The sequence below is a fragment of the Micromonospora sp. NPDC005298 genome (assembly GCF_040607375.1).
Taxonomy (GTDB): Bacteria; Actinomycetota; Actinomycetes; order Mycobacteriales; family Micromonosporaceae; genus Micromonospora.
This window is the reverse complement of record NZ_JBEXGP010000034.1, coordinates 1-57,671: the sequence shown is the minus strand read 5'-3', so window position 1 is coordinate 57,671 and position 57,671 is coordinate 1. Positions and strand designations below refer to the sequence as shown.

Here is a 57,671-nt window from a genome sequence, read left to right as displayed (position 1 = left end):
CTCGTAGCCGAAGTGGTACGGCAGCCAGACCTGGTGGATGACCCGGCCGTCGACCCGCAGTGGGCTGACGCGGTCCGTCACCAGGACCCGCGCCTCGATGGCCGCCCGGGTGGTGATCAGGTGCGCCCAGCCGAGGTGGTCGAGCCCTCGTTCGGCGGCCAGCTCCGGTGACACCTCGACGAACATCTCCGGCTGCAACTCCGCCAGCGGCGACACCGTACGGCTCATCCCACCGGCCGTGTGATGCTCGGTGAGCCGGCTGACCGTGAACACGAGGGGGAAGACGTCACTGTGGTCCTCCGGCGGGCTCGGGTTCAGGGTGTTGATGGGGTGTGTGTAGACCTTGCGGGTCGGGTTGGCCTGCTGGCGGTACAGCGGGTTGCGCACCGGCGACTCGACCGGCTCGTAGTGCGTCGGCAGCGGCCCGTCCAGGACACCGCTCGGCGCGAACAACCAGCCCTTGCCGTCGCCCTGAAGGATGAACGGGTCGTCGCCCGCGATGCCCGCCACGCCACCCGTGTTCGGCGGCGGCCGGTACGACGGCGGTTTGGTCTTCTCGAAGTCCGGCACGTCGTAGCCGGTCCACTCGCCGTTGTCGGGGTCCCACCAGACGTACTTCTTGCGCTCGCTCCACGGGTTGCCGTCCGGGTCGGCGGACGCACGGTTGTACAGGATGCGGCGGTTCGACGGCCACGCCCAGCCCCACTCCAGCGCCACCAGGGACTGCTCGGCGCCGGGTTTGCGCCGGGCCGCCTGGTTGACGCCGTCGGCGAACACACCCGTGTAGATCCAGCAGCCGCCGGCCGTGGAGCCGTCGTCCTTCATCTCGGTGTAACTCGACAGCGGGCGGCCGCTGGCCACGTCGTACCCGTTGATCTCGTACAGCACCGACTCGGCGCTCGGCTCCGCGGTGGGACCGTGTGTCGGATAGTTCCAGTTCAGGTCGAGAAGCGCCCGGTCCCGGGGACGGGTCGACTGCGCCAGCCGTTCCCGGATGATGCGGCCGAGGTGGTAGAAGAACCACAGCTCGGAGCGGGCGTCGCCCGGCGGCTCGACGGCCTTCTCCCGCCACTGCAACAACCGCTGCGTCTGGGTGAAGCTGCCCTCCTTCTCCACGTGCGAGGCGGCGGGCAGGAAGAACACCTCCGTCCGGCACGCCTCGGGCACGATCTCGCCGGTTTCGATCTCCGGCGCGTTCTGCCAGAACGTCGCACTCTCGATCATGAACAGGTCGCGGACGACCAGCCAGTCCAGGTTCGCCATACCGAGCCGCTGTGCACGCCCGTGCGCGGAGCCGACCGCCGGGTTCTGCCCGAGCAGGAAGTAGCCCTTGATCTTCCCGTCGATCATGTTCAGCACCTGCTGGTAGGTACCGTGGTCGCCGGTCATCCGCGGCATGTAGCCGTAGCAGAAGTCGTTTTCGGCGGTTGCCGCGTCACCCCAGTACGCCTTGAGCAGGTTGACCCCGTAGGCGCGGGCGTTGCCCCAGAAGCCCTTCTGCCCCGGGTGCCGGATGCTGTCCACCCACTCGTCGAGGGTGGGGTGGTCGGCGTGGTGTGGCATCGGCAGGTAGCCGGGCAGCAGGTTGAACAGGGTGGGGACGTCGGTGGAGCCCTGGATGCTGGCGTGCCCGCGCAGCGCCATCACCCCGCCACCCGGACGACCCATGTTGCCCAGCAGCAGCTGGATGATCGCCCCGGTCCGGATGTACTGCACACCCACGCTGTGCTGCGTCCAGCCCACCGAGTAGACGAGCATGCTCGTCCGTTCCCGGCCCGAGTTCGCCGTCCAGGCCTGCGCCAGCTCGAGGAACTTCTCCTGAGGGATCCCGCAGACCCGCTCCACCATCTCCGGCGTGTAGCGGGCGTAGTGCCGCTTGAGGATCTGGTAGACGCAGCGCGGATCCTGCAACGTCTCGTCGCGCTGGGTCTGCCCGTTCACCGGCGCGCCGTGCGACTCGTGTTCCAACCCTGCTGCCGTTTCCCGCTGGGTCTCGGTGTCGCCGCTGGAGGGGTTCTCGTCGGTTCCCTCGTACTGCCAGCTGCTCTGGTCGTAGCTGGCGTTGTCCTCGTTGAAGCCGGAGAAGAGGCCGTGCAGATCCTCGGTGTCGCGGTACTCCCCGGTCACGATTGTCGCGGCGTTCGTGTACGCGACGACGTACTCCCGGAAGTCCAGCTCGTTGTCCAGGATGTAGCGGATCACGCCGCCGAGCAGGGCGATGTCGGTGCCCGCCCGGATCGGCAGGTACGCGTCAGCGACAGCGCTCGTCCGGGTGAACCGGGGGTCGATGTGGAAGACCTTCGCGCCGCGGCGCTTGGCCTCCATCACCCACTGGAAACCCACCGGGTGCGCCTCGGCCATGTTCGAACCCTGGATGACGATCATGTCGGAGTTCGACAGGTCCTGCTGGAACTGGGTGGCGCCGCCGCGCCCGAAGCTGGTCCCCAGACCGGGGACGGTGGCGGAGTGTCAAATACGGGCCTGGTTCTCGATCTGGAGAGCGCCCATCGCGGTGAACAACTTCTTGATGAGGTAGTTCTCTTCGTTGTCGAGCGTCGCCCCGCCCAGACTGGAGATGCCGAGCGTCCGGTTGAGCGGTCGGCCCTCGTCGTCGACGTCCTCCCAGGTCTCGTCCCGGGCCGCCAGCACCCGATCAGCGATCATGTTCATCGCCGTGTCGAGGTCGAGGTCCTCCCACTGGGTCGAGTACGGACGCCGGTAGCGGACGGTGGTCTGCCGCAACGGACTCGTCACCAGGCTCTTGCTCGCCGAACCCTTCGGACACAGCCGACCCCGCGAGATCGGGCTGTCCGGATCACCCTCGATCTGCGTGATCTGCCCGTCCTTGACGAACACCCGCTGCCCGCAACCCACAGCGCAGTACGGACACACCGAGCGGGCCACGGAGTCGGCGGTCTCGGTGCGGGCGGTCAGCGACAGGGAGACGGCGGACTTGGCGGCGGCGCCCCGGCCGAGCGGGTCGGTGCCGGTGAGCTGCCGGTAGAGGGGCCAGCTCTCGACCCAGCGACGCACCCCCATCGCAGCACCTTCCCGGCTAATCGCACCTAATGCGAACACTTCGACACTAGACGAGGTGCCGACCGGGTCGCAGCCGGATCACGAGAGGCGTGCCCCCGCGTCCATCGCCGAGCGGGCCACGGAAGGCGGGAGGACCCGCGTGCCATCGGTCGACCAGGTCCGCACGGCGTCCGGCCGTCCGTGACCGGAATGTCTGCCACCTTTCACATACGTGCGCGGTGTCACGGAATCGGGTTCACAGAACCCAGTACCTCGGCCCCGAATGTGAATTTGAATGACCCATCCACTCACTCGATCGGGTGACCACATATGAGGATTATGTCTGGACTGTATAGGTCTGAGATCGTCGATCCGGCCCGGCGCGAACAGCGCTGCTGCTGCCACCTGCACAACGGGGGAAATGAGAATGGTTCGCGGGGAACGCCGATGGTTCAGATCGGCGCTGGGGGCGGTTGGCGCATTGCTGACGTCGTCGACACTTGTCGTCGTCGTGTCGGGCCAGCCCGCGATGGCGACGGTTCCTGGTCTGCCCGGAGAACCGCAACCCGGCACACCCGTCTTCACCGAGGATTTCTCAAACGAGAGTGCGGAAGCCGCGCCGATCCGTATCGGCTCCTACACCGGTTCGCCAGGTTCGGTATACGTGCCGGGGCCGGGGGGCAGCGGCGCGGACAGCGAAACCTACACGGCCGACCCGGCGTGGAGCCCCGGCGCGGGCGCGTGCAACGGCTGGATCATGCGCTCGGACTCGCCCCTCCCGCCCAACGGTGGTAGCCCGCCGGTCACCAACAACGACCAGTGCGGCCGTTCATCCGCCTGGGCCCGGCTCCAGGAAATGGCGCGCGACGTGGGGCTGTTTCAGGGGCAGAGCGCCGCCGAAGCAGCCACCAACCAGATTCTCACCGAGTACACCAACAGCCTGACAGGCGCACAGGCCGCCGGATACCAACTGGAGACCGACAGCAACACCATTCCGGCGATCGGCGGACACTTCTATGCGGTCTCGGCGATCTTCGCCGAGAGGAACTGCACGGTTCCCGGCACGCAGCGGGCGCGCCTCCGGTTCGATCTCGTTCTCAACGAGGTGCCCACGGCGCTCGCCCAGAATCTGAACCCCTGCACCGATCCGGGCGCTGTGATCGTTAACAACACCTGGATAGCGAAGCTGCAGTCGTCGGCACTGCAATTGTCAGTGGTCGACACACCGACGCTCGGCCTACGCCTCTACAACGCGACAGCGACGGGCATCGGAAACGACGTCGCGTTCGACCTTCCGCAGATCGTCGACGTGACCCCGCAGCTCGACAAAACCTTCAGCCCGACCACGATCGGGCAGGGCCAGACCTCCACGCTCACCTTCACCGTCACCAACACCGACGACCTGCAAGCCAAGAACGGGATGAGTTTCACCGACAACCTTCCCGGCAACGTGACAGCCACCGGTGTCAACAGCACGACCTGCTCGGACGCCACAGTGACCGCGCCCGCCGGCGGCACGTCCGTCGAATTCGCCGGCGACATCGACGTCGGTGTGGCGTCCTGCACGATCTCGGTGCAGGTGACGAGCGGCGTGGTCGGCTCGTACACCGACACCGGTTGCATCGCACCGGACGGCTCCACGATTCCCGGTTGTGAGAGCAACTTCCCCACCATCATCGGGCTCAACCCGCCCGGCTCCACCACCCTCACCGTCATCCCCACTGTGGATCTGGCGGTGGTCAAGACCGGAACTCCGAATCCGTACGTACCTGGCACGCCCCTGACCTACACGGTGACGGTGACCAACAGTGGTCCGTCCGACGCCGTCGGGGCCACTGTGACAGATCCGCTGCCCGCACCGCTTGCCGGGTTCACCTGGACCTGCGCGGCGTCCGCCGGCAGCTCGTGCACAGCCTCGGGTACCGGAAGCATCGACGACACCGTCACAGTGTCGGCCGGAGGGACGCTCACCTACACGATCACCGGTACTGTGCCGTCCGGCGCCACAGGCGACCTGACCAATACCGCCACCCTCACCCCGCCAGCGGGCGTGTCCGACCCGAGCTGTACGCCGAACTGCCAGTCCACGGTCGTCACGCCCGCCGCGCTGACCGTGGACCTCGCCATCGTGAAGACCGCGACCCCGAGCCCGTACGTGCCGGGCGCGCCCTTCTCGTACACCGTGACGGTGACAAACGGCGGCCCGTCCGACGCCGTCGGCGCAACAGTGACCGACCCTCTGCCCGCACCCCTCGCGGGGTTCGCCTGGACGTGTGAGTCGTCCGCCGGTAGTTCCTGCACGGCGTCGGGTACCGGAGACATCACCGACACGGTCACGGTGCTGGCCGGCGGGACACTCACCTACACGGTCAGCGGGACCGTGCCCTCGGGCACCACGGGCGATCTTACGAACACGGCAACCCTCACCCCACCGGCCGATGTCACGGACCCGGACTGCACACCGAACTGCCAATCCACGGTCGTCGCTCCGGCTGGCCCGGTCGTGGACCTGGCAATCGTGAAGACTGCGGACCCGAACCCGTACGTGCCGGGCGCGCCCCTGACCTACACGGTGACTGTCACCAACGGCGGCCCCTCCGACGCGGTCGGGGCAACCGTGAACGATCCCCTGCCCGCGCCGCTGGCCGGGTTCACCTGGACCTGCGCGGCCTCCGCCGGTAGCACGTGCACGGCCTCGGGCACCGGGACCATCACCGACACCGTCACGGTCCTGGCCGGCGGAACACTCACCTACACGATCACCGGAACCGTGCCCTCGGGCACCACAGGCGACCTCACCAACACCGCCACCCTCACCCCACCGGCGGGCGTCACCGACCCCGACTGCACACCGAACTGCCAATCCACAGTCGTCACCCCGGCCGCGCTGACCGTGGACCTCGCGATCGCTAAGACCGCGAACCCGAACCCGTACGTGCCTGGCGCACCCCTGACCTACACGGTCACCGTCACCAACGGCGGTCCCTCCGACGCCGTCGGCGCGACGGTGACCGACCCACTGCCCGCACCCTTGGCCGGGTTCACCTGGACGTGTGAGGCATCAGCGGGAAGCACCTGCACCGCGAGCGGCACCGGCTCCATCACCGACACCGTCACGGTCCTCGCCGGCGGAACGGTCACCTACACGATCACCGGCACCGTGCCGTCAGGCGCCACAGGCGACCTCACCAACACCGCCACCCTCACCCCACCGGCCGGCGTCACCGACCCCGACTGCACACCGAACTGCCAATCCACGGTCGTCACCCCCGCCGCACCCACTGTCGACCTCGCCATCGTCAAGACCGCGAACCCCAACCCCTACACCCCGGGTACGCCCCTGACCTACACGGTGACTGTCACCAACGGCGGCCCCTCCGACGCCGTCGGCGCCACCGTGTCCGACCCACTGCCCGCGCCCCTGGCCGGGTTCACCTGGACGTGTGAGGCATCCGCCGGCAGCGCCTGCACCGCGACCGGGGCGGGAAACATCACCGACACCGTCACCGTCCGGGCCGGCGGAACCGTGACGTACACGATCACCGGCACCGTGCCGTCAGGCACCACAGGCGACCTCACCAACACCGCCACCCTCACCCCACCGGCGGGCGTCACTGCCCCGGACTGCACACCCAGCTGCCAGTCCACAGTCGTCACACCGGCCGCAGTGACGGTTGACCTCGCCATCGTCAAATCCGCGGCCCCGAACCCGTACGTACCGGGCGCACCCCTGACCTACACGGTCACCGTCACCAACGGCGGCCCCTCCGACGCCGTCGGCGCGACGGTGACCGACCCACTGCCCGCGCCCTTGGCCGGGTTCACCTGGACGTGTGAGGCATCAGCGGGAAGCACCTGCACCGCGAGCGGCACCGGCTCCATCACCGACACGGTCACCGTCCTGACCGGCGGAACCGTGACGTACACGATCACCGGAACCGTGCCCTCGGGCACCACAGGCGACCTCACCAACACCGCCACCCTCACCCCACCGGCGGGCGTCACCGACCCCGACTGCACACCCAGCTGCCAGTCCACAGTCGTCACACCGGCCGCAGTGACGGTTGACCTCGCCATCGTCAAGACCGCGACCCCGAACCCGTACGTACCGGGCGCACCCTTCACCTACACCGTGACTGTCACCAACGGCGGCCCGTCCGACGCCGTCGGCGCCACCGTGTCCGACCCCCTGCCGGCACCCCTGGCCGGGTTCACCTGGACCTGTGAAGCATCAGCCGGCAGCACCTGCACCGCGACCGGGGCGGGAAACATCACCGACACCGTCACCGTCCGGGCCGGCGGAACCGTGACGTACACGATCACCGGCACGGTGCCCTCCGGCACCACGGGCGACCTGACCAACACCGCTACGCTCACCCCACCAACTGGTGCTACCGACCCGGACTGCACCCCGAGCTGCCAGTCCACAGTCGTCATTCCCGCGACGCTGACTGTGGACCTCGCGATCGTGAAGACCGCGAACCCGAACCCGTACGTACCGGGTACGCCCCTGACCTACACGGTGACTGTCACCAACGGCGGCCCGTCCGACGCCGTCGGCGCAACAGTGTCCGACCCCCTGCCGGCACCCCTGGCCGGGTTCACCTGGACCTGTGAGGCATCCGCGGGAAGCACCTGCTCCGCGTCCGGCACCGGGACCATCACCGACACCGTCACCGTCCCGGCCGGCGGAACACTCACCTACACGGTCACCGGCACCGTGCCCTCGGGCACCACAGGCGACCTCACCAACACCGCAACCCTCACCCCACCGGCGGGCGTCACCGACCCGGACTGCACCCCCAGCTGCCAATCCACGGTCGTCACCCCCGCCGCACCCACGGTTGACCTCGCCATCGTCAAGACCGCGAACCCCAACCTGTACATCCCGGGTACGCCCCTGACCTACACGGTGACTGTCACCAACGGCGCGCCGTCCGACGCCGTCGGCGCAACAGTGTCCGACCCCCTGCCGGCACCCCTGGCCGGGTTCACCTGGACCTGTGAGGCATCCGCGGGAAGCACCTGCTCCGCGTCCGGCACCGGGACCATCACCGACACCGTCACCGTCCGGGCCGGCGGAACCCTCACCTACACGGTCACCGGCACCGTGCCCTCGGGCACCACAGGCGACCTCACCAACACCGCCACCCTCACCCCACCGGCCGGCGTCACCGACCCGGACTGCACCCCCAGCTGCCAATCCACGGTCGTCACCCCCGCCGCACCCACTGTCGACCTCGCCATCGTCAAGACCGCGAACCCGAACCCCTACATCCCGGGTACGCCCCTGACCTACACGGTGACTGTCACCAACGGCGGCCCCTCCGACGCCGTCGGCGCCACCGTGTCCGACCCCCTGCCCGCGCCCCTGGCCGGGTTCACCTGGACCTGTGAGGCATCCGCCGGCAGCACCTGCACCGCGACCGGCACCGGCACCATCACCGACACCGTCACCGTCCTGACCGGCGGAACCCTCACCTACACGATCACCGGCACCGTGCCGTCAGGCACCACAGGCGACCTCACCAACACCGCCACCCTCACCCCACCGGCCGGCGTCACTGCCCCGGACTGCACCCCGAGCTGCCAGTCGACCGTCGTCACCCCGGCCGGTCCCGTGGTGGACCTGGCAATCGTGAAGACGGCGACCCCGAACCCGTACATGCCGGGCGCACCCTTCACCTACACGGTCACCGTCACCAACGGCGGCCCCTCCGACGCGGTCGGGGCAACCGTGAGCGACCCCCTGCCCGCACCCCTGGCCGGCTTCACCTGGACCTGCGAAGCGTCCGCCGGAAGCTCGTGCACGGCGTCCGGAACCGGCACCATCACCGACACCGTCACCATCCTGGCCAGCGGAACACTCACCTACACCATCACCGGCACTGTTCCGTCGGGCACGACCGGAGACCTGACCAACACGGCCACCCTCACCCCACCGGCGGGCGTCACTGCGCCGGACTGCACACCGAGCTGCCAGTCCACTGTCGTCGCCCCCGCCGGACCCGTCGTGGACCTGGCCATCGTGAAGACAAGCACCCCCAGCCCCTACGTGCCGGGTACGCCCCTGACCTACACCGTCACGGTCACCAACGGCGGCCCCTCGGACGCCGTCGGCGCGACGGTGACCGACCCACTGCCCACACCCCTCGCCGGATTCACCTGGGCCTGCGAGGCATCGCCGGGCAGTTCCTGCACCGCGAACGGCACCGGCACCATCACCGACACGGTCACCGTCCTCACCGGCGGAACGCTCACCTACACCATCACCGGCACCGTGCCCTCGGGCACCACAGGCGACCTGACCAACACCGCAACCCTCACCCCACCACCTGGTGCGACCGATCCGGACTGCACGCCGAGCTGCCAGTCGACAGTCGTCACCCCCGCCGCACCCACGGTTGATCTCACCATCGTCAAGACCGGCACCCCGAATCCGTACATGCCAGGGGCACCGTTCTCGTACACCGTGACTGTCACCAACGGCGGGCCGTCGGACGCCGTCGGCGCCACCGTGACCGACCCACTGCCCGCACCGCTGGCCGGATTCACCTGGACCTGTGAAGCATCTTCGGGCAGCACCTGCACCGCGTCCGGCAGCGGCGACATCACCGACACCGTCACAGTCGTGGCCGGGGGCACTCTGAGGTACACCATCAGCGGAACGGTGCCGTCGGGCACCACGGGCGAGCTGACGAACACCGCCACCCTCACCCCACCATCTGGTGCGATTGACCCGGACTGCACACCGAGCTGCCAGTCCACGGTCGTCACCCCCGGGGTGCCCGTCGTGGACCTCACTGTCGTGAAGACAGCGGTACCGAACCACTACACGCCCGGCGCATCGCTGACCTTCACGGTGACCGTCACCAACGACGGCCCGTCCGAGGCGGTCGGCGCCACGCTCACCGATCCGCTGCCCGCACCACTGGCCGGCTTCACCTGGACCTGCGAGGCGTCCACCGGGAGCAGCTGCACCGCGTCCGGCACCGGTGACATCGAGGACACCGTCACCGTCCTGACCGGTGGAACCCTCACCTACACCATCACCGGCACGGTGCCGCTCGGCACCATCGGTGACCTGACCAACACCGCCACACTCGCCCCACCGGAGGGCGTCTCCGATCCCGACTGCACGCCGAACTGCTCGGCGACCGTGGTCCTCGCGGGGCCGCTTCCGCCCATACCGGTCACCGGTAGCCGCCTGACAGCCCTCATGACGTTCGGAGCAGCCGCCGCTACGCTTGGTGTCCTACTGGTTGCCGGGCTGGCCCTGGTGCGCCTACGCACCCGGCGCGAGCCCTGACCACGGCGGCGGCGACCGCAAACGCCTGGAGGCCGACAATGAACGACGAGGGCCGACCACGGCCGACCCGGCCGAACGAGGCCGACCGGGACCGGCCGAGGGCCGATCCAGGCTGATCGGGACGGCCCCAGGTTGACAGACGCTATCGAGCTGAGTCGTCTGTGGCATCGGGTGCCGGTGTCCCGGGCTCGGGGTGCGCCAGGAGACGTGTGATTCGTCTACGACATCAGCTCCACAGTGTCTCTCCGGTATGGCAGACCCCGGACGGAGGCCGCCCGCGCGGCTCGACGCACCTGCCGCCGACCCTGCGACGCGGCGACCCGTCGGCCGGCCGTCACAGGAGCATCAGGCTTGGACGACGTGCACCAGCCGGAAGCGCTCGACGCGGTCTTCGCGCCGGAGAGGATCGCCGCCACGAGCCGGTCCCGCAGGGGCCCCGGAAACGCGAACCCGGCAGCGGGGAGGTCGTCGAGGTCCATCCGCGGAAGATACCCACGGACGAGAAACTGGGTCAGGCCTCCTGGGGCCGCCACCACGGTTCGAGCAGGGCCGGGTCGGCGACGTAGCTCCTGGCCTGCGCCCGCTCCGGCTCGGTCAATGTGAGCGCGCGCAGTTGGTTCCCCCATTCGGGCACCCGGTCCGTCTTGCCGAGCGCGACCGACAGCTCGATCAGTCCGGCGAGCGCCATCGCCTGCTCGACCACCGGCGCGTCCTCGGCCCGTCGACGCATGCCCGAGTCCAGTGCCCGGTAGGCCGCCCGGTCGTCGGTCTTGAACTCGCGCAGGATCCGCGCGTTGTCGAGCACCCGGGCCAACCCTTCAAGCTCGGTGGATCCGCCGTACTCCAGGTCCTGCGGCTCGTCGCGGCGGATGAAGATGATGGTGTTGCCCGACGGGTCGACGATGCTGAACCGCGAAGCTCCGGCACGGTGGCGGGTGATCCGGGGTAGTCCTTTGACCAGCACCTTGCCGTAGGCGCGGCGCATCGCGTCGGTGAACGCCGCGTGGTATGGCGCGACCGAGTCCACCATGACCAGGCAGCCGCCGGTCTGCTCCCGCTCCGGGTCGAGGCCCTTCGCCGCCGGCCCGTAGTGCAGGTCGAACCCACTCCACCGCAACGCCAGGTAGACGTACGGCTTGGTCTGCTCGTAGGTCACCTCGAACCCGAGCGCACGCCAGAACGCCAGGGTCTCCTGCGGTGCCGGGCAGGGCAGCAGCGGCACTGTCGTCTCGTTCGGGTGGACACGGTCCTCATTGGTCGTCATCGTCACTCCCGGTCCGGCTCGGCAGGCCGGCCATTGTGCCAGCACCCGTGACCCGGCCTCGACAGATTTCGTCGCCTCCTACCCAGGGAGGAGGCCGCCTCCCACCGTAGGCCGCGGACGGGGCTCCGGGTCGGACGCGGCCGACCGGTATGACAACGAGCATCTGCAGACATGACTACCGTTCTGCACAGGGCGACACACTGGAACCGCCCACTCATGGTCCTGGTCGGCGCGATGGCGGTGCTCGCCGTCGTCGCCACAGCCGGCATCCTTGTCGATCCGCGCGTCCTCATCGGGGTGCCGATCTGGCTCAAGCCGCTCAAGTTCGCGGTGTCCTTCGTCCTGTACGGCACAACGCTCGCCTGGATGCTCTCGCTGCTGCCGCGACGCAGCCGGGTCGCTGAGGGCGCGGTCACCGTCATCGTCGCGGTGGCGGTGATCGAGATGGCGGTGATCGTCGGTCAGGTGGTACGCGGGCAGGCCAGCCACTTCAACGACAGCACTCCCCTGAACACCGCGCTGTTCGCGACGATGGGGGTGGCGATCATGGTGTTGTTCCTCGCGCATCTCGTCCTCGGGATCGTCGTGCTGATCCGGCGGATCCCCGACCGGGTCGCCGCGACCGCCGTCCGGTGGGGACTCGGCCTGTCCCTGCTGGGCATGCTCGCGGCGGTGCCGATGGCGCTGCCGACCCGGGACCCGGGGATCGACGGGATCTCCGGGGCGCACAGCGTCGGCGTGCCCGACGGTGGGCCGGGACTGCCGGTGCTCGGCTGGAGCACCACCGGGGGTGACGTGCGGGTCGGGCACTTCGTGGGATTGCACGCCCTACAGGCGCTGCCGATCCTGGCAATCCTGCTGAGCCGCTTCGCGACGCGGCTCGACGACCGTACCCGCGCCCGGCTGCTTGTCGTCGCGGGCGGCGCGTACGGTGTCCTCACCGTGTTGTTGACCTGGCAGGCGCTGCGCGGGCAGCCGCTGCTACGCCCGGACGCCGGTACGCTCGCCGCGCTCGCGACACTGCTCCTCGCGGCGGCGACCGCGACCGGCCTGGTGCTGGCCCGCCGCCGACCGGAACTGGAGCTGGTCGCATGACCGCCACGCTGTTCTCCCTGACGTTCGCGGTGGCCGCGCCGTTCTGGGCGCTGATGATCCTGCTGCCCCGCTGGTCGTGGACCGCCCGGATCATCGGTTCGCCGCTGATCGTGCTTCCGGTCGTGGTGATCTACGCGCTGCTGGTGCTCCCGGCGTTCGGCGAGGTGCTGCCGGCCGTGGCGTTGCCGACGCTGACCGGGGTACGCGACCTGCTCGGCACCTCCGACGGGGCGGCGGCGGGATGGGCGCACATGATCGCGTTCGACCTGTTCGTCGGGCGGTGGGCGTGGTTGGACAGTCGGGAACGGGGGGTACCGGCGCTGGTCATGGCCCCGGTGCTGGTGCTGACCATCCTGCTCGGACCGCTCGGCCTCGCCGCGTACCTGGCGGTCCGGACCCGGTGGCGGGAGTCGCCGGCCGCCACCACCGACCCGCGGCACCTAGGCTGACCACCGTGGGGTGGGCGCGGCGACTGTTCGACACGCGGGACACGCTCGTGCGGATGCTGCTGCTCGACCTCACCGGGGTGGGCTACCTGCTGTTCGGCCCCCATTCCACCCGCACGCCGACGGCGACACAGTGGATCCTCGCGGTGCTCGCGTTCGCCGTGGCGCTGCTGGCGCACCGCCGGCCGCTGGTCAACCTGGTGGGGCAGGCCGTGCTGCTGGCGGTCGCGATCCGGCTGGTCGACGACATCACGATCAACCAGGTCGGCGCCAGCTGGGCGCTGCTCGATGTCACCATGCGGGCGCAGAAGCCCCGCGTCATCTGGCTGTCCGCCGCGCTGCTGGTGGTGGTGGACCTGACCGACTCGATCGGCGACCCGGCCCGGCAGGTCGCCTCCGGCGTCGTCGGGTTGGCCCTGGAGGTCGGCGTTCCGGTGCTGCTCGGCCTGGTGATCCGCGCCAACCGGGAGCTCAGCCGGCAGGCGGTCGAGAGGGCTGCCGCCGAGCAGCGGCGGCGCGAGTCGGAGAGCCGCGCGGCTCGCGCCGACGAGCGCAGCGCCATCGCCCGCGAGCTGCACGACGTCGTCGCCCACCACGTGGCGTCGATGGTGCTGCGCGTCGGCGTCGCGAGGCACGTGCTCACCGACGTCGACCCCCGTGTGGGCGCGGTCTTCGACGACGTGCACGGCACCGGCTCCGCGGCCCTCGCCGAGCTGCGCCGGCTGGTCGCGGTGCTGCGCAACCCCGACGGGGTACGCGGTGACGCGGCGCTGACGGCCATCGACCCGTCGGCGCTGCCGGCGGCCCTCGGCGCGACGGTCGACCGGGCCCGGCAGACCGGCGTCACCGTGGAGGCCGACATCGACCCGGCGGTCGGCGCGCTCGACGCGGTGCGGGGCCTCGCGGTGTTGCGGCTGACGCAGGAGGCGCTGACGAACGTGGCCAAGCACGCGGGGACCTCCGCGCTGGCGCGTCTCGTGGTGGCCGTCCGCGACGGGGCGGTGCACTGGGAGGTCTCCGACGACGGGCTCGCGGGTGAACCCGCGGCACTGCCGACGGGCGGTGGCCACGGCATCACCGGCATGCGCGAGCGCGTCGAGGTCCTCGGCGGGCGGTTGGAGGCCGGTCCGTCGCGGACCGGGTTCCGGGTGCGTACGGTGCTCCCGGCGCTGGCCCCCGCCGCCGAGGTGCCGGTCCGGCCGGTGCCGCGCGACCGCGAGGCCGCCGCCGGTTCGTCCGCCCCGGAGCTGGCGTGATCCGCGTCCTGCTGGTCGACGACCAGCACCTCATCCGCGCGGGGCTGCGCATGCTCTGCGACGCCCAACCCGACATCGAGGTCGTGGGCGAGGCGGACAGCGGCCGCGAGGCGATCACCCTCGCCGCTCGGCTCCTCCCGGACGTCGTCGTCATGGACCTGCGGATGCCCGGTGTCGACGGGATCACCGCGACCAGCCGGATCCTCGCCGAACGTCCCGCCACGCGCATCCTGGTGCTGACGACCTTCGGCGACGACGACCACCTCTACCCCGCCCTGACCGCCGGCGCGTGCGGGTTCCTGCTCAAGGACGCGCCCCCGGGCGACCTGCTCGACGGCATCCGCCGGGCCTTTCTCGGTGACAGCCCGTTCAGCCCGGACGTGCTGCGCCGCCTCGTCCAGCGGGCGGTGGACGCCCGCGCCGAGACACCGCGCCCGGCGCCGGGCCTCACCGTCCGCGAGCGGGACGTGCTGGCGCTCGTCGCCGAGGGCCTGTCCAACACCGAGATCGCCGACCGGCTCCACATCGGCGTGACCACGGTCAAGACCCACATCACCAGCCTGATGACCAAGACCGACAGCCCCAACCGGGTACGCCTGGCCCTGTTCGCGCGCGGCGTCTGATGATCAGGCCCGGATCCGGGTGGACAGGACGATGACGACCACGAGCGGCACGATGAGCAGTGCCGGCGCCGCCATCGGCAGGTGCAGGGCCACCAGGGCGCCGACCGCCGCGCCGGTCATCAGGGCCAGCAGCACCTGAGCCTTGGGCCGCAGGCCGTGCCACGGGCTGCGCGCGGCGACGCCGGCGATCAGGCTCGTGAGGGTGCCGGTCAGGTACGTGGACGACAGCCCCGGCACGCCGAAGCGCTGGATGGCGCTGCTCTGCACGCCGAGCGCCGTCGCCGACAGCATGAGCAGGGCGAGGTCGACGTGGCCGTCGTGGTCGGGACGGTTGGCCACCCAGACGACGAGGAACACCACGAACACCAGCAGTTCCAGGACGAGTGCCCAGGTGACCCGCCGGGGCCAGACGGGATCGTCCGGCTGCGCCGAGCCCACGACGCGGGCGCCGGCCAGTACGCCGACGATGAAGCTGACGATCGCGCACCCGGAGGTCAGGGCGAGGTCGGCGTCGCCCCTGCCGGCGGAGAGTCCGAGCAGGACCATGTTGCCGGTCATCACGCTGGAGAAGGCCCCGCCGAGGGCCAGGAAGCCGACGGCGTCGGCGCTGCCGGTGAGGAAGGTGAGCAGGACGACGAGGGCGTGCCGTCGTCGCAGGAGACGGGGGTCGTCGGGGGCGGGAACACGAGGACGGGTGACGCGGGGCGCGGTGCTCGACACTGTCGCTGTCCTCCAAAATTGTTCTTCGTATACACTTTTGCCGGACAGTTCACGGAGAGGCGACCAGGTGGCTGAAGACCTGCGGGACAAGCTCGGCGCTCAGCACCTGCCGCTACGCGACCAGGTCCTCACCGCGCTGCGGACCGCCATCATCGACGGCGACTACCTGCCCGGCGAACGGCTGACCGAGGACCGGCTGGCGGAGGACTTTGGCGTCTCCCGCAACCCCGTCCGGGAGGCGCTGCGGGTCGCGGAGGCCGAGGGCTTCGTCGTGATCCTCCCCCGCCGGGGCGCAGTCGTCGCCTCGCCCAGTAGCGGCACCATCGGGGACATGTTCGCCGTCCGCGAGCGCCTGGAGACGCTTGCCGCCCGGCTGGCCGCCGAACGCGCCAGCGCGGCGGACGTCGCGGCCCTGCGCGCGCTGCTCGACCAGGGCCGCGAGGCCACCGAGCGCCAGGACCTCCCCCGGGTCGCCGAACTGAACAGCGCCCTGCACCTGCGCATCCTCCAGATCAGCGGAAACCCCTGGCTGTCGTCGATCGCCAAGTCGCTGTACCTCCATGTCCAGTGGGTCTTCCGGCTGGGCGCCGAGCAACGCGCGCCGCACTCGTGGGCCGAGCACATCCAGCTGGTCGACGCCATCGAGTCAGGCGACGGCGACCGCGCCGAACGGGCCGCGCTGGCCCACCTCGACGCGGCCTCCACGGCGGCGTACGAGAACGCCGAGGGCGGGTACGGCGTCCGCTAACGCCCGCACGCGTAGCCCTGCATCCCCCGGGGGTTCGCACCGGCGGAGAGCACACCCGTCGCCGGGTCGCGGCTCACCGCGCACAGCCGACCGAGGCTCCAGCCGTCGGTGACCCGCACCTCGTGCCCGTACGTCCACAGCGCGGCCAGCACGTCGTCGCCGAATCGGTCCTCCACCACCAGGACGCCGGGCTCCATGTCCCGCGGGTAGAACGACCCCGGCAGGCTGAGCGTGTGCCACGCGGGCGCGTCGATCGCCTCCTGGAGGGACTGGCCGCCGACGAGGTGCCGCAGCAGGAACGGCACCTGCCACTGGTCCTGCTGGTCGCCACCGGGTGTCCCGCAGGCCAGCACCGGCTCCCCGTCGCGGTGCACCATCGTCGGGCTCAGCGTCGTACGCGGCCGACGGCCGGGGGCCAACGACGAGGCCAGCCCCTCCTCCAACCAGAACATCTGCAACCGGCTGCCCAGCGGAAAGCCGAGGTCGGGGATGGTCGGCGAACTCTGCAACCAGCCGCCACTGGGGGTAGCGGAGATCATGTTGCCCCAGCGGTCGACCACGTCCACGTGGCAGGTGTCGCCACGGGTCACCCCGTCGGACTGCACGGTCGGCTCCCCCGTCGTCGCGTCCGTCGGGTCGGTACGCCGGGCGGCACCGGGCTGGACGTGGGCCGGCAGACGCGGCTGTGTCCCGTCGGGACGCCCCGGCCGCAGCTCGGCCGACGCCCGGTCACCGATCAGGGCGGCCCGCTCCCGCGCGTACTCCCGCGACAGCAGCGCCTTGGCGGGCACGTCGGCGCCGTCGCCGTACCAGGCCTCCCGGTCGGCGAAGGCGAGCTTGAGCGCCTCGACCTGGGCGTGGATGCCGGCTGCGGTCGCCGGGTCGTACGCGCCCGGGTCGTCGAGCGCGTCGAGGACCGACAGCGTCTCCAGCAGCACCGGGCCCTGCCCCCAGAAGCCGGTCTTCGCCACCGAGTAGCCGTGCCAGTCCAGGGTGGTGGGCGCCTCCCACGTCGCCGAGTACGCGGCCAGGTCGTCGCCGGTGACCAGGCCGGCGTGCGGGCTTCCACTGGAGTCCTGGAACGGCCGCCGACTGAACCTGTCGATCGCGTCGGCGACGAAACCCGTGCTCCAGGCGCCACGGGCGGCCTCGATCTGCGCCTCCCGGTCGGGACCGGCCGCCTGTGCCGCCTCGACGAGCCGGCGCAGGGTGTCCGCGTACGCCGGGTTGGTGACCATCTCCCCCGCGGCCGGCGGACGGCCGTGGCGCAGCCAGAGCTGGGCGGACGTGGGCCAGTGTTCCTCGAACAGCGACCGCACGGCCGCCACCGTGTCGCCGACCCTGCCCACCAGCGGGTGGCCGGCGGCGGCGTAGCCGATCGCCGGCTCCAGCACCTCGGCGAGCGACAGCGTGCCGTGCTCGCGCAGCAGCAGGAGCCAGGCGTCCACGGCCCCGGGCACGGCCGCCGCGAGCGGCCCGGCGCCCGGGATGAGGTCCATCCCGAGGGACCGGAAGTGCGCGATGGTGGCGCCCGCAGGCGCCGGCCCCTGCCCGCACAGCACCTTCGGCGTCGGGTCCTGCGCGGTCGCCACGATGGCCGGCACCTCGCCGCCCGGCCCGTTGAGGTGGGGCTCGACCACGTGCAGGACGAACCCGGCGGTGACCGCCGCGTCGAAGGCGTTGCCCCCGCGTTCGAGGATGCCCATGGCCGACTGGCTGGCCAGCCAGTGCGTCGAGGACACCATGCCGAACGTGCCCTGCAACGTCGGTCTGGTGGTGAACGTCATGACAACACCTCACTCGGATCTGCGGTGCGGACGTCGGGGCCGGTGCCGTCCGGCCGGACCAGGTGGCAGGCTGCCATACCGTCCCCGATCGGCACCTGCGGCGGCACCTCGGTCGCGCACCTGTCGAACGCGAGCGGGCACCGGGTCCGGAAGCGGCAACCGGACGGCGGGTCGAGCGCGGACGGCAGGTCGTCGCCGAGCAGCACCGGCTGGCGCTGGCGCTGGCGTACCGGGTCGGCCACCGGCGCGGCCGCCAGCAGCGCCTGCGTGTAGGGGTGGGCGGGCCGGGCGAAGATCCGCTCGCGGGAGCCCTTCTCGACGAGCTGGCCCAGGTAGATGACGGCGATGTCGTCGGCCAGGTACTCGACGGCGGACAGGTCGTGGGTGATGAACAGGCAGGCGAAGCCGATGTCGCGTTGCAGGTCGGCCAGGAGGTTGAGCACGGACGCCTGCACCGACACGTCGAGCGCGCTCGTGGGTTCGTCGGCGATGAGCAGCATCGGCTCGGAGACCAGGGCCCGCGCGATGCTGACCCGCTGGCGCTGCCCGCCGGACAGCTCGTGGGGGTAACGCCGTGCCACCTCGGCGCGCAGGCCCACCCGTTCGAGCTGGGGAGCGATGCGGGCCTCGCGCTCGCGGCGTGGGACGCGCCGGCCGCCCAGCCGCAGCGGCTCGGCCACGATCTCACCCACGAGCATGCGCGGGTCCAGGGAGGCGGCCGGGTCCTGAAAGACGATCGACACCGCGTCGCGGTGCGCGCGCAGCTGCCGTCGGGAGAGGTGGGTGACGTCCGTGCCGGCGATCCGGACCACGCCCGCCGTCGGCTCGACGAGTCGTACGACGCACCGCCCGACTGTCGACTTGCCCGAGCCGCTCTCGCCCACCAGGGCCGTGACCCGGCCGGCGGCGATGGTCAGGGACACCCCGTCCACGGCGCGGACCGGGCCGAAGTGCATCACCAGGTCCTGGATCTCCAGGGCGTTCGGTCGGGACGTCATCGGTTCGCCTCCCGGGGTTGCGGTGGGCACGGATGCCAGCACGCCGCGAGGTGGTCGGTTCCGCCTCCCGCCACCCCGAGTGGCGGCGCGGAGTCCCGGCACCGCGCGTCGGCGGCCGGGCAGCGGTCGGCGAACGTGCACGCGTCCGGCTGGCGCGACAGGACCGGCACCAGACCGGGGATCTCCGCCAGCCGCGCGGTGCCGGCGTGGCGTCCCGGCTTCGGCGACGCCGACAGGAGTCCGGCCGTGTAGTGGTGGTACGGGTGCGCGAACAGGTCGGTGACCGGTGCCCGTTCCACCACGCGACCGGCGTACATGACCACGACCCGGTCGGCGATGTCGGCGATCACGCCGAGGTCGTGCGTGATGATCAGGATGCTGGTGCCGAGCCTGTCGCGCAGGTCCCGTAGGACCTGGAGGATGCCGGCCTGGACGGTGACGTCGAGCGCGGTGGTCGGTTCGTCGGCCACCAGCACCTTCGGGCCGCAGGCGACCGCCATCGCGATCATCACGCGTTGGCGCATGCCCCCGGACAGTTGGTGGGGGTACGCGTCGACGCGGTGCGCCGCGGACGGGATGCCGACGAGGGTCAGCAGGTCCACGGCGCGGGCGCGGGCGGCCCGCCGCGACACCCGCTCGTGCACCTGGAGCACCTCGCCGATCTGCCGGCCCACGGTGAGCACCGGGTTCAGCGACGTCATCGGCTCCTGGAAGATGTACGCGATCTCCCGGCCGCGTACCCGTCGGAGGGCGGACTCGCGGGCGCCGACCAGTTCGGTGCCGTTGAGGCGTACCGAGCCGGTGACCCGGGCGCTGCCCGGGAGCAGACCGGCGATGCTCATGCCGGTGACGCTCTTTCCGCAGCCCGACTCGCCCACCATCCCGACGATCTCCCCGGCCGCAAGGTCCAGGGTGACCCCGTCGACCGCCGAGACGGTGCCGGTCTCGGTGGGGAACGAGACGGACAGGTCGCGCATCTCCAGGACCGTCGTGGCGGTGCTCGCGGGGGCCGTGGTCATCGCCGGTCTCCCTTGGGGTCGAGGGCGTCGCGCAGGGCATCGCCGAAGACGTTGAACGCCAGCGCCAACCCCATGATCACGACACCGGGCAGGACGGCGGCCCAGGGTGCGCGGGCGGCGAACTGCTGGGCGGTGGCGAGCATGGTGCCAAGGCTGGGGGCCGGAGGCTGGATGCCGAGGCCGAGGAAGGAGAGCACCGCCTCGCCGAGGATCGCCGCCGGGATCGCGACAGTGGCCTGCACGAGGATCACCGACGTCGCGTTGGGCAGGATGTGCCGGGCGAGCACCCACAGGTCACTGGCGCCGTCCACGACGGCCGCCGCGACGAAGTCGAGCGACTTGAGGCGCAGTGTGTCCGACCGCACCACCCGGATCACGCCGGGGATCTGGGCGATGCCGATGGCCACGGCGGCGTTGCCGAGGCTGGCGCCCCGGATGGCCGCCAGGCCCACCGCCATGATCAGGAACGGAAACGCGAGGAGCAGGTCGGTGAAGCGCGAGATCACCGCGTCCCAGGCCCGGAAGTAGCCGGCGGCCAGCCCGAGGGGTACGCCGATGACAAGTGAGGTGGCCACCGCCAGGAGCCCCACCTGCAACGAGGCACGTGCGCCGAGCATGATCCGGGACAGGACGTCGCGCCCCAGGTCGTCGGTGCCGAGCAGGTGACCGGAGGTGCCGGGGGGCGCGAAGGTGCGGGCGAAGTCGGTCTGGTCGACGGAGTAGGGGGCGAGCCACGGCGACAGCAGCGCGACGGCGGCCGCGAGCGCGAGGACGACGAAACTCACGACCGCGAGCGGGTTGCGGCGCAACCGTCGCAGCACGCGGGTCCGGCGGGTGATGCTGACCGCGTCGGTCTCGGCCATCGGTACGGTGAGGACGGTCATGCCGGATCTCCCGTCACCCGGATGCGGGGGTCGATGACCGAGTAGAGCAGGTCCACGAAGAAATTGATCACGATGTAGGCGGTCGCGGTGAGCAGGACGACGGCCTGGATCACCGGATAGTCGCGCTGGAACACCGCGTCGATGGTCATCTTGCCGAAGCCCGGCAGGCCGAAGATCTGCTCGGTGACGACCGCGCCCGAGATCAGTCCTCCGAGTTGGAGACCCACCACTGTCACCACCACGATGAGGCTGTTGCGCAGCGCGTGCCTGGTGACGACGGCACGGGGACGCAGGCCCTTCGCCTTCGCCGTGCGGACGTAGTCGGAGGAGAGCGAGTCGAGCATCGCCGAGCGGGTCTGCCGCATGATGATGGCGGCCAGGCCGGTGCCGAGGATCACCGCCGGCAGGACGATGTGGTGCAGGTTGTCGAGCGGGTCCTCCAGCAACGGCACGAACCCGGAGGCGGGGAACAGGCCGGTCGCCACCGACAGGTAGAGGATCGCGAGCAGCCCCAGCCAGAAGTGCGGCACCGACAGGCCGATCAGGGCGAGCGCGTTGGCGAGCCATTCCGCCGGGCGGCCACGGCGGACCGCCGCGAGGACCCCGGCGCCGACGCCCAGCAGCGAGGCGATGGCGATCGCCAGGACGGACAGCTCGACGGTCACCGGCAGGGCGGTGGTGAGCATCGACGAGACCGGTGTGCCGGTCCGGATCGACACGCCGAAGTCGCCCTGTGCCACGCGTTCCACGTACTGCGCGAACTGCACCGGCAGGGGCTGGTCCAGGCCGTAGTGCCGGCGGATGGCGTCGAGCGCCTCCGGCGACCGGTCCTCACCCGCCAGGGCGAGGGCCGGGTCACCGGGGAGCGCCCGTACACCGACGAACACCACGATCGTCGACAGGAGCAGGGTCAGCGCCGACTGCCAGGCGCGGGTGAGCAGGTAACGGGCCACGGCGACCTACTTGGTGAAGCCGGCGAAGGCCGCGCGGATCACGCCGTCCGGGAAGACCTGCAGCCCCTGGATCTGCTTGCTGACGGCGGTGAGGTTCCGCTGCCGGTAGAGGTAGACGAGCGCGTCGTCCTGCTGGAGCAGCGTGACCGCCTGCCCGTACAGCTTCTTGCGCTCCTCGATGTCGCCGGACTGGCGGGCCTGGGTCAGCAGGGCGTCGAGCTGGGGGTTGCTGTAGCCGGCGACGTTCTGGCTCGCGCCGGTGCCGACGAAGTTGGTGATGTTGGCGTCCGGGTCGATCCGCCCGCTCCAGCCGAGTTGCAGCAGCTCGAAGTTGCCGCGGTCCTGCTCGTCGAGGAGGGACGAGTACTCCACCGGGTTGATCTTCAGATCGAATCCCCCGTCCTTGAGCATGGACTGGAGGGCCTGCGCGAGGCGCAACGTGTCGGGCGTGTTCGACGCGAGCATCGTGATCGTGTACGGCGTCTGCACACCCGCCTCGGTGAGCAGTTGCTTGGCCTTGGCGGGGTCGTGCGCCGGGCAGTTCTGCGCCTCGGGCGACGAGAACGGGCTGGCGGGCGAGATCGGCGAGCAGGCCGCGGTGTGCACGCCGTTGAAGACGGCGTCGACCAGGGCCTTGCGGTCGATGGCGTGCTCGAAGGCCTGCCGGACCTTGGCGTTCTGCGCGAGGGGGCGGTTGATCGGCTTGGGCGCGGTGCCGACCCCGTCCACGTTGCCGATGTTGATGGTGAGGCCCTGGTAGCCGAGGGACTGCGACTGCAGCACGGAGACCGAGGAGTCCTGCCGCAGGGCGGCGACGTCCTGGGTGGAGACGCTGTCGGCGACCTGCGCGTCGCCGGAGCGCAGGTTGGCCGCGCGGATGCTGGCGTCGCTGAGGATCCGCCACGAGATGGCGTCGAGGTGGACCTTGTCGGCCTCGTAGTAGTTCGGGTCCCGCACCACGTCGATGGAGTTCTGCGGGACCCGCTTGGCGAACTTGAAGGGGCCGACGCAGACCGGCGCCGAGGCGAAGTCGTCGCCGAGACTCTGCAGCGCCCTGGCACTCATGATCATGCCGGCGCGGTCGGCGAGGGCGCCAAGCAGGGGCGCGAAAGGCTGCTTGAGCCGGAGGACGACGGTCTGCGCGTCGGGGGTGTCGATGCCGTCGATGGGACCGAGTTCGCTCTTGCGCGCCGACCGGGCGTTGGTCAGGTGGCGCTGGAGGGTGGCCTTGACCGCGGCGGAGTCGAACGGGGTCCCGTCCGCGAAGCGCACGCCCTGACGCAGCGAGATGGTGACCGTCCGGCCGTCACCGCTCGTCGTGGGCAGCGCGGTCGCGAGCTGGGGTACGACCTGGGCCTGCTCGTTCACGTCGTAGAGCTTCTGGCACATGGCCTGGAAGACGTAGCGGGAGTAGAGGCTGCGCGACAGTGTCGGGTCCAGCGCGTCGGGCTCGGCGGAGAGGGCGATGAGCAGCTTCCCGCCCTGCTTGACGGCGGCGGGGTCGGCCGGCGCGCCGAAGGAGTCCTGGCCGGCCGACTGGTTCTCGCCTGACCCGTTGCCACCCCCGCCCTCCGACACCGGTGAGCAGGCGACGACCGTGCAGGCGGCGGCCAGGACCGCCACCGCGGCCCGGAGTAGACGGCTCGTTTCGCTGACGGAGAGGTTCGTCATGGAGAGCTCCTCGAGTGGGCGATTCGGGGAGCGTATGTTGTATACGATGACCGCCGCAAGACCTCCGCGCCCCCGACCGACCCACCCCGCGATCAGCCCCCGGACCGGGTCCGGCCGCCCCGGATCAGGCTGAGCAGGACGCCGAGCGCGAGCACCGCCACCACCGCGCTGAAGATCTCGCCAGCGGGACGCAGACCGGTCGTCTGGATCAGCAGTCCCACCCCGACGGCGGGCACGCCGAGCAGGGCGAACAGGATGGCGAAGAAGGTCGACACCGTCTCGGCCTGGTGCTGCGGCGCGACCCTCATCGTGATCGTCGCGACGCCGTCGCCGACCGCCACCCCGGCGGCGACCCCGGTGAGCGCCGCGCTGACCATCAACGTCGCCAACACCGCCATCCACATGCTGAACCCGAGCAGACCGGCCCCCACGATCAGGCCGACGCAGGCGCACGCCAGCGCGGCACGCGACGACAGCACGCGGGTCAGGAGCTGACCGAAGGCCGCCCCGATGAAGGCCAGGAAGACCACGAGCGCGGCAAGCGTGTGCGAGGTCTCGTGCAGGACCATCCCGAGGAACAGCCCGGTCACCGACGTGAGCACGCCGAGCGCCGCGAAGCCCGCACCGCCGGTGACCGCCGACCTGACGAAGTCACCGCGAATGTCCGCCGGTACGGACAGCCGCTGCACCCGTACCGTCACCGGCGAACGCTCCCGCACCGTCTCCGGCACACCCCGCAACGCGACGATCGCGAGCACCGCCAGGATCAGCACGATGGCCCACGGCAGCCGCAGCGGGTCGGGTGCCACGTCCGACACGACTCCGGCCAGCAGCGTGCCGGCGGCGAGACCGCCCAGATTCGCGAAGATCGAGACGGTGGCGGCACGCTTCGGGTGCCGGGAATCGATCAGCTCGGTCAGGGCCGCGGTCGCCGCTCCGATGACAAGCGCGGCGGAGAGGCCGGCGAGCACCCGACCCACGATGATCATCGCGAGGTCGACCGCGAAGAGGAAGACGGCGTCAGCGGCCACGGACAGGACGAGCGCGGCCAGGATGACCGGACGACGGCCGATCTGGTCGGAGAGCCGACCGAAGACCAGCAACCCGACGACCACGCCCAGCGCGTAGAGGGCGTAGACCACCGTCACCGTCAACGACGAGAAGCCGAACTGCCTCTCGTAGAGCGGGTAGAGCGGGGTCGGCACCGTGGTGCCCACGAGCGTGATCCAGAAGGCGAACGCGACACGTACCGCGCCCGACGTGGAAGGGACCCCGGTCCGGCCGCCGTCGGCGTCACTGGCCCTGGGCATGGTCGGTCCCTCCGGGCCGTCGCGGTTCCTGTCCCCCTGGCAGCATGGGTCGTGGCCGCCGGTCCAGGTGCGGTAACGGCCCCAAACACCCTCATCAGGTGGCGCGGCGGGCTCCCGGCGAAGGCGACGGTGGCGCGCTCAGCCCCCCGTGGCCGTCCGGCGCGCCCCGGGCGGCCACACGACGGTGGTCGGGATGTCACGCTGGCGCGCCCAGCCGACCGTACGGTCGGTCGCCGCCTCGTGGCAGCCCCGCTCCCCGTCCCAGACCGCCACCAGCCGGTGCACCCGGCGCAGCAGCTCCCGGTTCGCGGCCACGTACGCCGCCGTGCCGGAGTGCTCGAATCCCGTGTGGACGACCTCGACCGCCCCGCCCAGCAACTCGTCGAAGGCGGGCCGAACGGCCATCGGGATCGCCCGCTCCCGGTAGTCCGGCGCCGGCAGGACCACCTCGTACACGCCGCCGGTGGCCACCACCGCCCGCGCGAAGACCTGGTCCGCCCCCGCGGCCAGGCAGGTGACACCCCGCACCGGCCGTTCGCTGATCCGGTGCAGCTCGGTACGCAGCGCGTCGTACACGAGCCGTTCGGTGGCGGGAGTCAGGTTGATGTGCCCGGTGATGCCCACCCGGACCGGCCGAGGGTCCAGCGTCATCCGCCGATCATCTCCCCCGACGCGCCTCCCGGAGCGCGCGGGGACGCACCCGGCGCGCCGGCCTGCCGGGGCGGCCCTGGCGGACCGCTCGGCTCGGCGGCGGTCTCGGCGATCTCGGTAGTCTCGGCGGTCAGCCGGATCATCTCGAAGCCGGCGTCGGACAACACCTCCGGCAGCGCGCGGATCTCGTTGCGGTTCATCTCCTGGACGTCCGGCGGCAGCTCGTCCCACGGCCGCAGCGCGGGGTGCCGGCGGCGGACGTCGTCGCGTGGCTCGCCGTACACCCAGCCCTCCCCCCGCCGTTCCCGACACCACCGCTCGTGTTCCGACCGGGCCAGCTCGTCGATCCGGTCGTCGATGGCCTGCCCGGCACCCGGGTCGGCCGTGCCGGCGGTCGGACCGTGCCGGGGCGCCACCACACAGCCGAGGCTCAACAGCTTGGCGGCGATGTCCTGCACGTGGGCGCGGTTGGCCCGGCGCAGCGACTCGGGAAGCCCCGCCCAGTCCACCATGGCGGGCGCGGAACCCCGGCGCACCCCGGCCCGCACCTGCGACTGGAGGTACTTGTCGTGGATCTGCCGGGCCAGCCGTTCGGTGAGATCCTCGGCGATCAGTTGGGCGTCGCAGGCCCGGGTCAGCACCGGGTAGAGCTGGAGCCGGCCGTGCACCTCGTCGAGCAGGTCGTGCCGCCGGTCGCCGTGGAACGCGGCGGCGAGCGCCGCCTGCCGGTACACGGGTACGAAGACGGTGCTCTCCGCCCGTTGCCACAGCGCCGGCGTGTCCAACGCCAGCTGGAGGCCGTTGCGTTCGTCCAGCGCGCAGACGTAGAGCCGGTCGTAGCCACGGCGCAACATCCCCGAGCCGACCAGACCGTCGAGGTCCAGGTCGTACGCCCGGACCTGGCAGGCGGCGGGCAGGAAGGGGTGCCGTGCGGTCGCCAGCTCGAGTTCGGCGTTGGCGTCCGGCGCCACCAGGTCGACGCGCAGCGGCGGCACGGGCCGACCGGGCGGCGCCTCGGCCTGGCGCAGCTGCCAGTGCCGGGCGCTCGCCACCAGCGCGGCGCGGCGGAAGCTGCCCCGTCCGGCGATGAGGATCCGGACCGGTCGACCCGCCGGGCTGGGCAGGGGGTGGTGCCGGTGCAGGGCCCGGGCGGCGACGTCGTCGACGTGGAAGTAGTCCAGGCGCAGCCGGCTCGAACCGGCCGCGCCCAACCGTCGGGCCTGCAACGACAGGCACATCTCCGGATCGTGGACCTGCACGTACACCCGGGCCGGTTGCCGCCGGTCCTGGATCAACCGGCTCGCCGCGTTGGCGATCGCGTGGTTGCGGTCGTCGTCGTCCGTGCACGCGTAGACCGTGTGGGCGTACGGCAGACCGGCGCCGCGCAGCACCTCGGGGCTCGTCGGGTCACCGGTGACCCCCAGGTAGCGGCGTCGGCGAAACTCCAGCGGCCCGAACGGCTCGGCACGCACGACGACCACCCGTTCGCCCTCGCCGAAGAGCCGGTCGGCGAGCATGTGGGCGAACTGGGAGTCGCCGCACACCACGGCGTGCCCACGGGCCCGGCGGGCACGCAGCCGGCGGATCTCGGCGGCCAGCAGCAACCGGCTGGCCTCCACCACGGCGAGGAGGGTGAACAGCGGGGCCGCGAAACGGGCGACCTGCAACTGCCACGGGTACGGCCCGGGATCCTGCAACGGCTCCGCGCCGAGCACGAAGAGCTGGACGTCGTAGTAGACCACGTCGTACAGGTCGTAGCCGCCACCCGGCTCGGCGCGCAGCAGCTGGTCGAAGCCGACGTAACCGAGTACCAGTGCGAGCAGGCCGATGACCCCGAAGACCATCCGCAGTGCCCTCCCGGCCGGGCGGTACGCGCCGGGGACCGGACCCGTCATCGACCAACTCCTCGTCCGCGACGCCGCGACCCGCGGGGACCGGGCCACCTCGCATCGTATTCGACGCAGTCGATCCGACCGGCCCATCGGCACCCCGGCTGATCGGCTCTTTTCGCAGGTGGATGCCGCAGTCGGCAGATGCGTACCGGGCCTCCTGACTGGGCACCGAGGGTTACGATTGCGAGACGGGCCGGAGGGGCGCAGGAACGGGGTCGGCCTCGGGTCCCCGACACCTGGCGCCCAGGCCGGAGCTACCGGAGGATCACGGAGATGGACGCAGTCGAAGGTCCACCGGCGGCAGGCCCGGTCAATCCCTTCTCCCCGACGGCCGTGGCCCGGGTGACCGAGCAGGGCGCCGGCGGGAGCACGGTGGTCACCGCCGCCGTCCGCGACGCGACCGACCAGCTCGACGACTACCTGCGCACCGGTGACGGCGCCGTGATCGCCCTCGTCGGTGACTACGGCTCCGGCAAGACCCACCTCGCGGTCGAGCTGCTGGCCCACACCCGACGGGTCGCCGGAGCCGCCGGGCGTGGCATCTACCTGGACGCGCCGGGTGACACCTTCCTGTCCCTGCACCGCCGGTTCCTGACCCGGCTGACCCGGGACGCGGTGCGTGAGCTGTTGGCCGGCTACCCGCCCGACCTGCCGGTCGATCAGCTGGTCCGACAGCTGCGGGCGGATCTCGCGGAGGTCACCACCGACCCGGCGTTCGGCACCGCGTTGGCGATGCTGCTCGACCCGGGCACCGAGGCCGCCGCCTGGGACTGGCTGTCGGGTCACCCGCCGGGTCCGGCGCTGGTCGCCGCCGGCGTGACCCCGAGCACCGACGTGGAGGCGACAGCCGTCGAGGCGATGGGCGTCCTGGCTCTGCTGCACGGTCGACGGCACGACCGCTTCGTGCTGGTCCTCGACGAGCTCGACAAGATCCTCACCTCGGGTGGCCGGCCCGGCCCGGAGACGATGGCCCGCCTGCAACGGCTGCTCGGCGTGTTCACCTCCGCCGGCGCCCTCCTGGTGATCGCCGGGCTGCCCGACATGCTGCACCTGCTCAGCACCGAGGTACGCCAGCGGATCGGGCCGATCGTCCGGATGTCCGCGCTCACCGGCGAGGACGTACGCACGTTCGTCCGGCAGACCCAGCTCCGGGCGTTCGGTCAGGCCCGGCTCGCGCCGTTCACCGTGGAGACCACCGAATACCTGGCCAACCTCGCCGACGGGGTGCCCCGGCGGGTGATCCGGCTCTGCTACCACCTGTTCCAGCGCGCCGCCCAGGCCGGCACACCCGTCACCCACGTCATGGTCCGCGAGGTCGTCCGGGTCCAGTTCGACCTGGCCAGCCGGCAGGACGTCGCCGCCGACGTGCGGCGGGTGCTCACCCAGGACGGCTGGTCGTACCAGCGGGACCATCTCCTCGGGTCGATGCGCGACCTGCCTGTCGACTTCTGGATACCCCTGGAGGAACGCAACGCCGGCTGCTGCGTGCTGCTCAGCGAGTCGGTCCTCAAGGCCGAGGAGGTCGACGACCTGCACCGGCGGGTCGTCGCCATCCGGGCGGCCGTCCCGGACAGCGAGGTGATCCTCGTCGTCGTCGGCCACCTGCCCGCGGAGTTCGCCACGGAACTCGCCGGCACGTTCAGCGTCGAGCCCATCGTGCACGACCCGCAGTCGTTCGCCGAGGACCTGTCGGGCAGCGTCAAGGCCCTGATGCGCCGGCTGGAGCAGGCGGTCGGCGCGGACGCGCTCACCTCGGTACGCCAGCGCGTCGAACGGATCCACCGCCAGCAGAGCAACACCCAACGCTCCATCGAGCACCTGTCGTACCAGCTCGACGAGATCCGGGGCGGGTTGCGTCAGGATCCCACCGGTCCGGCGGAGCGGCACCCGGCGGTGACCGGGGTGACGTCGCCGCTGCCGGGGCGGGTCGCCCGGGTGTTCGTCGAGGCGATCGACGCCCTCGACCAGCTCGCCGGCTTCGAGCGCCGGCTGCGGGACGCGTTCGCTCCGCACCGGGTGGCGACCGTCGGCGGCGCGGACGGCGGGCACGCCCTGCGGTCGCTGCTGCGTTCGCGGGACGTCCAGCGGGCGGTCGGCACGTCGGTGGTCCTGCGCCGCCTCATCGAGGCCTTCCGGGAGGGCGTGGAGCAGTGGTACGACACCCACCGCGCCGATCCCCAACCGACGGACCGGGAACGGTTGGATCTGCTCTGCGAGACGTACGACGGGATCGCCGAGTACCTGCCGCTGTTCCAGTTGGACACCCTGAGCGGGTTGGCCGCCGCCGGCGCCGGTGGCGAGGACGGCGCGGACCAGGTCGACCGTTCGCGCACCTGGTCACAGGCGCGGTCGGTCTTCGACGGGCTGGGCGGCCGGGTCCGGCAGCTACTGCTGGCCGGCTGAGGCGCCGAGCGGGGTCGGGTCGGCGTCCGGCCGGGGTGCGGCATCCTCCGGGCCAGCGGGCCAGCGCCGGTCGAGCACCGCCGTGGCCAGGGCGTGGATGACGTTGATGACCACGATTGCCGTCGCCACGATCCCCACGGTGCCGGGGAAGTCCCGTTCCAGGACGAGGGCGAGGATCACCGCGGTGATGCCGTTCTGCTGCCCCCAGGCGAGGTAGCGGCGGTCGGTCGCGGGCAGGCCCCGGGTGATCGGCACCGACACCACCAGTTGCGCCGCCACCGCCGCCAGCCCGAGCACCACACCCGGCACCACGTCGACGCCGTTCACCAGCAGCAGTCCGAGCAGGAAGGTGGCGACCAGGTACGCCGCCTGGGTGGACCGGCCGACGACGGGGCCGAGCCGGGGGCGGAAGAACAGCCCGGCGACCGCCAGGCCGAGCATGAGGAACTGCCAGGCGGCGGTGAGGACCAGCGCGATCAGCAGCGCCACCGCCAGCCAGTTCAGCGCCGTACGGAGTCGGGGGCGGGATGCGTCCTCGCGGAGGCCCGCCGTACGCAGCAGCCGCCACAGCAGCCAGGCGCCCGCCGCGAAGGCCACGTTGGCGAGCAGGTCGAGCAGCAGGTCCAGGGGCCGGTCGCTGATCGCGCCGGCGAGCGCGCCGCCGTCACCGTCGCCGAGGTCCAGGGCGAACGCGGAGACGTAGACGGTGAGCAGCACGGTGATCGGGTCGTCGAAGGACGCCCAGATGGAGAGGATGGAACGGGCCCGCGCGGAGGTGCGGTCGGGACGGCTCATGGCGGCCACCGCGAGCGGGTCGATCTGGGCGACGGCCACCCCGAGGACCAGGAACGCGGGGTCGCGGAAGACCAGCACCATCACCCCGGCGATGAGCGCGGCCTTGGCGACCACACCGACAGTGACGGCCAGCAGCACGGTGCCCAGGTGGGCACGCACCTCGGCGAGGCTGATGTCGCGGGTGCTGCCGACCAGGCCCACCGCCAGCAGGACCGAGGCGAGCAGCAGATAGGTGGGGGCGCGTTCGAGCCCGTCCACGTCGCCGGCCCAGGCCACGGCCAACCCGGCCAGCGCGGCGGCGACCACGGCCGACGATTTCGCCAGTACGGTCACGGCCACCCAACCGACGCGTCGAACCTGGTTGATCCGAGGTGATGATATCGGCGCAGGCCAACCACCTCAATCACGAACCACGCGGATCCTCGCGACAGGTCAGGCCGGCACGGTGAACCGTCGCGCCACCGCCGCCAACTCGTCGTCGGCGCGGGCGACCCAGTCCTGGTCGAGGGTGACACCGACCAGGTAGTCGTCCGGGGAGAGCCGGTAGTAGTAGACAGCCCCCATCTCCACGTCGAGCACCAGTCGGGTGACGTAGCCGGCGACGGCCCGACGCAGGTCCCGACCTACCTGAAGGGCCAGCAGCGACAGGTCACCGGCGAGGCGCTGGTAGCGGTCCCGCCGGTCGGCCACCGTGATGCCCCGGTTGAAGAACGGCTCCAGGTCGGGGTGGTCGAGGATGTCCACGGCCCACTGCTGATCGCCCATCCGGTGGTGGCTCAGGTAATGCAGGCCCTGCGGGCGCAGCGCCGCGAGCGTCCCGTCCGGCGTCGGTGCCCCGCTGCGGTACGGCCGGAACTCCTCCCCCGCCGTGCCGGGCGATGTCGCCGCACCGTCGGTGTCCGCCTCCCAGCCGCCCGGGTTCTGCGACCGCTGCCGCAGCAGCCGGCGCAGGTCGGTGGCGAGGTGCGCGGCGGCCCGGTCGACGGCGCTGACCCGATCCGGATCGGCCACCGCGTCGGCGTCCGCCCCGGGTACGGCGGCGAAGCCCACGATGTGTTCGTTGCCGACCACCGAGTTGCAGAAGACGAGACCCGTGCGGGTCTGCACGATCGTCCGGATCAGCGCGCCGGTGTGCAACTCCCCCAGCCGGCGGTGCAGCTCGCTGACCCGGTAGACCAGTTGCGCCCCGACCCGACGGTACGCCTCGCGGCGTTGTGCCGGGTCCGTCTCGTCCGACGAGGGGGCCGACGGGTGGGCGAGCAGGTCCAACGCGAAGTCGAGCACCCCGCTGGTGTAGTGGGCGACGTGGTAGACGCCGCAGCCGCTGAGCAGCAGACCCCGGCAGAGGTCCCGCTTCTTGAGGAAGCCCGGGACGTCCTGCTCGGCCGTCTCCTCGACCAGGGCGTCGTGCAGCTCCGGATCCGTCACCTGGTCACTCCTCAGCTGTGCGGCACGTCGATGTCGGCGTCGGTCAGGGCGGCGGCGCCCGGTGTCCCGTCGTGTACCGCGCGAATCGCCGCGAGGTTGGCGGCGGCGTCCCGGGTGACCGGGTGGGCACGGCCGAGGTAACCCAGGGCGGTCCCGTGCGCGTCCTCCTGCGTCGACAGCGCGGTGTCCAGGTCACCGCGGGCGGCCAGGTGCCCGGCCTGGGCGGTCGCCGCCGCCACCGTCCACGGGTGGGCGTCGCCGAGCGTCGCCCGCAGCGAACGCAGGCCGCGCTCGCCGTACGAGACGGCCTGGTCGTACTCCCCCAGACCGCGCTGGAACAGGCCCAGGTTGACCGAGCAGACCGCGGTGAGGGGGTGCCCCGCCGCCAGTTTGCGTTCGTAGCCGCGCAGGCAGCGCATGGCGCTCTTCACGGCGATCACGGCGTCGCCGGCCCGGTAGTAGTCGGCCGCCAGGCTGAGCAGGCTGCCCCGGGTCAGCGGGTGGTCCTCGCCCAGGTTCTTGACATATCCGCTGTACGTCTCGGCGCTGCGCTTCTTCGCCGGGATGATCAGGCCGAGGCGGCGCTCGGTGACGGCGAGACTGCGGTTGACCCGCAGCTCGTCCAGGAGGCTGCCGGTGGGCAGCTCGTGGATGCGGGCGAGCGCCTCGCGCAGGGTGGCAAGCGATCGGTCGTACTCGCCGACCTCCCGCTCGCACGTGCCGACCTGGCACGACGCCCGCCAGGTCCGCGGGTCCTCGGGACCGAACAGCAGCATCCGGCGGTCCCGTTCCTGGCGGGCCAGCCGCAGCGCCTCCGGCGCGTCGCCGTTGAGCAGGAACGAGATGCCGAGATTGTTCACCGCCATCCGGGTGTTCGGGTGATCGTCGCCGACCAGGCCACGGAAGCCCTCGAAGGTGGCCTGGTCCTCGACCAGGGCGTCCTCGAATCGACCGAGGCCGCGCAGGTCACCGCCGCGACCGCGGCCGGCGACCAGGGTACGGAAGTGGCGTAGACCGTAGCGGCGGCGCTGCTCGCTGAGCACCCGCTCGTCGAGCCGCAACGCCGTCTGGTGGTTGCCCAGCGCCCGGTGCAGGTTCGCGGTCTGGACGAACAGACGCATCGTCAACTGGTCGACCTCGTCGCCGCGGTCCCACCGCTCACAGGTCGCCGAGGCCAGCAGCAGCGCCGAACGCCAGACGTCGCTGTCGTTCGACAGGTACAGGTGACGGATCTGCTTGACGACCCAGTGCCGGACCCGCCGGTCGTCGGACTCCAGGGCGCCGGAGGGGACGAGGTGCTGCTGCAACTCGGCGAAGACGTCGGCGTAGCGGCCGTCGTCGGCCTCCGGATCGGTCGGTGCGTAGCCGGCGAGGCCCCGCAGGACCTGCCGGTGCCGCTCGCACCGCTCCGGCTCCGGTACGGCCCCCCGCAGCAGCACCTGGATGGCCCGGTGCATACGCAGCGCCGACCCGCGCCCCCAGTCGACGTCGTAGAGCGCGAAGCGCGCGCCGACGGTGAGGACGAGGTCCACCTCGCCGGCGTCGAGCAGCAGCTCGTCCGCGTCCCTGCCGGATGCCGCGGCGAGTTGGGTCAGCATCGAGGTGGACCGCAGCAGCGGCAGCCCGATGCCCTCCGGGGAGAGGAAGGCGCTCAGTTCGGCCAGCCGGATGGCCAGGTCCCCGAAGGGGGTGGCGCGCAGCGCCTCCAGCGTGATCCGCAGGACCCGGGCCACGCTTGACGTGTGCGAGCCGGGGATGCTCTCCCCGAGGTCCTCGTCGGACTGCCGTTCCAGCGCGGTCAGCAGCTCCCGGACGCTCTGGCCCACCGCCTCCAGGGCAGGCACCCCGCCGAGCCCGAGCACCAGGGCGCGTTGGCGCATCCACGCCGTCGCCAGGCGCAGGGCCAGCGGCAGGTGCTCCAGCGCCACCGCGATCGACCGGGCGTCCTCGGTGCTGATGCCGAGGACCCGGCGCAGCATCGCCACGCTCTCGTCGCCGGTCAGGGCGGCGACCTCCTGCGGGGAGGGCAGGCCGGACGAGCCGTCGTCCCGGGAGGTGATCAGGACGTGTCCGGCGCCCTCGTGCGGCCACAGGCCGGTCAGCACCTCGGCGTCGTCGGCGTTGTCGTAGATCAGCAGCCAGCGCTGGAAGGCGCCGTCGCCGGCCGAGAGCGCCTTCAGCGCCGCCTCGGCCGCCCCGGTGCTGTCCACCGCCTTGATCTCGTCGGCGAGCGCGCCGAGCCCGGTCTGCACCGTCTCCCGGTCCTGTGCGGGGATCCACCAGACCACGTCGTAGTCGTAGGCGAACCGGTGGGCGTACTCGCGGGCCAGCTCGCTCTTGCCGACCCCGGCCCCGCCGGTGAGCGTCACCGGGCCGTTCTCGCTTGTGAGATGGTCGCGCAACCACTCCAGGTAGCCGTCGCGGCCGACGAACGACGGGTTGCGGGCCGGCACGTTGAAGCGCACCCGCCGGTCCGGGTCCGCCGGGAAACGTGGCACGTTGCGCTGGCCGCCGGCGGGATGCGCGGGAGCGATCAGGCCGAGCTGGCTCAGCAGCAGCGACTGCGCCCGGACCGCGTCGGCCCCGCGCAGGTCGACGACCCGCTCGGGGCCGGACAGTTCCCGCCACTCCTCCCCGGCCACCAGCACGCCGAGCACCTCCGCCGACACCTCGGCGGAACCCGTACGCAGCCCGGCCAGGTCCGGCCCGGCCGCCTCCGCGAGGCTGGGCGAGAGGACCGCCAGCACGATGGCGTCCGCCGCGAGGTCGGACTGCCCGCCGCGACGCACCGGCCGCAGGTGGGGCCGGATTCCGGCGCGGCGCAACAGCCCGCCGATCCAGTCCGCCCAGGGCCGGTCGACCGGGTCGTACGCCACAGCGATGTCGCCGAGGTTGTCCGCCTGTTCCAGGAGCACGGCGCGCCGGTAGTGCCCCCGGATCGTGTCCGGCACGGGCGCCGCCCGGGTCACCTCGCCCCCGGTGATCCACTCCGTGATCCGCTCGTACGCGGCGAGCGGACTGTTCGGGTCGTGCGGGTCGTCTCCGAGGACGGACAGCACGTCCTCGAAGGTGTCGTAGTTGTGCGCCGGCACCTCCACGATCCCCGTCGGCGCGGGGCCGTCGGCGTCACCCGCCGACTCCTCCAGCAGCCAGGCGAAGGCCTGTCGGACGTAGTCCCGGGACCCGCCGTGCCCGGGATCGGGGACCTCGTGCAGGGTCGGCGCCGCGAGCACCCGGATCCCGCCGATGGCCCGTTGCTGCAACTCCTTGGCGAGCCCCGCCGCGTGCTGCACGGACAACCGACGGGGTGCCATGCACACCACCGCGACGTCGCTGAGCACCGCGCTGTGGGTGATCCCTGGCGCGCTCAGGTCCACCGGGGCGTCGATGAGGACGTAGTCGTAGTCGGCCTGTTGCAGCAGTTGGCGGATCCGGGCGGCCTCCCCGGTCGGCAGCCCGTCGGTGGCGGCGCCGAGACCGACCATGTCGAACGTGGCGGTCGAGCCGGACACCGCGTACCGGTAGATGGTGCCCTGCTCGGGCGCGACCGACGCGATCACCGTCGAGGACGGCACCGGCGGGGTGTCCGGGGCGGGGGTGAGCACGGCGGCGAGGTCGTCGCCGAGCGTCCGGGCCGCCGCGGCGGCGTCCACCTGGACCGGACGCAGGAAGTCGTACACCCGGGGGGTCTTGGGGCACCAGTCGACGGCGAGCACCTTCCTGCCGTTGCCGGCGAGGATCCAGGCGACGTTCGCCACCGCGCTGCTACGGCCGGTGTCGTCGGCGGGTGACACGAACGAGACGATCGTGGCGACCCCCGGTGTCCCATCCCTGCTGATGTTCATCGGTCTCCCCCGGCCCGGGCGGTGGTGCGGGTCGCCGGCGTCACCGCGGCGCCCGTGGGGTCAGTCGTCGCCATCGAGGGCGCTCTCGAAGCCTGCGTACTGGTCACCGGCGGCGGCACGGCGGTCGAGCCGCGCCAGGGCGGCGACGAGGACACCGCCGGGGAGGGCGTCCAGTTCGGCACGGTCCAGGTCGGTCAGGTCGATCAACTCCGAGCGGAGGTCGTCCTCTCCGGTGTCCATCCCCGACCACCGCCTGTCCTCGTGTCGCGCCGCGCCCCGGCCGGCCCACCGCCGGGCCAGACATTGACCGGTGGCCAAATTCGCTGAGTGTGCTCATGATAACCGTGCGCCGCCTCCCCGGCGGACACCCGGACGGCGGCCGGACCAGGTACGACGGGTCCAGCCCGGCGCCGGCCGGTCAGCGGCGGCACCCGGAACGTCGCCTGTCGATGTATGCTCCACTCTGGTAGGTGGCCCGACCGGCGACCGACAGGACGGCGGAGCGTCTGATGCCCGGACCCGTTGGCGGCCACCGGCCGGCACCCGGCACGGCGGCCCGCTCCGCGCCACCGGGGCCCACCGCCGCGTTCTGCCAGTTCGTGGTGAAGCTGCACAGCCGCTGCGACCTGGCCTGCGACCACTGCTACGTGTACACGATGGCCGACCAGCGCTGGCGTTCCCGGCCCCGGACGATGTCGGCGGCGACCCTGGCACGCACCGGTGAGCGCATCGGCGAACACGCCCGCCGGCACCGGCTGGGCCGGGTGAGCGTCGTCCTGCACGGCGGCGAGCCGCTGCTGGCCGGGGTGGCGGACGTCGAACGCGCCGTCGAACTGCTGCGGCACGGCGCCGCCCCGGTGCCCGCGCGGATGACCGTGCAGACCAACGGCCTCCGCCTGGACGACTCGTTCCTGCGTCTGTTCGACCGGCTCGACGTGGGGGTCAGCGTGAGCCTCGACGGCGACCGCGCGGCGCACGACCGGCACCGGCGGGGGCCGGACGGTCGCGGCAGCCACGCGCGCGTCGAGGCCGCCCTGCACCGGCTGACCGGGTCGTACCGGCGGTTGTTCAACGGCCTGCTGTGCACCGTCGACCTGCGCAACGATCCGGTCGCCACCTACCGCAGCCTGCTGGCCCACCGCCCGCCGGTGGTGGATTTCCTGCTGCCGCACGGCACCTGGTCGACGCCACCCGCCGGTCGCACCGCCGACCTGCGGCAGGCCCCGTACGCGGACTGGCTGTGCGCCGTCTTCGACGAGTGGTACGCCGACGGCGGGCAACCGACCCGGGTCCGGCTCTTCGACGAGATCATCCAGCTTCTGCTCGGCGGGTCGTCCCGCCTGGCCGGCGTGGGGCTCAGCCCGGTCGCGGTGGCGGTCGTGGAGACCGACGGGGCCATCGAGATGGACGACACGCTCGGCGCCGCCCACGCCGGCGCCGGACGCACCGGCCTGCACGTCGACCGGGACACCTTCGACGCCGCCCTGGAGCAGCCCGGCGTCCGGGCCCAGCAGGCCGGGGTGGCCGGGCTCTGCGCGCGGTGCCGGGGCTGCGACCTGCACCGGATCTGCGGTGGCGGCCTGTACACGCACCGGTGGCGCGCCGACAACGGCTTCGACAACCCGTCGGTGTACTGCGCCGACCTGTACCGGCTCATCGGCCACATCCGCGGCGCCCTGCGCCGGGACGTGACGGCACTGCGGGCGGTGCCCCGATGACACCGGTCGGGCACCGGCTGCCCCGGGCCGTCCTCGACGCCCTCGCCACGGGCGGAGGCGGGCCGGCCGCCGTCGACCTGCTGCGCTCCACCCAGCATAGCAAGAACCTGCTCCTGATCCGGGCGCTCGTCGTCCTCACCCACCGGGTGGACCATCCGGACCGGGCGGCCGTCGAGGCGGCGTACCGGCTGGTGGGTGACCTCGACCGGAGCCAGCGCCAGGCGGCGTGGGGCCACCCGCCGGTGGCGGCCTGGGCCTTCGGCACCGCGTCGCTGCTGAGCCGGGGCGAACCCGCCGGGGCGTACCCCGGTCTGCTCGCGGCGGTCGCCGCCGCCGCGGCCGTGCGGGCCCGCGCGGACGCCGACCTGGACGTGCCCCTCGACCCGGCCACGCCGGGCCGGCTGGACCTGCCCGGCCTGGGCACCCTGCGGGTCGACCGCACGGCGACCCGCGCCCGCGTGCGCTGCGCCGACGGGCGCGCGGAGGTGCGCTGCGCCGGGGAGCGGATCGAGATCGGGTACGACCACACGCCCGAGCACCGCTGGCGGCCCTACCCGGAGCTGCGGGCCAGCCATGGTGGGCTCGCTCTGCGGCTGCTGCTGGACACCGGCACGTGGCGGCACGTGCCGCTGGCGGTCGGGACCGGCGCCCATCCGATCGCCGGTTCCGTCCGCGACCCAGGCCGCTGGCAGCACCGACTGCGCGGGGCGTGGCGGCTGCTCGTCGACGAGCACCGGACGGTCGCCGAGGAGGTGTCGGTGGCGCTGCGCGCGCTGGCGCCGCTCAGCCCACCCCGGGCCGGGGTCCGCAGCGGCACGCTGCACCACGGCTTCGGCGCGGTGGCGATGTCCCTCCCACCGGACTCCCGCTCCGCGGCGGTCACCCTCGCCCACGAGGTCCAACACCTGAAGCTGGCCGCGCTGACCGACCTGTTCCCGCTTGTGGAGCCCGGCCCGGCCGAGTCGTTCTACGCGCCGTGGCGGCCCGATCCCCGGCCGCTCGAAGGCCTCCTGCACGGCGCGTACGCGCACCTGGGGGTGGCCGGTTTCTGGCGTCGCCAACGGCTCGTCGACCACGACCGGGCGGCCCGCCACCACGCCGGGGTCGAGTTCGTCAGGTGGACCCGCGCCGTCGGACAGACCCTGCGGGTGCTGGCCGCGCAGCCACGCCTGACCCCCGTCGGCCGACGCCTCGTCGACGGCATGACACCCGTCGTCGACAGGTGGGCGCGGGAAGCCGTGGCCCCCGACGCGGCGGCCGACGCCGGGCGGCTGCTCGCCGCGCACCGCGCCCACTGGGACCGGGAGCGGGCCGGGGCACGACCGTCGTGACAGCGAGGCTTGCCGATCTCCTCTAGGCTGGCGGCATGGGGGACGCTAACGGGCAGCCCACCCGCCGCGAGTGCTTCGTCATCGCTCCGATCGGCCCGGAGGGCTCCGAGATCCGCCGCCGCAGCGACCAGATCCTCAAGCACGTCATCCGCCCGGTCGTCGAGGCGCGGGGCTTCCAGGCGATCCGGGGTGACGAGATCGAACGGGCCGGCCTCATCACCTCACAGGTGCTCGACCGGATCATCCAGAACGACCTGGTCATCGCCGACCTCACCGACCAGAACGCCAACGTCTTCTACGAGTTGGCGGTCCGCCACGCGCTGCGCAAGCCGTTCGTGCAGCTCATGGCGAAGGACCAGCAGCTCCCGTTCGACGTGCAGGGCATGCGCACGATCCTGGTCGACCACACCGACCTCGACAGCGTGCACTCCGCCAAGGAACAGCTGGGCCGCGCCATCGACTCGATAACCACCGACGCGGACATCGTCACCCCGATGTCGGTCGCCCTCACCCTGCAGGACCTGCGCGGCTCGTCGAGCCCGCACGAGACCGGCCTGTCGCAGGTCATCGAGACGCTGCCGCAGATGATGGACATCCTCCAGGACCTGCAACGGCACATGGGCACCGCCGCCCCCGCCGAACCCTCCGAGGCGGACGACCACCGACGGCTGCGCGGCCTCATCATGTCGCTGACCGACCGTGGGGTGGTGACCGAAGAGGACCTCACCGGCCTGCTCGGCGGGGCCAGCAGCAAGTTCGACAAATGGGTCCAGCGCCTCATCCAGCGCTCGAACGGCGCCGGCTAGCCGTCCTGGCCCGCCAGGGTGAGGCGTCCCTCCTGGTCGTGTCGCAGCCGGCCGCTGGTCAGGGCCACGTGCAGCCCGTACCGGAGGAGCTTGTCGATCTTCTCGGTGCGCCGTCGGTAGCCGAGCCGTTCCAGGCCGGCACGCAGCAACCGCTCCTCGTCCATGCCCGGTACGCCCTTCAGGACGTGCACGAGGGCGTTCGCGACCTCCTCGGGCGGCACCTCCTCGAAGGCCCGGTCACCGCTGGCCTGGGTGACCCGGTACGCGCGGTAGGTGCGCGGGTCGACACCGTCCGGCCAGGCGTACCCGCCGAGGGTCGGGTGCGTGTACAGCCGGCGGGCGTCGACGAGGGCGAGTACGGCGGTGCGGCGGTCCTCGCGGGTGCGCAGGAAACCGAACCGGGCGAGCGCCAGCCGGGCGAGGCGGTGCTGCTCGACGGGACCCTCCGCCTCGATGATGTCGTGCAGCGCGTCGCGCAGCAGAGCGCGCACGCGCTGGTCGGTGGCGAGCAGGTCGAGGTCGGTCTGGTCGCCGAGCGGCGTCGGGACGTACGGAACGAACGGGCTCGCCGTGATGGCGCCGGGTGCTGTCGCCGCGACGGTGACCGTGTGCGGTGCGGACGCCGGCGCGAGTGCGGTGACGGATGTCGGCGACGGACCCGGAAGGGGCGCCTCGTCGGCGTCGGGACGTGACTGCGGCACCTCGGGCGGTGCCGGCTCGACGCGTTGGCGCGGCGGCGTGATGTCGAGGTGCGGCGGCGCGGTCCCCGCCGGGTCGGTCTCCGGTTGGACCGCCGGAGGGTCCGCAGCTCGGGTGAGCGCCTCGTCGACCCGGTCGAGCAGGGCCGACCGGTCGTGGATCCACGCCGGCAGCCAGAACCGCACCACCTCCGACCAGCCCATGATGGACCGGAGCAGCGCGGGCGCGGAGTCCCGGTCGGCAACCGTCGGGCGGGCACTCCAGTCCGGGCCGTCGAGCATGACGGCCACCTGCCACCGGGGCGCCCCGGGCGTGCGTACCGCGATGTCCACAGTGAAGTCGGACAGGCCGTGCGAGGTACGGACCTCGTGGCCACGCTGGCGCAGCGCCGCCGCCACCTCGTCGCGGATCCGGCTACGCCGTTCGGCCCGGTCGACCGTCAGGTCCCCGAGCCGGTCCACGCCGGCCGCGGCCATCTCGCAGTACGCCCGCAGGTGCTGCGTGCCCAGCGCGGAGGTCCGGGACAGGTCGATGTCCGACGGGTCGAACGACGAGTAGAGGACGACCTGGCGGCGGGCGCGGGTGACGGCCACGTTGAGCCGCCGTTCACCGCCGGCCTGGCTGAGTGGGCCGAAGTTCAGCGGAAGCTGGCCGGTCTCCGGGTTGGTGGAGAAGGCCAGGGAGAACAGGACCACGTCCCGCTCGTCGCCCTGCACGTTCTCCAGGTTCTTCACGAAGATCGGTTCCGCGACCGCGCCGGAGAGCTGCTCGCGGATGATCGGGTCGGTGCTCTCCTCCAGCAGGTTGAGGATGAGGTCGCGCTGCTGGATGTTGAAGGTGACCACGCCGATCGACTGGCTGGCGGTCGCCGGGTCGTGCAGGCGCCGCGTGATGTCCGCGAGGATCGCCCGCGCCTCCACGTCGTTGGTCCGTGCGCCGCCGCGGTCGTACCGGCCGTCGACGCGCCGCCAGGTGACACCGGCGGTGCCGCTGGCGCCGGGCGACGGGAGGCTGGAGAGTTTGTTGTCGTAGTAGTAGCGGTTGGAGAACGCGATGAGGGACTCGTCGTGGCTGCGGTAGTGCCAGGACAGCCAGCGCTGCGGCAGCCCGGACTCGACGGCCTCGCTGAGGATGCTCTCCAGGTCCTCCGGCACCGGGCCGTCGCCGTCGTCGACCTCGTCGACGGTGTGGCTGGCCTGCATGATGCTGCTGGGTGGCATCTGCCGGGAGTCGCCGACCACCACCACGGCGCTGCCCCGACCCATCGCGCCGATCGCCTCGGCCACCCGGATCTGCGACGCCTCGTCGAAGATGACCAGGTCGAAGCGTCGACTCCCCGGTGCCAGGAAGTTCGCCGCCGACGCCGGACTGACCAGCACGCACGGGGTCAGCGCGAGCACGGCGTCCGGGTACTGCTCGAACAGCTCCCGGAAGGACCGCCCGCCCCGCTTGCGGCGAAGCTCCGCGGCGAACTCGGCGAACCGGCCCCGCCTGTCGGTCGGGCTGAACGGGCGACGGGCGACCAGCACCGACGGTAGCTGCGTCGGCAGCGTGGACCGCAGCTCGCCGGCCGCCGCCTCGAACTGGCTGATCTCGTCGTCGTGCAGCTCCGGGTCGAAGTACCGCAGGCGGCCCGCGTGTACCCGTTCGGCCAGCGACGCGGCAGCGACGCCCCGGCGGTACACCTCCTCGGCGATCCGCGCGGGCACCTCGTCGCGCAGCAGTTGGTCCCGGTAGTCGGTGAGGCCGGCCGAGGCGAGCACGTCGGCGTGGGCCAGGACGGTCGCCCACCGGCGCAGCGGAAACAGCTCCTCGGCCCGCACCTCGTCCAGCCACACCGCGCCGTCGCGTTGCCAGGCGTCGACCCAGTGGACGCCGGCCGCCCACCGGGTCAACTCCGGCCCGGCCGAGCGCAACACCCCGCGCCAGGCGCGCCAGCGGGAGGCGACCCGGTCGAGCAGGGCCGCGTCGACGTCGGTGATCCCGCGATCGAACAGCTCCCAGGCCAGAGGGTGCCGAGCCAGGAGTGTCCGCCCGGTCCTGGTCGCCTCGACCGCCTCCGCGAGGCGTTCCCGCGCGTCCGGATCGGTGGGCTGCCACGCCGGCAACCGCAACCCGCCCAGCGCCACCGACCGCTGCTGGAGGGCCGCCGCCTGGGCCTGGGCGGCGACGAGCCGACCGACGGTCACCTCCACCTGGTCGGTGTCGAGCGTCGCGCCGGCGACCAGGTGCACCGCAAGCCGGTCCACGATGGCCTGCCGCCGTTTGCGTTTGCCGAACAGCCGCTTCGCCACCGCCTGCGCCTCGGCGTGCCAGATGGGCAGCTCCGGGCGGGCGAAGACGTCCGCGCGGAAACTCGCCAGCTCACCGGCGAACCCCTCCCGGAAGGCCGCCAGGTCCGCCTGGAACCGGTTGGCCGCGTCGTCCCACGGCCCGTCGGCGGCCCGCAGGGTGGCCTCCCGGTCCGGCAGCATCCGGCGTACGGCGAGCCAGGCGCCCGCCTGCAACTCGCCGACCGCCTCCGGGTCGGGCAACGTCCGCAACAGATCCAGCAGGTACGGGTGGTCGGCGACGTCGACCCGCAGCGTCTCCAGTTCGGCGGCGACCTCGGTGACGGCGGCGCCGTGCAACCCGTCGAGGCTGCGGCACCCGCTCAGCGCCCACGGGTGCGCGGCCCTCAGCCGAGCCGACCGGGCGGCCGCCGGGAACTCCCGCAGGGTCGTCTCGACCCGCGCGCGTGCCTCGGCCGGTGCGTGCAGGTAGGCCACCGGGATCGGGGCGACCGGGCCGTCCCCGTACGCCAGGGTCTGCTCGTAGGCCGACCAGAGCGACATCCCGGCGGGGTTCGTGGTGTGCACCTGCGTCGGGTACTCGGCCAACGGGGCGAGCCGCGTCCGGTAGGCCGTCTCCACCGCCGTCCACGTGCCGTCCCCGCCGTGGTCCTGCTGGTCGAGGGCGTCGCGCAACTGCTGGCGGATCGCGTTGAGGGACTGCTTGCGCCCGTGCAGGTCGAGGGCGAACGGACCGAGACCGACCTGCCTGAGGCGGCGCTTCACCACCTCCAACGCGGCCTGCTTCTCGGCGACGAACAGCACCGACCGGCCGGCGGCGACCGCTCGGGCGATCATGTTGGTGATGGTCTGCGACTTGCCGGTGCCGGGCGGCCCCTCCAGGACGAAGGAGTGGCCGCGCTCCGCGCGCACGATGGCCTGCATCTGCGAGCCGTCGGCGGGAATCGGCAGGTGCAGGTCCGCCTCGTCGACGAGCACCTCGGCGTCGTCCGGCCGGGCCGGGTCGTCGAACGTGGCGCCGGAGGACTCGACCAGGTGCCGGACGACCGGGTTCTCCAGGAACCGGGGCCAGTGATCGGTGAGGTCCCGCCACATCTGGAAGGTGGAGAACTGCAGCAGCCGCAGGCTCGCCGTCTCGTCGATGCGGTAGTCGAGCCGGTTGTCGACCAGGCCGGTGTTGATCGCGGCGAGCGTCTTGGCGACGTCGATGCCGTGCCCGTCGAGGACCGGCCGTTCCAACTCAGGGATCCGGACGCCGTGCTTGACCCGCAGCCACTCGACCAGGCAGTGGTTGGGGCTGGCGACCTCGGTGCCGTCGATGACCATCGCGTACGGGCGACGGCCGGTGCCGCCCTCGATGCGTACCGGCAGGAGGAACAGCGGCGCGTACGCCTCTCCCCCGGTGCTCCTGGTGTGCACGAGCGTGCCGATGGTCAGGTAGAGGTAGTTGCTGCCGGTCTCCTGCTCCATCGTGCGCGCGTCGCGTTGCAGCGCCCGCATGGCGGTCTTGTAGCGCGCTTCGGTGACCGCGCCGTAGACGCGACGGTCCGTGCCCAGTTCACGGGTCAGGATCTCGGCGTCGAGGTCCTGCGCCCGACGTGCCCCGGCCAGCTCGTGCACGTGGCTGATGTCGTCCTGCGGGATGACCTGCACCTGCCTGCCGTCGTGGATCAGGTCGTCCAGCAGCGGCAACGCGCCCGCCGGCACGTGCAGGTCCAGGCCCCGACCCCGCTTGGGCAGGTTGAGCAGCGGATTGCGCAGGCTCAGGTCGAGAAGCGACTTCTTCCACTGCTGGATGCGCGCCGGCGAGCCGTCGGACTGCTGCGCCACCTCGTCTCCGTCGTCGGCGAGCTGCCGCAGCTTCGCGGCGGCGACGCCGGGCGGCAGATCGAGCGACGCGCCTGTCGTGCTTGTCGCCTCGGCACCCGCCGCGGCGGGCGTCACCGGTTCGTCGGTCGACGGCAGCGGTCGGATCCCCGAGCGGTGGGCCAGGTGCACATCGACGAGACCCTGGACGCGCTCACCGTCGCCGCGGAAGTGGCCGAGCCCCACCCGCACCGCCTCGGTGAACGTCGCCGACTGGGCGCCCGGCCCGATGCGTGTCAACTCGACAGGCACCGCCCGACCGGAGTCGACCATCGAGATCAGCAGGTTGGTCTCGGTCACCGCGGCCGCGCCCAGCCGCTCCTCCTCCAGCAGGAAGCCTCCGAACGCGTGCCCCTCGCTGATGAAGATGAGCGGGTGCAGACCCGCCGCCTCCAGACACGCGGCGTACGTGACGGCCAGGTCGAGGCAGTTGCCGAGTCGGCCGTCCAGCACCGCGGCTGTCGTCCGTACCTTCTGGCCGGTGTTCTCGAACGACGCCGGCAGGGTCTGATAGGTGATCTCCAGTTGGCGCAGCGCCTCGTACACCGCGCCGGCGATCAGCGCCGCCCGCTCCGAACCCTCCTGGTAGCCCTGCAACGAGCCGGAGCCGGTCCGCGCGAGCAGGATCTGAGCAGCCGCCCGCAGGACCGCGTCGACCGCCCGGGTGTTCGGCTGCACGAAGGCGGCGAGAGTGTCGTACAGGGCGGGGCTGTTGAACCACTCGTTGTGCGCCAACACCCTGGACGGGGCGACCAGCCGCAGTGCCTCCCCCTGCGCCTGCACCCGGAGGATGTAGTCGACCGGGAACGCCTCGTCGGCGCGGTACAGCAGCGTTCGGTCCGGCGTGAAGTCCCGGAAGTCGTCCCAACTCGTGCTCGCCCCCGCTCGCAACGGCGCGGTGAGCGTACGCGTCCACGGCTCGGTGAGCGAGCCGTCCGGGCCGCGCAGCTCCAGCGTCACCGTCACGTCGGCCAGCTCGCCCGCACCCCGGTTGACCAGGGTGAGATGCCGGACCAGCGGCACCCGGTTGTGCACCAGGGCGGCGTTGATCGCCGGCTGCACGATCAGCCCGACTTCGAGCTGGTCGTCGTCGGCGGTGAACTGCGCGAAGACGCTGTCGGACATGGGCGTTTCTCCAGGTGACGAGACCAGGGAGAGCCAGCCTATCGGTGACCCGTACGGCGGAGAGGGCCCCGGCCATACAACGACTCTGGGCCCCGTACGTCCGAAGCAGTACATGCCGTGCACGACGAGGCACCCGGCACCACCTCGCTGATGGTCAAGGCAAGGGAAACGACGGGGATCAAGGCTGCACACGCAACGCCACCGGTTGATAACGTATCGATGCTTCTGCTTGCCGCCCAGCGGCGGCAGCCCCAGGGGAGGATAGGCATGTGGGCGCACCACCCGGCGTTCGCCGCAGCGGAACGACATCTCGACAAGGACGTTGAACACCATCCCTCCGCGCACACCGCCCGGGCAGTCGCAGACCAGCACCGGGCCCCAACGGCGTCCCGTGGCCACGCCATGCCGCTGGTTGATGGAGCGCGTCGGCGCTGGTGACGCCCAATCCGCTCGCCGCTGCCGCAGCCGACACCTCACCCAGCGCATGGGCCGGTATCTGGCTCTACGAGGACATTGAACTGATCGCCCAGGGCGTCCGCACCGGCAGTTGGATCGACGGCAGCCTCGGCGTCGTCAGCGCCGGTCTGGACGCCCTCGCCTTCGTCTCCGACCCCGCCAGCGCCCTGCTCCAGTACGGCATCGCCTGGCTCATCGAACACGTCAAACCCCTCAGCGAGGCCCTCGACTGGCTCGCCGGCGACCCGGCGCAGATCGCCGCACACGCCGAAACCTGGCACAACGTCGCCAGATCGCTCCGCGAGGAAGCCGCCACCCTCGCCCGCACCGACGTAGCTGCTTGGAGCGGAGCGGCCGCAACCGCCTATCGCGCCTGGACGACCGAGCAACAACAAGCCATCGTCGGGCTCGCGCTCTGCGCCGACACCATGGCCGCCATCACCGAAGGCGTCGCCGGCCTCGTCGCCGCCGTCCGACTCCTCGTCCGCGACGCCATCGCCACCTGCGTCTCCCGCCTCATCGTCTACGCCGCCGAACTCCTCGCCACCGGCGGACTGGCCACACCACTGGTCGTGCAGCAGGCCACCGCGACTGTTGCGTCATGGGGGGCGCGGATCGCACGACTGCTGCGCGGACTGCTTGCCAGCCTGCGACGGCTGGTACCGGAGATCCGCCGACTCGGCGACGTCATCGACAAGCTCAAGCAGGCGCTCGGGCGACTCCGCAAGCAGTCGCCGGACCCACAGCGGGCTGACGGCCCCGAACCGACCAAGCTCCCGAACGACCCCGAACGACCGGACTTCACTGAAGCCGAGATAGACCAGAGAAAGATCACCGCCTACGCCATGAACCCGGACCATCCTGTCGGCAGGAACAAGTATCGCGTCATCAACTCCGCGACCGGCCTCGGCCCGGACGACGCCGACGTGATCGTGCAGCAAATCCGCGAAGGTGTCCGTGCGGGCACGCCTCTGCCCGGCAAGACGGACGAGTTCGGCGAACGGTTGTCCGTGGACCTTCCCCTGACCGGGCCCGGTGGCACGATCACCGTCCGGACAGCCTGGATACTGGAGAACGGAGCATCCGCACCTCGGATGGTGACCATCTCGTTCCCGCCCAAGGAAGGATGACGTGGTGGAGCTGTATGACGTAGTGGAGCTCAAGGAAGCCATTCCGGGAGAACAACTGCCCGCAGGCGCGGTGGGAACGATTGTTCACATCTTCAGTGCCCCCTCGACCGCCTACGAAGTCGAGTTCACCGACGCCGATGGCCGCACCGTCACCATGATCACGCTCCGGCCCGACCAGGTGATTCGCCGCGACGTGTAGTGGGGTGAGGCGCAGTTCCAGCGCGTCGCGCTCCGGTGACCGCGTGGGCACCAAACGCCGGGTGCCAATCCAGCGCCGGTTGACGTAGCGAGAAGATGCCCCGTCCCGGAGACCCTGGAGGTCCTAGCCGCGCGCCCACTCCGGCGGTGGCACCACGACGAGCTGACGGCGAGATCCCGCTCGTTCTGCCCGGTGGCTTCGGCGAGCTCGCTGTCACCGGTGAGGATCCAGCCGAACTCCTCGTCCTGGTCCGGCGGCGTGAACATGGCGACCGGCCGGGGATCGTCCACCGACCGGTCCTTGATCCGACCCACGTACACGGACTCGGGGGCGATGCCGTAATCCTGGTGCAGGTGCCGGCGCAGCGCGTCCGCGGGCAACTCTGCCTCGAAGTGGATCTGGTACAGCACCTCGGCTCCCGGTAGCTCGTGTGACGACGTCCGCCGTGAGAGTCTGCCGCCTCCGGAAGCTGAGTTGCCGAGCAACTGCCGTTTGTCCAACTGGTTGGGCGGCCTGCGATGCTCCCTGCCATGGATGACTTGACGGATCGCGTGCGGGCATTCGCCCAGGCGCGGGAATGGCAGCAGTTCCACACGCCCAAGAACCTGGTCATGGCCCTCGCTGGGGAGGTCGGCGAGCTGATTGCCGAATTCCAGTGGTTGACACCTGAGGAGGCCTCGGCAGTCATGAACGACCCGGATGCCGGTAGCCGGGTGAGGGCCGAGATCGGCGACGTAATGATCTATCTGACCAGGCTCGCCGACGTGCTCGGCGTCGACCTGACCGAAGCCGCCCTGACGAAACTGGACGATTCGGCGCGCCGCTATCCCGTGGAACAGGTTCGCGGATCCGCGGCAAAACGGTAGTCAGGAAGCGTTGTCGAGCATGGCGTTGAGTTGATCTCTTCGCTACAGTCCTTGCCGTAGGAGCGCGTCACGACGGGCTTCCGGCGATTGCCGGACACGCCCCCCATGCGCACGATCACTTCGTGCTGCCCGGGGGCAAGTGTTGTCAGCGTTCCGCACGTCCGCCGATGGTCTGCTGCGCCTGGCTGGCGCCGGCATGCTCGTAGATCGAATCGTGGAGCAGCTCGGCCACGATGTGAGCCCGGCGGAGCGCCGTTCCTGGTCACGCAGCCTTGACGTGCTGGGGCAGGATCTCGTCGATGCCGGTCTCGGACAGGTGGAGATGCTGGTCGAGTACCAGCTCCCGCTGACAAGCAAGCGGGTCGACGTTGTGCTCGCAGGAGTTGACCCGAGAACATCCGACGACTCCTACGTCGTCGTGGAGTTGAAACAATGGTCCTACGCCGAATCCTACGAGGGCGCTGAGAACCTTGTGGCTGTGGAGCGCGTGCGCGGCGCGCGGTTGCATCCCGGCGTTCAGGTCGAACTTTACTGCGAGTACCTGACGGACTTTCTCGGCGTCCTCGCCGAGCACCGGAATCCGGTGCGGGGTGTGGCGTACCTGCACAACGCCGTGGACCGTGACATCAGTGACCTGTTCGACCGCCGGGCGACCGAGCAGAGCCGAATCTTCACCAAGCAGCGGCGCGGCCAGTTCCAGGATTACCTACGCACCCATCTGGCTCCCACGTCAGGGGCCGGCGCCGCAGACCGCTTCCTCACCAGCTCTGTTCGGCCCAGCAGGCACCTGCTGAGGTACGCCGCGCAGGAACTGAAGGACCGTTCGCACTTCACGTTGCTGGATGAGCAGCGCGTGGCGTACGAGTTGGTCCTGCACGCGGTCGAGCGCGCCCGGTCGGCGGACCGGAAATCGGTCGTGGTCGTGTCGGGTGGACCGGGCAGCGGTAAGAGCGTCATCGCCCTGTCGGTGCTCGGCGAGTTGGCGCGCCAGAACCGCTCCGTCATGCACGCGACGGGCTCGCGGTCGTTCACCCAGACCCTGCGCCGATACGCCGGCAAGGGATCGACCCGACTGAAGAACCTGTTCGGCTACTTCAACAGCTTCATGTCCGCCGAGCGCAATGGTCTGGACGTCCTGCTCTGCGACGAGGCGCACCGCATCCGGGAGACTTCCGTCAACCGCTTCACGCCGCGGACCAAGCGGGACAAGGCTCGCACGCAGATCGACGAGTTGATCGCCGCTGCCCGGGTGCCGGTCTTCCTGCTCGATGAGCACCAGGTGGTGAAGCCGGGCGAGTTGGGCAATGTCGACGTCATCTCGTCCTACGCGAGGCAGCTCAACCTGGATGTCGAGGTGGTGTCTCTGCACAGCCAGTTCCGCTGCGGCGGCAGCGAGGCGTACGAGCAGTGGGTTGTCGACCTGCTCGGCCTCGAGGGTGGCGAACCGTCGGTCTGGACCGGTGACGGGAGGGTCGACCTTCGTCTCGCGGAGTCACCCGCGGAGCTGGAGGCATTCCTCGCTGGGAAGCAGGCATCCGGCGTGACGGCGCGAATGTCCGCAGGATACTGCTGGCCCTGGAGCGATCCGCGCCCGGACGACAGCCTGGTGCCGGAAGTGCGGGTCGGTGGCTGGTCCCGGCCCTGGAACGTCAAGAGTGACCGCAGCGTGGGGGACGCGCCGGGCAGCGCGTTCTGGGCCACCGACCCGAACGGTTTCGGGCAGGTGGGCTGCGTCTACACAGCCCAGGGCTTCGAGTACGACTGGTCGGGCGTCATCATGGGGCCCGACCTGGTCGCCCGGGAAGGTCGCCTGGTGGCGCGGCGCGAGGAGTCGAAGGACCCGGCGTTCCGCAATCGCAAGTCGGTCAGCGATGCCGAAGCGGACCTGCTGATCCGCAACACCTACAAGGTCCTGCTGACCCGCGGCATGCAGGGCACGATCGTCTACTCCACCGATCCGGAGACACGGGAGTATCTCGCCTCGCTGGTCAAGGTGATCAGGCCAGTCGAGACGGTCTACGAGACGGCCGACGACGACCTGCGCTGATCCTCCGGTGCGCCCCGCGACGGGACGACGTAGCACGCGGGCGCGAGGTAGGTGTCGGGCCTTGGTAGCGGCCACGCGTTCAGCATCGCGCCTCCGCCAACGTCCCGCGGGTAGGGTCCGATCATGACGATTCCCCACCTGACGGCCGCTGACGGCACGACTCTGCCGGCGATCGGGCTCGGCACGTACCAGCTGAACGGCTCGGCGGGAGTCGACGCGATCGGTCAGGCGATCCGGGCGGGCTACCGGCTGATCGACTCGGCGGTGAACTACGAGAATGAGGGCGCGGTGGGTCGGGCCGTCCGCGCGGCTGGTGGCCTCCGCGACGAGCTGGTCGTGACGTCGAAGCTGCCGGGGCGGCACCACCGCTTCGACGAGGCGTTGACCACCATCGAGGAGAGTGTGTTCCGTACCGGCCTCGACCGGGTCGACCTGTATCTGATCCACTGGCCGAACCCGAAGGTGGACCTGTACGTGCAGGCGTGGCGGGCGCTGATCGAGGCGCGCGAGCGTGGCCTGGTCCGGCACATCGGCCTGTCGAACTTCCTGCCCGAGCACATCGACCGGTTGGTGGCCGAGACCGGTGTAGCCCCGGTGGTCAACCAGATCGAGGTGCACCCGTACTTCCCGCAGCAGGAGGCGCTCGACTACCACCGGGAGCACGGGATCCTGGTGCAGGGCTGGAGCCCGCTCGGCCACGGCAACGACCTGCAACAGCACCCCACGATCGTGGAGATCGCGTCCGCCCACGGCGTCACCCCGGCGCAGACCATCCTCGCCTGGCACGTGGCCCGTCAGGTGATCCCGCTGCCCAAGGCGGCCTCCCCGCAGCGGCAGGTCGAGAACCTGGACGTCTTCGGCATCACGCTCACCGAAGCCGAGGTGGAGGCCATCACCGCCCTGGGCCGCCCCGACGGGCGGCTCGCGGACCAGGACCCGGCGGTGTACGAGGAGTTCTGACCGCCCGAGTCCGCTGGTGCGTACGTGACCGACGTGATGCCGGCGCACCGGCGGATGGTTCGGCCGCTTATGACTCCGAGGTATGAATATGCCTGTGAGTCATAAGGCTCAACCGGGCGGCCTGTCGACGGCAGATGGCCATAATCGGACCGTCCGGGAGCACCCCGACGTACCGTGAGGTCGTGTCGACCAGAGACGTACTCACCAAGGCTGACCTGGCCGAACTGCGCCGTTCAGCGCTCGGGACGGCCGATCCCCTGGGTGTCGCCGCGGATCTCGCCGAGGCCGTGGAGCAGGGCCGCCTGGAGGATCCGGACGACGCCGGCGACGCGCTGACGCTGGCTGCCGAGATCGCGGAGATCCGGGCGAGGCCGGATGCCGCGCTGCGGTACGCGGACCGGGCGTTGCAGGCGTACCCGTCGGGGGATGATCCTCGGGCCGGGGTGGCGCGGGCGTTGCGGGCGCGGGCCCTGTTCCGGGCGGGTGGTCGGGACGACGAGGCGATGGTGGAGCTGACGGCGCTGCGTCCGTTGCTGCTGACGCAGCCGGACGCGCCGGCGTACCTGAGCGCGGCGCTGGCCGCCGGTGGTCGCTCGGCGGTCGCGGAGACGTGGCTGAGCGAGGCGGTGGACAGCCTGCTCGGTGAGCGCGCCGGGGCGGGCGACCCGGAGGTCGGCCCGCCGGAGGCGCCGGGTGTCGCGTTCTTCCTGCTGCAACAGCGCCATCGGGTACGCCGGGACCTCAACCTGCCGCACGACCGGCAGGACGACCTGGCTGACCGGTTGGAGAACCAGCTCGTCCGTCGGGCGGCGGAGCGTCAGGGCGGCGATTCGGATCTGCTCCTGTGGCGCCGGGACGAGTTCGACCGTCTGCTCGCCGCGCACTCCGAGCTGACCGACGTGTACGGGCCGGACTGGGACGCGCACCGCGCCCGGCTGGAGAAGGCGCTGGTCCGGTTGGCGAGCGCCGGACGGACGGGGCTGGGCGTGTTCGCCGCGACGGTGGCCGGTTTGGAGGCGTTCGCCGGGCGCCGCGACGGGGATCCGTCCGATCCGGAGATCCGGGCCGGCTACGCGGCGGAGGTGGCGGCGCGGCCCAGCGCGCGGGTGCCCTGGCCGCCGGAGCGCAACGACGGCTGCTGGTGCGGTTCGGGTCTGAAGTACAAGAAGGACTGCCTGCCGCGGTCGCGCGGCTGAGGCTTTCGGTCAGCGTACGGCGGAACGACGCTGGTAGTGCCGGGCGACGCGGGCCCGGTTGCCGCAGGACGGCTTGCACCACTCCTGACGGGGGTGGTCCTTGACGAAGTAGCGGACGCAGCGCGGTGCGGGGCAGGCGCGCAACTCCGTGCGGGCGGGGCCGACGAGGAACTCGATGACGGCGCGGGCCAGCCCAGCGGTGAGCGCTAGGCGCGCGTCGGCCGCCTCGCCCTGCCAGGTGAGGGACGGCGCGCTCTCGTCGGGCCAGGTCAGCACCGGCCGCACCGGCATGGCGGCGGTGGCCTGGTTGAGCCGGTCGACCGCCTCCTGCGGGGCGAGCAGCGAGGACGAGTCGGCCCGGCTGGGCGGCCCGGGCCGGACCGCCCGGGCGAAGAGGGTACGGGCGGCACGGCGCACCGCCACCACGTCGAGGCGGGTCCGCTCGTCGCCGTGGATCGGGCACCCGCCGACGTACTCCCGCAGGGGTTCGGCCTGCTCGCCGAGCCAGGCGGTCAGCCCGGCGACGTCGGCGAGGTCGTCGGCGACGCCGCCGTTGCCGTCGTGTCGGATGGTGCTGACCAGGGCGAGCGCGAGCTGGGCTGACATGCGCGTCCCTCTCGGTGGCGGCTTGTGCGGCGATGCGGGCAAGCGTACCGTCCCTAACGCCTTTGCGCGTCGCTATCCATTAGGGGGCCGTCATGCTGGTCGTCGCACACCTCAGTGACACCCACATCGACAGCCATCCCCGGTCGGCCGAACGCACCGCCCGGGTGATGGACCACCTGCATGCCCTGCCACGACCTGTCGACGCGATCCTGATCACCGGAGACGTCGCCGACCACGGCGAGATCACCGAGTACGGGACGGCCGCGAAACTCTTCGACTCCCCACTGCCGGTCCTGGTCTGCCCCGGCAACCACGACGTGCGCGACGCGTACCGCAAGGGTCTGCTCGGCGACGACGGCGGCGGCGCCGGCCCGATCAACACCCGGCACGACGTGGCCGGCGCGGTCTTCCTCCTGGCCGACTCCTCCGTGCCGGGCGAGGACCACGGCCACCTGGACGAGGAGACCCTGGCGTGGCTCGCCGGCGAGCTGGGCTCGGTGCCTCCGGACACACCGACGTTCGTCGCGCTGCACCATCCGCCGGTCGAGCTGCACCACCCGGTCATCGACCCGATGCGGCTGCTGCCGGCCGAGCCGCTGGCCGAGCTGGTCAGCGCCCACCCGCAGGTCGTCGCCGTGCTGACCGGGCACTTCCACACCGCCGCGGCGAGCACCTTCGCCGGCCGTCCACTGCGGATCGCGCCGGGTGTGGTGTCCACCCTCCGGATGCCGTGGGAGGGCGACGGCCCGTTGACCACCCAGACCCAACCGCCAGGCGTCGCCTTCCACGTGTACGACGACGGGTTGCTCACCAGCCACTACCGGGTGGTGGTCTGAGCGTGCGGGCGGTTGCCGTGCTCGGTTTCCTGGTCGCCGTCGCGCCGATCACCGCCACTCCGGGCGCGAGCCTGACGCTCGTCGTCACGCGGGTCACCACCGGCGGGCGGCGGCAGGGGTGGTGGGTGATCCTGGGTACGATCACCGGCCTCTACGTGCACGCAGTCCTGGCCGCCGTCGGGCTGGCCGCGCTGGTGCTCCGCTCGTCGCAGGCGTTCCTGGTCGTCAAACTCGTCGGTGCGGCCTATCTCGTCGGGCTCGGCGGCTGGCTGCTCTGGTCCGCGTCCCGCCGACCCCGGGTCCCGGGATCACCACCGGTGGTGCCTGCCCGGAGGCTGCCCTGGCGCGTCGACCACCCGTACCTTCAGGGGCTGCTGGGCAACGTGCTGAACCCCAAGGCCGCCGCCATCTACCTCACCTTGGCACCGCAGTTCCTCGAACCGGGCCGACCGGTGCTGGCGCCGATGGTGCTGCTCGCCACGGCACATGCCGCGCTGCACACGTGCTGGCTCGCCGGCTGGACCGTCGTCGCCGGCGCCGCCTCCCGGCTGCTGCGCAGGGCCACCGTCCGGCGAATGTTCGATCGGCTCGCCGGCGTGGTCCTGCTCGGTCTCGGTGTCCGCTCGGCGGTGACCTGACGCCGGGTGACAGGCCGGGCCGGTACCGATACGGTCCATGTCTGGATCATCAAGGTCCGTCATCCCCCTGAGGAGAGCCGATGTTCGAGGAGTTCATGGGCATCCCCGCCCACCCTCTCGTGCTGCACGCCGCGGTCGTGTTCGTGCCGCTGCTGGCGCTCCTGACCGTCGCGTACGCGCTCGTCGCGCCGATCCGGTCGCACACGCGCTGGGTGCTGGGGCTGCTCGCTCTGGGTGCGCCGCTCGCCGCGCTGCTGGCGAAGCTCACCGGTGACGCCTTCTTCGAGCGGATGCGCTCCGCCAACCGGGTCACCCCGGAGTTCGTGCCGAAGCTGGAGGCGCACCAGGACTTCGGTGACCTCACCCTCTACGCCACGATCGGGCTGGCGGTCGTCGCGTTGGCGCTGGTCCGGTTCGTACCGCCGCGCACCGCCGAGGGCGTCCACACCGGTCGGGCGTTGACCGTGGCGTTGCAGGTGCTGTCGGTCGTCGCCGCCGGCATCGCCGTCTACTACGTGATCCGTACCGGCGACTCCGGCGCGAAGGCGGTCTGGGAGGGCCAGTGACGACGGGGTACGCCCGGACGCCACGGTGGAACGAGAGGCGTCCCCGATCCGAGGGGATCGACGGATCGCACGCCCGCACCTAGCATGACGACGAATGATCTTCGAGTTCGTCCCCGCCGACACCCCGGCAGCCAGCCCGACCGAAGGGAGACGCGCATGCGTCGACCCCGCCATCTGGCACTACTGAGCGTCGGCCTGTCCGGCGCCCTGGTGCTCAGCGCAGCACCGACCGCGACGGCGGCCCCGCCCGCGGCCACCACGCCCACCGGCATCGTGGTCGCCGACGGCATGACCCAACCGGTGTTCTCGCTCGCCGACGCCATCGAGGAGCGGGTGTTCGTCCAGACCCCCGTGGACAGCGACCACGACGGCCGACCCGACCGGGTCGCGATCGACATCTCCCGACCCCGGGAGACCGCCACGCAGGGCTTCAAGGTGCCGGTCATCTTCGAGCACAGCCCGTACCGCAAGGGCACCTGGGACGAGGTGCCGTACCCGAGCGTGCTGGTCGACGACCTGCCGCAGAACGGCCTGACCCACCGGTCCGGCCTGCGGGGCCTCGACGCGGCCACCCAGCGCGCCCAGGCCAAGGCCAACCTGCCGGGCTCGCTCGACGACTACTACGTGCCGCGCGGGTACGCGGTGGTGCTCGGACAGAGCATCGGCACCGGCGACTCGGACGGCTGCCCCACCAGCGGCGACCAGGCCGAGACGCTCGGCACCAAGGCCGTCATCGACTGGCTCAACGGCCGGGCCAAGGGGTACGACGCGAACGGCGCCCCGGTCACCGCCGGCTGGACCACCGGCGCGGTCGGCATGACCGGCGTCTCCTACAACGGGACGCTGCCCAACCAGGTGGCCACCACCGGGGTCAAGGGACTGAAGACCATCGTGCCGGTCTCCGCGATCAGCAGCTGGTACGACTACTACCGGGCCAACGGCCTGGTCGTCGCACCCGGAGGGTTCCAGGGTGAGGACCTCGACGTCCTGGCCCAGTACACGGCCGGACAGGCCCGGGCCGAGGGGACCTGCGCCGACGAACTCGCGAAGATCACCGAGGAGCAGGACCGGGTCAGCGGCGACTACTCGACGTTCTGGCGGGACCGCGACTACCTCGACGCCCGCAACGTCAAGGCAAGCGTCTTCGTCGTACACGGCCTCAACGACTGGAACGTCAAGAGCGAGCACTTCACCGGCTGGTGGGAGCAGCTCGCCCGGCGCGACGTGCCGCGCAAGATCTGGCTGCACCAGGGCGGGCACGGCGGCCCCGGCAGCAGCGCGTCGGTGACCCTGCCCGACGGACGCATCTGGACGTACAAGCAGACCGAGAACCGCTGGTTCGACTTCTGGCTGTGGAACGTACAAAACGGCATCATGGACGAGCCGACCGCGGTCATCCAGCGCGAGGACCGGGCCTACACCACGTACGCCAACTGGCCCGACCCGGCGGCGCGCGAGGTCGCACTGAACTTCGCCGCCACCGACACCACCACCCCCGGCACGCTGACCACCGGCAAGCCGCCGAAGGCCAAGGTCGAGCAGCGCTTCGTCGACGAAGGCCGGGCGATCCCGCCGGCCACCCTCGTGTCCAACCCGGACACGGCGAGCGCCAACCGGCTCGCGTACGTCTCCCCCGCCCTGACCAGGGACGTCCGCTTCTCCGGCCGCCCCGAGATGCGGCTGCGGATGGCCATCGACAACAAGCCGGACGCCAACCTCACCGCGTACCTCGTCGACTACGGTCCCGCCGGGTCGACCGCCGCGCCCAGAGTGGTGACGCGCGGCTGGATGGACCCGCAGAACCGCAAGAGCGCCGACCGGATGTCGCCGGTACGGCAGGGCAAGCTGTACGACTACCGGTGGACCATGGAGCCGAAGGACTACATCGTCCCGGCCGGCCACCGGATCGGCGTAGTCGTGTTCTCCACCGACCAGGACTACACCCTGCTGCCGCTGGGCGGCACCGAACTGCGGGTCGCGCCGAACGACAGCGAGCTGCGGCTTCCGGTCGTCGGCGGGCGGAGCGCCCTCGGGTTCTGAGTACGCCGTCGCACCACAGGTGGGGCAGTCCGGGCATGTTTCGGGCTGCCCCATCCGCGCGTCCAGGTCCGGTCGCTGGCCGGCTCCCGGACGTGCCGCTCGCCCCCGTTACCTGTTCCGCGGCACCGGCCGGGGCGGCTCCCCCGCCACCACTCCCGCCGGACTGCGGATCGAACGCGC

At 71.6% G+C, this 57,671-nt stretch carries 38 protein-coding genes and 1 pseudogene (1 of these 39 running past the window's edge); 20 read left to right on the top strand and 19 right to left on the bottom strand.

Annotation, left to right across the window (positions count from 1 at the left end):
• On the bottom strand, positions 1 to 3,039 hold the 5' portion of the coding sequence (gene fdh, locus ABZS77_RS28575; RefSeq protein WP_354829176.1) for a formate dehydrogenase. The gene continues 237 nt to the left of window position 1, outside the view; the window shows 3,039 of its 3,276 coding nt (coding positions 1-3,039); its start codon is at positions 3,037 to 3,039; the stop codon falls past the left edge of the window.
• A gap of 847 nt (positions 3,040 to 3,886) precedes the next feature.
• Between fdh and ABZS77_RS28570 the strand changes: the two genes are divergently transcribed.
• Positions 3,887 to 10,327, top strand: coding sequence for a hypothetical protein (locus ABZS77_RS28570; RefSeq protein ID WP_354829173.1), 6,441 nt, complete (start codon positions 3,887 to 3,889; stop codon positions 10,325 to 10,327).
• A 377-nt stretch (positions 10,328 to 10,704) separates the two neighbouring features.
• On the opposite strand, the pseudogene ABZS77_RS28565 reads toward ABZS77_RS28570, so the two are convergent.
• Both ABZS77_RS28565 and ABZS77_RS28560 read right to left on the bottom strand, forming a co-directional pair.
• A pseudogene (locus ABZS77_RS28565) lies at positions 10,705 to 10,806 on the bottom strand (RNA-binding protein); the annotation flags it as partial.
• A gap of 32 nt (positions 10,807 to 10,838) precedes the next feature.
• Positions 10,839 to 11,591 (bottom strand): glyoxalase, encoded by a 753-nt coding sequence (locus ABZS77_RS28560; RefSeq protein ID WP_354829170.1) that lies wholly within the window; start codon positions 11,589 to 11,591, stop codon positions 10,839 to 10,841.
• Between the two features lie 171 nt (positions 11,592 to 11,762).
• On the opposite strand from ABZS77_RS28560, the gene ABZS77_RS28555 reads away from it, so the two are divergent.
• The 4 genes from ABZS77_RS28555 to ABZS77_RS28540 are packed head-to-tail and all read left to right on the top strand — an operon-like array spanning position 11,763 to position 15,011.
• Positions 11,763 to 12,686, top strand: a complete 924-nt coding sequence (locus tag ABZS77_RS28555) for a hypothetical protein (RefSeq protein WP_354829167.1) — start codon at positions 11,763 to 11,765, stop codon at positions 12,684 to 12,686.
• Positions 12,683 to 13,135: an ABA4-like family protein gene (locus ABZS77_RS28550; protein WP_354829164.1), complete on the top strand. Its 453-nt coding sequence runs from the start codon at positions 12,683 to 12,685 to the stop codon at positions 13,133 to 13,135. Before ABZS77_RS28555 ends, ABZS77_RS28550 begins: the two co-directional genes overlap by 4 nt.
• A 5-nt stretch (positions 13,136 to 13,140) precedes the next feature.
• Positions 13,141 to 14,388: a histidine kinase gene (locus ABZS77_RS28545; RefSeq protein WP_354829162.1), complete on the top strand. Its 1,248-nt coding sequence runs from the start codon at positions 13,141 to 13,143 to the stop codon at positions 14,386 to 14,388.
• Entirely contained in the window at positions 14,385 to 15,011 is a 627-nt protein-coding gene (locus tag ABZS77_RS28540; RefSeq protein ID WP_354829159.1) for a response regulator transcription factor, read from the top strand. Before ABZS77_RS28545 ends, ABZS77_RS28540 begins: the two co-directional genes overlap by 4 nt.
• 3 nt (positions 15,012 to 15,014) lie before the next feature.
• On the opposite strand, the gene ABZS77_RS28535 is transcribed toward ABZS77_RS28540, so the two are convergent.
• Positions 15,015 to 15,731, bottom strand: coding sequence for a YoaK family protein (locus tag ABZS77_RS28535; protein ID WP_354829156.1), 717 nt, complete (start codon positions 15,729 to 15,731; stop codon positions 15,015 to 15,017).
• Positions 15,732 to 15,798: 67 nt separating this feature from the next.
• Between ABZS77_RS28535 and ABZS77_RS28530 the strand changes: the two genes are divergently transcribed.
• Complete coding sequence (locus tag ABZS77_RS28530; RefSeq protein WP_354829153.1) at positions 15,799 to 16,479, top strand: GntR family transcriptional regulator; 681 nt, start codon at positions 15,799 to 15,801, stop codon at positions 16,477 to 16,479.
• Here the strand turns inward: ABZS77_RS28530 and ABZS77_RS28525 are convergent.
• The 9 genes from ABZS77_RS28525 to ABZS77_RS28485 all read right to left on the bottom strand — a co-directional run bounded on the left by ABZS77_RS28525 (position 16,476) and on the right by ABZS77_RS28485 (position 27,647).
• The gene (locus ABZS77_RS28525; protein ID WP_354829151.1) at positions 16,476 to 18,266 is read right to left on the bottom strand and encodes a gamma-glutamyltransferase family protein; all 1,791 of its coding nucleotides are present in this window, start codon (positions 18,264 to 18,266) and stop codon (positions 16,476 to 16,478) included. The genes ABZS77_RS28530 and ABZS77_RS28525 overlap by 4 nt on opposite strands.
• The gene (locus ABZS77_RS28520; RefSeq protein WP_354829148.1) at positions 18,263 to 19,264 is read right to left on the bottom strand and encodes an oligopeptide/dipeptide ABC transporter ATP-binding protein; all 1,002 of its coding nucleotides are present in this window, start codon (positions 19,262 to 19,264) and stop codon (positions 18,263 to 18,265) included. Before ABZS77_RS28520 ends, ABZS77_RS28525 begins: the two co-directional genes overlap by 4 nt.
• Positions 19,261 to 20,283 carry an ABC transporter ATP-binding protein gene (locus ABZS77_RS28515; RefSeq protein ID WP_354829146.1) on the bottom strand — a complete coding sequence of 341 codons (1,023 nt, stop codon included), beginning with the start codon at positions 20,281 to 20,283 and terminating at the stop codon, positions 19,261 to 19,263. The genes ABZS77_RS28520 and ABZS77_RS28515 overlap by 4 nt, the downstream gene beginning before the upstream one ends.
• On the bottom strand, positions 20,280 to 21,167 hold the full coding sequence (locus ABZS77_RS28510; protein WP_354829143.1) for an ABC transporter permease: 888 nt from the start codon (positions 21,165 to 21,167) through the stop codon (positions 20,280 to 20,282). The genes ABZS77_RS28515 and ABZS77_RS28510 overlap by 4 nt, the downstream gene beginning before the upstream one ends.
• Positions 21,164 to 22,120 carry an ABC transporter permease gene (locus tag ABZS77_RS28505; RefSeq protein WP_354829140.1) on the bottom strand — a complete coding sequence of 319 codons (957 nt, stop codon included), beginning with the start codon at positions 22,118 to 22,120 and terminating at the stop codon, positions 21,164 to 21,166. The genes ABZS77_RS28510 and ABZS77_RS28505 overlap by 4 nt, the downstream gene beginning before the upstream one ends.
• 6 nt (positions 22,121 to 22,126) lie before the next feature.
• On the bottom strand, positions 22,127 to 23,791 hold the full coding sequence (locus tag ABZS77_RS28500; RefSeq protein WP_354829138.1) for an ABC transporter substrate-binding protein: 1,665 nt from the start codon (positions 23,789 to 23,791) through the stop codon (positions 22,127 to 22,129).
• A 92-nt stretch (positions 23,792 to 23,883) separates the two neighbouring features.
• Positions 23,884 to 25,101, bottom strand: coding sequence for an MFS transporter (locus tag ABZS77_RS28495; RefSeq protein ID WP_354829137.1), 1,218 nt, complete (start codon positions 25,099 to 25,101; stop codon positions 23,884 to 23,886).
• Between the two features lie 138 nt (positions 25,102 to 25,239).
• Positions 25,240 to 25,752, bottom strand: coding sequence for a hypothetical protein (locus ABZS77_RS28490; RefSeq protein ID WP_354829134.1), 513 nt, complete (start codon positions 25,750 to 25,752; stop codon positions 25,240 to 25,242).
• Positions 25,749 to 27,647 carry a RyR domain-containing protein gene (locus tag ABZS77_RS28485; protein WP_354829131.1) on the bottom strand — a complete coding sequence of 633 codons (1,899 nt, stop codon included), beginning with the start codon at positions 27,645 to 27,647 and terminating at the stop codon, positions 25,749 to 25,751. The genes ABZS77_RS28490 and ABZS77_RS28485 overlap by 4 nt, the downstream gene beginning before the upstream one ends.
• Positions 27,648 to 27,917: 270 nt before the next feature.
• On the opposite strand from ABZS77_RS28485, the gene ABZS77_RS28480 reads away from it, so the two are divergent.
• Positions 27,918 to 30,047: an AAA family ATPase gene (locus tag ABZS77_RS28480; RefSeq protein ID WP_354829129.1), complete on the top strand. Its 2,130-nt coding sequence runs from the start codon at positions 27,918 to 27,920 to the stop codon at positions 30,045 to 30,047.
• On the opposite strand, the gene ABZS77_RS28475 is transcribed toward ABZS77_RS28480, so the two are convergent.
• The 4 genes from ABZS77_RS28475 to fxsA form a co-directional block, all read right to left on the bottom strand.
• Positions 30,030 to 31,175, bottom strand: coding sequence for a hypothetical protein (locus ABZS77_RS28475; RefSeq protein ID WP_354829126.1), 1,146 nt, complete (start codon positions 31,173 to 31,175; stop codon positions 30,030 to 30,032). The genes ABZS77_RS28480 and ABZS77_RS28475 overlap by 18 nt on opposite strands.
• 99 nt (positions 31,176 to 31,274) lie before the next feature.
• The gene (locus ABZS77_RS28470) at positions 31,275 to 32,270 is read right to left on the bottom strand and encodes a hypothetical protein (protein ID WP_354829124.1); all 996 of its coding nucleotides are present in this window, start codon (positions 32,268 to 32,270) and stop codon (positions 31,275 to 31,277) included.
• Positions 32,271 to 32,281: 11 nt separating this feature from the next.
• On the bottom strand, positions 32,282 to 36,115 hold the full coding sequence (gene fxsT / locus ABZS77_RS28465) for an FxSxx-COOH system tetratricopeptide repeat protein (protein WP_354829122.1): 3,834 nt from the start codon (positions 36,113 to 36,115) through the stop codon (positions 32,282 to 32,284).
• Between the two features lie 60 nt (positions 36,116 to 36,175).
• A complete protein-coding gene (gene fxsA / locus ABZS77_RS28460; RefSeq protein ID WP_354829120.1) occupies positions 36,176 to 36,355 on the bottom strand; it encodes an FxSxx-COOH cyclophane-containing RiPP peptide in 180 nt (59 codons plus the stop codon).
• 269 nt (positions 36,356 to 36,624) lie between these two features.
• Between fxsA and ABZS77_RS28455 the strand changes: the two genes are divergently transcribed.
• From ABZS77_RS28455 to ABZS77_RS28445, 3 genes are read left to right on the top strand one after another with little or no spacing between them, the layout of a single operon-like run.
• Entirely contained in the window at positions 36,625 to 37,833 is a 1,209-nt protein-coding gene (locus ABZS77_RS28455; RefSeq protein WP_354829117.1) for an FxsB family cyclophane-forming radical SAM/SPASM peptide maturase, read from the top strand.
• Positions 37,830 to 39,164, top strand: coding sequence for an HEXXH motif domain-containing protein (locus ABZS77_RS28450; protein WP_354829114.1), 1,335 nt, complete (start codon positions 37,830 to 37,832; stop codon positions 39,162 to 39,164). Before ABZS77_RS28455 ends, ABZS77_RS28450 begins: the two co-directional genes overlap by 4 nt.
• Positions 39,165 to 39,199: 35 nt before the next feature.
• The gene (locus ABZS77_RS28445) at positions 39,200 to 39,970 is read left to right on the top strand and encodes a hypothetical protein (protein ID WP_354829111.1); all 771 of its coding nucleotides are present in this window, start codon (positions 39,200 to 39,202) and stop codon (positions 39,968 to 39,970) included.
• On the opposite strand, the gene ABZS77_RS28440 is transcribed toward ABZS77_RS28445, so the two are convergent.
• Positions 39,967 to 45,951: a DUF4011 domain-containing protein gene (locus ABZS77_RS28440; RefSeq protein ID WP_354829109.1), complete on the bottom strand. Its 5,985-nt coding sequence runs from the start codon at positions 45,949 to 45,951 to the stop codon at positions 39,967 to 39,969. The two genes, ABZS77_RS28445 and ABZS77_RS28440, sit on opposite strands and share 4 nt — an antisense overlap.
• 434 nt (positions 45,952 to 46,385) lie before the next feature.
• Between ABZS77_RS28440 and ABZS77_RS28435 the strand changes: the two genes are divergently transcribed.
• The 6 genes from ABZS77_RS28435 (at position 46,386) to ABZS77_RS28410 (ending at position 52,805) form a co-directional block, all read left to right on the top strand.
• Entirely contained in the window at positions 46,386 to 47,537 is a 1,152-nt protein-coding gene (locus ABZS77_RS28435; RefSeq protein WP_354829107.1) for a DUF6883 domain-containing protein, read from the top strand.
• Between the two features lie 4 nt (positions 47,538 to 47,541).
• Complete coding sequence (locus ABZS77_RS28430) at positions 47,542 to 47,736, top strand: DUF4926 domain-containing protein (RefSeq protein ID WP_354829105.1); 195 nt, start codon at positions 47,542 to 47,544, stop codon at positions 47,734 to 47,736.
• 530 nt (positions 47,737 to 48,266) lie between these two features.
• Positions 48,267 to 48,602 carry a nucleotide pyrophosphohydrolase gene (locus ABZS77_RS28425; RefSeq protein WP_354829103.1) on the top strand — a complete coding sequence of 112 codons (336 nt, stop codon included), beginning with the start codon at positions 48,267 to 48,269 and terminating at the stop codon, positions 48,600 to 48,602.
• Positions 48,603 to 48,744: 142 nt separating this feature from the next.
• Positions 48,745 to 50,649, top strand: coding sequence for a DUF2075 domain-containing protein (locus ABZS77_RS28420; protein WP_354829100.1), 1,905 nt, complete (start codon positions 48,745 to 48,747; stop codon positions 50,647 to 50,649).
• A 123-nt stretch (positions 50,650 to 50,772) separates the two neighbouring features.
• Positions 50,773 to 51,609 (top strand): aldo/keto reductase, encoded by an 837-nt coding sequence (locus ABZS77_RS28415; protein ID WP_354829098.1) that lies wholly within the window; start codon positions 50,773 to 50,775, stop codon positions 51,607 to 51,609.
• A 182-nt stretch (positions 51,610 to 51,791) separates the two neighbouring features.
• The gene (locus tag ABZS77_RS28410) at positions 51,792 to 52,805 is read left to right on the top strand and encodes an SEC-C domain-containing protein (protein WP_354829095.1); all 1,014 of its coding nucleotides are present in this window, start codon (positions 51,792 to 51,794) and stop codon (positions 52,803 to 52,805) included.
• Between the two features lie 9 nt (positions 52,806 to 52,814).
• Here ABZS77_RS28410 and ABZS77_RS28405 read toward each other — a convergent pair whose 3' ends face one another.
• A complete protein-coding gene (locus tag ABZS77_RS28405; protein WP_354829092.1) occupies positions 52,815 to 53,411 on the bottom strand; it encodes a CGNR zinc finger domain-containing protein in 597 nt (198 codons plus the stop codon).
• A gap of 92 nt (positions 53,412 to 53,503) precedes the next feature.
• On the opposite strand from ABZS77_RS28405, the gene ABZS77_RS28400 reads away from it, so the two are divergent.
• From ABZS77_RS28400 to ABZS77_RS28385, 4 genes are all read left to right on the top strand, one after another.
• A complete protein-coding gene (locus ABZS77_RS28400; protein ID WP_354829089.1) occupies positions 53,504 to 54,247 on the top strand; it encodes a metallophosphoesterase in 744 nt (247 codons plus the stop codon).
• A gap of 2 nt (positions 54,248 to 54,249) precedes the next feature.
• The gene (locus tag ABZS77_RS28395; RefSeq protein ID WP_354829086.1) at positions 54,250 to 54,885 is read left to right on the top strand and encodes a LysE family translocator; all 636 of its coding nucleotides are present in this window, start codon (positions 54,250 to 54,252) and stop codon (positions 54,883 to 54,885) included.
• Positions 54,886 to 54,965: 80 nt separating this feature from the next.
• Positions 54,966 to 55,451 carry a DUF2231 domain-containing protein gene (locus ABZS77_RS28390; protein ID WP_354829083.1) on the top strand — a complete coding sequence of 162 codons (486 nt, stop codon included), beginning with the start codon at positions 54,966 to 54,968 and terminating at the stop codon, positions 55,449 to 55,451.
• Positions 55,452 to 55,607: 156 nt separating this feature from the next.
• Entirely contained in the window at positions 55,608 to 57,491 is a 1,884-nt protein-coding gene (locus ABZS77_RS28385; protein WP_354829080.1) for a Xaa-Pro dipeptidyl-peptidase, read from the top strand.
• Positions 57,492 to 57,671: the final 180 nt, after the last annotated feature.

Coding starts and splice junctions, on each gene's coding strand:
- ABZS77_RS28560 (WP_354829170.1), bottom strand. CDS start 11,591: ATGACGACCAATGAGGACCGTGTCCACCCGAACGAGACGACAGTGCCG.
- ABZS77_RS28555 (WP_354829167.1), top strand. CDS start 11,763: ATGACTACCGTTCTGCACAGGGCGACACACTGGAACCGCCCACTCATG.
- ABZS77_RS28550 (WP_354829164.1), top strand. CDS start 12,683: ATGACCGCCACGCTGTTCTCCCTGACGTTCGCGGTGGCCGCGCCGTTC.
- ABZS77_RS28525 (WP_354829151.1), bottom strand. CDS start 18,266: ATGACGTTCACCACCAGACCGACGTTGCAGGGCACGTTCGGCATGGTG.
- ABZS77_RS28520 (WP_354829148.1), bottom strand. CDS start 19,264: ATGACGTCCCGACCGAACGCCCTGGAGATCCAGGACCTGGTGATGCAC.
- ABZS77_RS28515 (WP_354829146.1), bottom strand. CDS start 20,283: ATGACCACGGCCCCCGCGAGCACCGCCACGACGGTCCTGGAGATGCGC.
- ABZS77_RS28510 (WP_354829143.1), bottom strand. CDS start 21,167: ATGACCGTCCTCACCGTACCGATGGCCGAGACCGACGCGGTCAGCATC.
- ABZS77_RS28500 (WP_354829138.1), bottom strand. CDS start 23,791: ATGACGAACCTCTCCGTCAGCGAAACGAGCCGTCTACTCCGGGCCGCG.
- ABZS77_RS28495 (WP_354829137.1), bottom strand. CDS start 25,101: ATGCCCAGGGCCAGTGACGCCGACGGCGGCCGGACCGGGGTCCCTTCC.
- ABZS77_RS28490 (WP_354829134.1), bottom strand. CDS start 25,752: ATGACGCTGGACCCTCGGCCGGTCCGGGTGGGCATCACCGGGCACATC.
- ABZS77_RS28485 (WP_354829131.1), bottom strand. CDS start 27,647: ATGACGGGTCCGGTCCCCGGCGCGTACCGCCCGGCCGGGAGGGCACTG.
- ABZS77_RS28480 (WP_354829129.1), top strand. CDS start 27,918: ATGGACGCAGTCGAAGGTCCACCGGCGGCAGGCCCGGTCAATCCCTTC.
- fxsT (WP_354829122.1), bottom strand. CDS start 36,115: ATGAACATCAGCAGGGATGGGACACCGGGGGTCGCCACGATCGTCTCG.
- fxsA (WP_354829120.1), bottom strand. CDS start 36,355: ATGGACACCGGAGAGGACGACCTCCGCTCGGAGTTGATCGACCTGACC.
- ABZS77_RS28455 (WP_354829117.1), top strand. CDS start 36,625: ATGCCCGGACCCGTTGGCGGCCACCGGCCGGCACCCGGCACGGCGGCC.
- ABZS77_RS28450 (WP_354829114.1), top strand. CDS start 37,830: ATGACACCGGTCGGGCACCGGCTGCCCCGGGCCGTCCTCGACGCCCTC.
- ABZS77_RS28445 (WP_354829111.1), top strand. CDS start 39,200: ATGGGGGACGCTAACGGGCAGCCCACCCGCCGCGAGTGCTTCGTCATC.
- ABZS77_RS28440 (WP_354829109.1), bottom strand. CDS start 45,951: ATGTCCGACAGCGTCTTCGCGCAGTTCACCGCCGACGACGACCAGCTC.
- ABZS77_RS28425 (WP_354829103.1), top strand. CDS start 48,267: ATGGATGACTTGACGGATCGCGTGCGGGCATTCGCCCAGGCGCGGGAA.
- ABZS77_RS28415 (WP_354829098.1), top strand. CDS start 50,773: ATGACGATTCCCCACCTGACGGCCGCTGACGGCACGACTCTGCCGGCG.
- ABZS77_RS28405 (WP_354829092.1), bottom strand. CDS start 53,411: ATGTCAGCCCAGCTCGCGCTCGCCCTGGTCAGCACCATCCGACACGAC.
- ABZS77_RS28400 (WP_354829089.1), top strand. CDS start 53,504: ATGCTGGTCGTCGCACACCTCAGTGACACCCACATCGACAGCCATCCC.
- ABZS77_RS28390 (WP_354829083.1), top strand. CDS start 54,966: ATGTTCGAGGAGTTCATGGGCATCCCCGCCCACCCTCTCGTGCTGCAC.
- ABZS77_RS28385 (WP_354829080.1), top strand. CDS start 55,608: ATGCGTCGACCCCGCCATCTGGCACTACTGAGCGTCGGCCTGTCCGGC.